Raw genomic sequence first — 57,671 nt, 5'->3', positions numbered from 1 at the left:
CTACCTGCCGGATACCAAATGCCTCTTCAAAAATCCTGCCAAATACGCCCGGAATACTGCGGAAATTTACGATAATAATAAATAATGTAATAAAGAAATAGCACACTGCCATAATCGGTACTATCATATCCAGTACTTTTACAGTTGCATTTTTCCGCAATACAATCACTGCCGCAACTGCCACCAGCACAATTGTTGTATACAAGGGTGGAATATGAAATGCATTTTCAAAAGAAGATACCACTGAATTACTGATTACCTGGCTGATTCCACACCAGCAAATCAGACCGGATATGGCAAATAACACTGCCACCAGCACATGTTTTTTCTTCTTTCCTGACTTTTCTTCAAAAAAATGATGGATATAATATGCCGGACCACCGCGGTAACCGCCATACAGCGGATCTTTTTCCTTATGCAGCTGTGCCAGAGTTGCTTCAATAAACGCTGTAGCAGAACCAATCAGCGCTGTAATCCACATCCAGAATACCGCTCCGGCTCCACCTGCCGACACTGCTGCAACTACACCTACCAGATTTCCCATTCCCACACGGGTTGCCGTGGACACAATCAGCGTCTGAAAAGTTGACAGACTGTCTTTATGCTCCTTCTTTGCTACCAGTGCCCGCACCATATCCGGGAACAGTCTTATCTGTAAAAACTTTGTCCGAATCGTAAAATAAATTCCTGTTGGAATTAACAAAATAATCAGCAGTGAAATGCCAAGACTTCCTCCCCCCGGAAGCGGAATTTTAATCCAGTCTCCCCATAAAAATGAATACACTTTTTCAATAATTGAAACTACCATTATAAAATACCTTTCTCTCTTCGTAATAACCCTATTGTGGTATTTTAACATTTAATTTCACATTTGGCTATCATAATGTGACAACTCTTTTTCTATTCAGGTCATAATCACATCCACCAGATAAGCCTGCTGCACCTGACTCAGTTCTTTCCCCGGCTGTATCTTGTGCCACTTCCGAATACACTCCCGGCAGCAGGTTGCCGTTGCATGCTGGGCGACAAAAACCGGATGTCCCCGCATGGGCGTCTGCTTTCCATCGTTCGGAATCACTGCCGGTGCCTCCCTTTTGGCAATAAAATCTCTGGCATGCTCCCGGATTACATCCAGTCCTTTTTCCTTTATATATGCAATATCTTTTTGTTTTAAATGAAAGCTGCTTCTGAATTTAGAAGCTGATAAATGTTCAAAAAGCTGCCGGTACCATTCCTCTTTGGTCATATGGGGGTCCTCTTTTCTAAACTATAGTTACATTTTACAACCAGACTGTTTTCGTTGCAATCTTCTCCCGAAACCGCACATCATGGTCTACCACCAACATAGTTGGCTGATATTTAAGAATCAGATTTTCAAGCTGCATTCTTGAAAAAACATCAATATAATTCAGCGGTTCATCCCAGATATACAAATGCGCCGGTTTCAAAAGGCTGGCTGCAATCACTACCTTTTTCTTCTGTCCTTCGGAATATTCTTCCAGCTTTTTGACAAATTGTTCCCGTCCGATATCAAGCTGCCGCAAAATACTGCAAAGCAGACTTTCCTCTAACTGGTGCTCCATGCAAAAAGAGTGCACGGTTCCTCTAAGATGCGAAGTGTCCTGATTGATATAAGAAATCTCTATTCCGGACGCAATTCTTAAATCTCCCTGTTCCAAAAAATTTTCTTTTTCTCCTAAAATTGCTTTTATCAGGCTGGTCTTTCCGCTTCCATTTTTTCCACTGATAAATAAACGGTCTCCGTTTCTGATTTCAAAGGTCTGGTTTTCAAACAGCATTTTATCGGCATCTTGATACCGCAAACCATACTGATATGCCGACACCAGTACTTCTTTATGATGTGTCAGGGGATTCAGTTTCAAATCAATGGGCTGTTCTAAATCCACCAGCAATCCCTCTTTTTCCGCAATCTCAGTCTGTATCCGCTGCTCCATCTGCTTTACTCTTGCCTGCATTTTCTTGGTTTTCGAACCGATATATGCCCGGGTGCTGATGCTCCGGTCATTTTCCTTTATGGGGTCAAAACCGATTTTGCTGTTCTCGCTCCTTTCCGACCAGTTGCGCACTCTCTTTGCTGCTTCGTTGAGCTTACTTATTTCCTTTTTATGCTTTTCATTTTCCGCTACTGCAAAATTGTCTTTCTTCTCTTTATTTTCCCACCAGGAGGAAAAGTTGCCCGCCTGCACCTCAATGGTACTGCGATTCAGCACCAGCACATGGTCTACGCAGGCATCCAGTAAATCCCTGTCATGGGAAACAAGGATAAAGCCCTTTTTCGATGCAAGATACTGTTTTACCATTTCCCGGCTCCCATCATCCAGATGATTGGTGGGTTCGTCTATCAGCAGGAAATCATTTCCTTGCGAAAACAGGACTGCCAACATAACTTTGGTCTGCTCTCCAAAGCTTAGTGTTTTCCATGGCCGATACATGATTTCTGCATCTGCCTGCAGCTTCGAAAGCTCCGCATAAACTCTCCACAATTCAAGATTTGCCTTGAATTCTTCTACAAATTCCGCCGCCGGAAATTCCCATTTTTCCTCTGAAATATCATATGGGAAATAATCAAAAACGGCATTCGAAGTAATAGAACCGGTATATTCATATTTTCCCATCAGTAAATTTAAAAACGTGGATTTTCCTTTTCCATTTCTTCCGATAAATCCAAGTTTCCAGTCCGTATCAATAGAGAAAGAAACATTTTCGAAAATATTATCAAAGCTTCCCTCATATGCAAATGTTAAATGATTTACTCTAATCTGTGACATATAGCCTCCTATCTGTCACCAAATAGTGGTTACGTTCTGTCACCAGCAGTTTCTTATAATATGCTAATTAAGTGCAACAAAAAAAGAGTGGTCATGAGAACATAATCCACTTTTGGCAACACGAAATAGCGGTACGATTACCGCAGTTAAAATCTTCATGCTCTCAAAAGTCAATTATTTTCTCATTGGACACTCTCCCTTCAAAATTAAATCTAGGGTTAGTATACGGCAGGGTGGGGTGATTGTCAATGGAGCATTTTTTAACCATGCCATAAATTTCTCAGTTGCTACTCTTCGACAGTTTCAGCTAAATAGATTCCCCACTCTTTTAACAATTCCGGTAAATCGTATACTGTTTTTCCATTTTTCTCTATCCTCTCCGATGAACCCGGATGTTCCAGTGAAAATGTATCCCAGGCTGTAATGAAATTTTCTGCTTCTCTAATATTATGTGGTTCATAAAAATCATTATATTTTTTTATATCCTGACTATATATAGAAACAACATTGTACTTCTCAACCATTATTTCATCATGTGATTCATGGCATCCAAAGCCAAATTGGCACATTCCATCTGCTAACAGCAAATCTTTTGTTCTTTCAAATAATATAAGTGCCGCATCAACACTACATCCATCAATATAATAAATGTCTTTATGAAGTGCTGTCACAATTCCCGAAGCTTTTGGTGACTCCTTTTCACCAGAAGCCTGCAATTCAAGAATAAAAAATAATGGTTCATCCTTAATTGCAATAAAATGCTGTATTACCTCTTCTAATTTGTCAACTCCCACATTTGCAACGATACTATTTTCTTCCATTTCATATCCTTCCGAAAGTTTCTCCGGAAATGGGACATGATATCCTTCTTTTAACTTTAACATAACTTTATCACCTGCATTTCTATATTTTCTTTGGCTCCCTCTCTCTCTTTACCGTTCCATCAATTGTCTGCTAATTTCTCTTACTGATCCAAGTTGTCTTTCAAACATGATATCCCATAAGTTTAAACACTTATCAGCGATCTGTTTATCTGTCATTCTACTAGAATTAGCGGTCTTATCATATAAAGAAATAATCAACTTTGAAAGCTCATTTTCTATGCCCCATTGTTTTCTCAACTCTTTAATCTCCATCTTTAAAACATTCTCGCAAAGCTGTATTATAATATCTGCATAATCAACGACAAAAACTGCACTTTCCTCCAAATAACGAACAAATGCCCTTACCAACCTTCTACTTACTTTAGTTTTCATAAATTCCTGCAAAAACACTTTATCACGCTCGGCATCAACATACTTATCATAAAACATTTTGGCTAATGGAAATTCTACATCTGCATCAACGTTCTTATAAGTAAGTATTATATTTTGGGCTTTATTTCGATAATCATTGACGTTCAAATAAATTACAGCCATATCTAATATAACCTTGATTTGCTCTTCACTTTTAGATTGAACAGCCATTATAGTTGCTTCAAATTCATTATGTCGTATATAAAATTCGCAGACAGCATATCCTCCTAACTCTACAAGTTGCTTATCTTCAGAGTCAAAACATTTCTCGATAATGCGAATAACTCTTTCTTTATATTGGGGATATACGAGAAAGAACATATTTTTCGAATCACAAAAACTTGCCATTCGAATGTCTGACTCATACAAATGCAATATCTTTTCCGCAGCCCATTCTCTATCAATATTATAAGATGGCCATAAAGCATACAATGAAGCAAAACGCACTGCAGGATTTTCATCTTTCATCAATCCTTCAATAACATCTTTAAATCGTAAAAACGCTTCCTGATCTTCCCAGAGCAAATGTCCTATCACCATTGCTGCACTGCCTCTCGCACAGTTTAATGCATTGCTATGCAACATATTGCAACTCTTCATTTCTTTATCTTCTGAATTTGTTACCATTGGGTTATCTAATTCTGGATTGCAATGTCTCAAAGCAATATTCATTAATTGTTCCATTACCTCCGATGACCAATTAACATTACTTATTTTTTCAACTATCTTACAAAAATACAAAGCCCTATAACTTTTCATGTCACACGGAAATTCAACCAATAACCTCTCTATAACTACAGAATCAACCTCATCCAACTTTTCCGATACTTCCACTCCTAAAAACAGCGAATCTACAAAAGCAGGCAACACTCGTTCCTTATTCTTTAAAACAAGTTCTATCATCTCCTGTGGATGTTGTTCTACCACCAATTGAAAATCACTTGCATAGGCTTCATAAGAACTTTCAATAAATCCGCCTTCTACTTCAATCCATCTACGACCATCTCGATTCTTCAACTTGTTGTTTGTAATAATTTGAAGCCACTGACCCTTACTAATATTTTTACCTGAAACAGGAGACTTTCTCCATCCCGCATGTCCATTCTTATTATAATAGCACAACGGTTCTTTATGAAAACGCCTATCTAGTATACGCAATAATTCTTTTGCTTTTTTGCTAATTCTCTCTTCTGGTAAATATCGTAATAATTCATACTGCAAATCTCCCCAAAAACTCCAATACACAGGTTGACATTCTTTTCGTTCATTCTGCTCAATTCTTCTTTTATACCATTCAGACGCCTTTGGAGAAATATATCGGCAAATTGCATTTTCTATCATTAATAATTCTTCTTTATCACAACTATTCCCATGAATTTTTAGAACCTCTTTTACAAGCCCTAATTCATCTTCTGCTCCACTCGTGTAATCAAAAATATTTTTGTCCATATCACTGCAGAGATAACGCATTATCCGATTACTATATTCAGGAGACACAACTGTCAATCCTGTTAGAATAATTTCATTAAACACATAATACCCCTGCCCCATATATGGTTCATAGCATTTCCAAAAATACTCTGGAGATTTGTAGCACAAAGCTATGGTCGCCTTTTTAACTAACTCCACACAAGTCCTTTCAATACTACTTTTATACATATGTACTCCTGACCAATCGCCATACTTTACTTCATACCCACACTCCTTTGGTATATATTGAAGCAATTCTTTAAGTATATATTCCCCGTTATCCACTAAAAAAGAATTATCTGAATCCACTAATTCTTCCTCGTAACGATATACATATCTCCCTTGACTTTTAATTTTATTTTTCAGCAAAAATGAAATAAGCCGTATCGTTCTCCCTTCAAATTGATTCATCATTGTTTTGACATCTATATAAATTTCTTTTGCGTACTTCGGATAATGTTCATAAAACATCATCCGAAGTTCAAACATTTCATCACTTTCCTGTGTTATATCATGAAGAAAACATCGCATAAACTGCTCATCATCACTTTTATCACTAAAAGCATGTCTTTCAATAAAAGAAATATCCTCAACATCTAAATTTGGTGCAATACTCGTCAACAAATTAAAAACAATACTTTTTTTCTCCTCCATCGAATACCATCGTTCTAAAACACCTTGATTTCTTAATATAGTTATATATTGCTTTCTCGTAAAAATAACATTATTCAGCAAATAATTTCCATAAATCTCATTTTCACAATTATCTATAATAAATTGAATAATATTATCATCTGGTTCTTGAATTTGTCCCAAAATCTCATAAAAAACATATTTGACATAATATCTTATGTTATCTGAAATTAACATTTCCTTACCAAATATGATGAAGTCTTCACTATTATATTCCAAAAGATTCTGCAAAAACATCTGTACCTGATATCGTCTTCCGGGCGTTTGTCTGCATTTTTCGCCTATAATATTTTCCAGCTTTTGCACCTGAAAATATTTTTCCATCATTCTTTGCGACATAAAATAATCTAAAATCGATTGATGCACAAAGCCCACCCTATCATTTTGAATCACAACAATTTCTGATGATATCAGATAATCTAATCCAGCTTCTTCAACATTCAGTATTTGTTTAGGAACATACAAACGTCCTGTTTTCTCCAAAACATCAACAATTCTTATTTTCGTTTCAGTAATAGTTCTTTGCTGTAATCCCATGGTTATACTTTTTCTACATATTTGCTCAAACCATTTATCTATCAAATGACTGGTAGTTAAACCATCCCCATAAATTTCTTTTTTTTCCAAATGTTGCCAGATATAAAGATTACTTGGTATTCTTAATAGTCTTTTTAATTTAAATGACAATTGTTCATAGTTTTTACCAATAATATCTTTTACAACATCTTCTTTAAAATCACCTACTTTAATTATTTTCCAAACCTTCTCTGAAGATTCCTTCTTTTTAAATAGAGATTTTATATTATTATCATTTTCAAGATCATATGTTCTGCAGACAAATATTATAATTATTTTTTTCTTTCTTTCATAATTTAAGTATTCTACCTGTCTAATTAACTCTAAACAAACTGCAAGTGCTTCGCTAGAATTTGCCTGTGTCCATCTTAAAGCATCTAATTGATCTAAAATAATTACTGCATTTTCATTTCTTGAAGTGCAGTGCAAAGAATGAGCAATTGAACTGGGAAGTCCTAACCCTTTTCCCCAAATCTCACAATTTTTATAAGGTATTCTCTGATCAAGTTTTATCGCAATATGTGGAATTTTCCTTTCTTCGCAATAATTTAGAATTGCTTCTGTACACCCACTTTTTCCAGAACCAGCACCTCCAGAAATAATAGTTGATTTTTCATTTTCAATAGATTTTATGCAATCATCAAATTCATCTCTATATATCAAAGTACCTTGCAATGCCCTGAAATTTTCCCTATACTCTTGATTAATCTCCTCAATTCTCGGTGCGATTCTTTTATCTCCCTCTTTTAGTCGAAGAATAATTTCCTGTTTTATAAAATAGTCGCTTAATAGGGATTGTGTAATTTCTTTTCCTAATATATTCTCTGCTGTAGCAAATGAAAGTAATGCATTGTAAACTAATTTTTGTTCACTGTTAAACAAATATTGTATATTCTGACTTATACGTTCCTCTAACTCGTATTCTGATATCTGCTTATAAAAAATTCTCTTCAAATAATCAATACTTTTTAAGACATCAACTTCTTTTTCACTATTCAAATCCATTTCCTTGCAAAAACTTTTGTAGAATTTTCGAAATTCTTTACTACTTTTCATGATTTGTATATCATAAAAATCTTCTGCATTACCACTAGTATTGCATGCTCGATTATGTAAATCAAACAAAAAGGAACACGTCATAGGACTAACTAATGACACTCTTCTATTGTTATCCCTATTTAACTGAGTCTTCCACGAAAAAAATATACCTTTCCCTTTTAAATCCGAAATATCCCAATACTCTTTACTTGCATTCCGTGCTTTACATTGTTGATGCTCTTTCTTTCCATCAAAAGTCGTTACTAATATATCAGTACCAACTTCATCTATACCAAGTGCTTCAACAATAACACTATAATTTGTTTCATTCAAAATTTTGAGAAGTTCATAAATTATACAGTTTATCTCATATCTATTCCCTTGTTTGTCTGCTCTTCCACCTTTTTCAAATGGCATAATTCCATCCCTCCCACAAAATTTTAAAGTTTCCTCTCACTAAAATTTATTTTAATAATTACGTTAAATCTGCTCTTCATATATTGCTTTTTTCTCTGCACAAATCATGTTCATATCATCTAGTTAACTTCTGTCGATATATGATGTCCTGATTTAAGTTTTGAAAGCACACACACAACTTCTATATGATACGTCCACGGGAACATATCCACCGGCTGGCACCGCTCCACCCGGTAGCCATGGCTTATAAGATACTTCAGGTCCCGTGCCTGGGTGACTGGATTGCAGGAAATATAGACCACACGCTTTGGAGAAAGCTGTAGCAGTGAAGATAGGAAAACCTCATCACTTCCGGCACGAGGCGGATCCATGAATACCACATCTGTAGTCTCGCCCTGTGCTGCCATCTTGACCATGAATTCTCCGGCGTCCTCATTGTAAAATGTGATATTTTTCATGTTATTGCGCTTCGCATTGGTCACGGCATCACGCACCGCATCACGGTTCACTTCCACACCAATGACAGAGCCGGCTTTTCCTGCTGCTGCCATGCCAATGGTACCAATGCCGCAATACGCGTCGATTACCTTTTCTTTTCCGGTCAGTCCGGCAAACTCGATAGCTTTGCCATAAAGGATTTCTGTCTGCACCGGATTTATCTGGTAGAATGAGGATGGAGAAATGCGGAAACGAAGTCCGCACAGCTCGTCCTCGATAAATCCTTTTCCATAAATAGTAATATTCCGCTCCCCTAAGACAACGCTGGTGCGCCGGTCATTCACATTTACCACCACCGTTGTAACTTCCGGATGCTTTTCACGAAGTGCTTTTACAAAATTGTTTTTTGACGGCAGAATTGGGGATGCCAGCACCAGAACAACCATAACTTCGCCGGTACGGAAACCTCTTCTTACCAGAACATGGCGCAGCAATCCATACCCGCTGTCCTCGTCATATACTTTTATTTTAAAAGAGCGAAGCATTCCACGAATATCATAAATGATGCTGTCTGCAATCTTATCCTCAATCTGACATTCATCAATCTTTACCACTGAATGTGTTCCCTGCTGATATGCCCCGGAAATCACTGTTCCGTTTTTCAACCGCTGAAATGTAGCATTGACCTTGTTCCGATAATGAAATGGCTCCTGCATTCCGATAACCGGCTCCACTTTTCCAAAGCTGCCTAAAAGCTCTTTTACTTCCCGATGTTTCTTGTTGAGCTGCTTTTCATAATCCATTCCCTGATACTGGCAGCCGCCACATTTTTTTGCAAGGTCACATTCTCCCGGTGGGCAGATGTGTTTTTTCGGACGTTCCGATTTCGAACCATACTGCTTTTTTGTATTTTCCTTTTTTCTAAATTTATTGTTCTCTTCTGACTTTCTCATTTCCTGTACCGTTCCTTATTTTTCAAATACTATACTATTTTTTAGTTTAACGCATTTAGCAGCCTTTTTCTATGGTTATTGCAGAAATATTTTCATAAATGAATTAAAATAAAATGCGAAATAATGGCACCTGCCGAGCCTGCTACTTGCAGTTTCTTACAATTACACAAAAACGCCGATACAGGCTGTACCGACGTTCCTTCAGCATTTCACACTATTTAATTTTTTCAGTCAAACTGCAATCATCTCCTTTTGTAAAGAAGTAATTCCGGATTTTCGCCATTTTCCTACCAGTGCATTTAATTTTTCAACCTTAGGAATCCCGTCTATGTGAAGTTCATTTATTTCCTTTATTAGCTGTTTCTTAAACTCCTCAAACTCTCCATTGTCGCTAAGTTCATCATATCTTTTCCAATAATCTAACTTTGGGAGCATTTCTTTCATATATGCGCGCGCCTGCTCCTCTGTAAAATCATCGCTTACCATGTTTTTAACGCATATGTCAATTAATTCATCCATATCGTTATAGGTATATGTTCCGTCGGCTCATCCTGGGACATTCCTCTTTGTGTACGAAGTTCCAGAATAATATTTTTTGTCTCCATCGTTGCTACCTCCTTTATCCATATCATACCGGTAAATTCAGTTTCAGAAAAGCAACTTACTGTTGCTGTACGATAAGGCAACTAAAACTTTAGATGCAAAATACACTATATAGCGGAACTGATTTTATTCCTTTTGCCATCCCAAAATTTCTTGTTGAAATCCGGATTGCATACGAAGGATTATATTTTTCCATATAAACCATCATGCTTTTGGCTTTTACATGGTTACCAGCCTTACACTCTACCGGAATAACGTGACTTTCTTTTTGTATCAGGAAATCCACTTCCGCCGTATTATCAGACTCCCAATAATGAAGATCATAACCATTTGTTTTCAAAGCAATTGCAACATAGTTTTCTGTCAGTATGCCACGAAAATGCTCTGTTTCCATGCTTTGTAATGCTTCCAACGTCATTCCTATTCTTGCAGACATAATACCCATATCACTGTAATATAATTTGAATGCACTTACATCCTGATATGCCGCAACCGGATAAAATCCCCGACTGCACTTCATGCATTTATTCACAATTCCAGCCCGAATCAGCCAATCAATTGCATCTCCGTATTGAGATGCCCGTGCTCCTGATTTTATCAGCTTGTATTGAAATTTTTTTGCATCTTTTGCCAACTGTGCCGGCAGGGAATCATATGCTTCAAAAATACGCACGGTGTCCGTCTGATTTGCATATTTTATCATGTCTGCAATATAAGAATTTAACAGCATCTGACGAATTTCCGTCTGCTCCAATGGACTGTCTTTTGCAAGGTCTGCCTTTACTGCTACCGGCATTCCTCCCACGATGCAATAATGATAAAATTCCTGCAAAGCTTCCTCGTGCAATATCTCATCTAACGGCTGATTATTTTCATAATGTTCCCGTATGGTATCCGAAAGCATCTGCTTTCCCTTAGCCCACAATACCTCTTCCAAATCCATCGGGTACATGGTAACCATCTGAACTTTTCCTACCGGAAATGAATATTTTTCACAGTTGACTGCTACACCCAGCAGACTTCCGGCAGCTATTACATGGTATTCCGGTGTCTCTTCTGAAAAATATTTTAAAGAGGTTAATGCTCTTTCACACATCTGTATCTCGTCAAAAATAATGAGCGTATTTTCCGGTACAATCTTTACCTGATAATATTTTTCTAATATGGCGATGATATAATCTGCATGAATATCTGTATCAAAATACTTCCCAATTCTTTCGTCCGTTTCAAAATTTACATAGACAGTATTTTTATAATATAATGCTCCAAATTCACGCATTTCAAACGTTTTTCCAACTTGTCTTGCGCCATAAATAAGTAACGGCATTCTGCCTTTTTTCATATTTTTCCATTCATATAATTTAGCAGTTATTTTACGCTTCATATGTGTGCTCTCTCCCTTCTTCAAAATATCATCGTGTCTTTTAATGTACTATATTACATTTTTCCGTACGAATCAATGTGTTTTTGCACACAAAAAAGTGGCAATCCACTTAGGACCTGCCACTTTCAAAAAATTTTACATCTCATCCACAACCTGGAACACATAGAACTTCAGATAATAGGATTCGTCCGCCGCCCAGAGAATCGGATGATCCGGTGCCTGGGTGCGGAATTCCACCTGACGCAGACGCTTGTGGACGCTGTGGGCTGCCTGTCCGATTGTCTTGGTAAACAACTCATACGTCATAAAATGGGAGCAGGAGCAGGTCGCAAGAAATCCGCCATTTTTCACAAGCTTCATGGCACGAAGGTTAATCTCACGATAGCCCTTGATGGCATTTTTAACAGAATTTCTGGACTTGGTAAATGCCGGTGGGTCTAAGATTACCACATCATATTTTTCGCCTGCTTCCTCTAATTCCGGCAGCAGTTCAAAGACATCCCTGCACAGGAATTTTACCGTGCCGGAAAGACCGTTCAATGCTGCATTTTCTTCTGCCTGATGTACGGCAAGTTCCGAAGCATCCACTCCGGTGACTTCTTTTGCTCCGGCAATTCCGGCGTTCAATGCAAAGGAGCCGGTATGGGTAAAGCAGTCTAACACTCTTGCATCCTTACATAATTTCTGAATGGCAAGACGGTTATATTTCTGATCTAAGAAAAATCCGGTTTTCTGACCATCCTTTACATCTACGATATAATGCACACCATTTTCTACGATTTCCACATTGGCATCAAATGCTTCTCCGATAAACCCCTTCTTAAGCTCCATACCTTCCTGCTTGCGGACTTTTGCATCACTCCGCTCATATACACCGCGGATTGTAATGCCATCCTCTGCTAAAATTTCCTTTAAAAGCTTTACAATAAGCTCTTTGTAACGGTCGATGCCAAGTGCTAAGGACTGCACTACCAGCACATCCGAAAACTTATCAATAACCAGTCCCGGCAGGAAATCTGCCTCTCCAAACACCACGCGACAGGATGAGGTGTCTACCGTCTTTTTCCGGTATTCCCATGCCTGCTGCAATCGTGTCCGGAAAAATGCTTCATCAATAACTGTATCTTCCTTTCTGCTGAAAAGGCGCACCCGGATTTTGGAATTGCGGTTGATAAATCCAATGCCCATCGGATATCCGTCAAAATCGTGTACCAGCACCAGATCTCCGTTTTCAAATGTTCCCATGACACTTTCTATTTCATTATCGAAAATCCACATGCCACCGGATTTTACCATTCTTCCTTCGCCTTTTTTCAATGTTACAACTGCACTCATGTTAGTCCTCCTTCGTAACCTCTTTCTTATAATTTACCACAAATATACCAATGCATACCAGTATCAGGGCAATCACACTTTTGATGCCTGCTGCCTGCTCTTTTTCTCCCAGAAGCCATGCGGAAAGAATCACACCAAACACCGGGTTCATAAATCCAAATACCGCTACACGGGAAATCGGATTGTATTTTAATAAAATGCCCCACAGCGTGTATGCGACGGCAGAAATGCATGCCATGTAAAATAACAGCCCAAAAGATGATGCCGTAAATCCGCTCACCCGTCCACCTGCTGCAAAGCCGCACAATGCCATAATAATTCCACCCACCAGGAACTGGTATCCACTCAGCATGACAGGATTTTCGGATTTGGAATACCACTTTAACAACACGGAAGAAAATGCATACGCTACCGTTGACAGGAAAATAAATCCTTCTCCGGTCACGCTCATATGAAAATCAAATCCGCTGCTTCCCATATTTACCAGTGCCACGCCTGCAAATCCAATGATACAGCCTGCTATTTTCCGCGCCGATAATTTTTCCTGATGGAATAAAAGGCTTGCCACCAGAATTGCCACGAATACATTTAATGCTTCAATAATGGATGCTTTTACCCCGGAGGTGTGCGCAAGTCCGATATAGAAAAGCAGGTACTGTCCCACAGTCTGCAGACTGCTTAATTTAAAAACTTTTCCAATGGAGCCCTTTGTCGGACGCAGAAACCGTCTGTTTCCAATACTTCCCAATAATATTGTTAAAATTCCCGCCAGCGTAAACCGATAGCCGGCATACAGAATCTGGGACGCCACCTCATCCGATGCAATGTACATCATCTGATAGCCGATTTTAATACACGGAAATGCACTGCCCCACAACAGGCAGCACACCAGCGCTCCCAGCCAGACTACGATGGTTTTCTGCATGAATTTTTCTTTTGTTTCCATTTCTTTCATCCTTTTCTCAAGCTTTCTCTTTTCTTCTCGTTCTTGTCTCATTTCATCATAGACACCAGTGCCGGCTCTGTCAAATAAATTCTGTCCCTACTGATATACTTTTTCCCTGAAATATGCGATAATAAATATGTTTGTATAGGTGCTTGCGAAAGGAGATGATTTGATGATAACAATAAGCCTTTGCATGATTGTAAAAAACGAGGAGCAGGTTCTCTCCCGCTGTCTGGATTCACTCGCCGGTCTGATGGACGAAATCATTATCGTGGATACCGGCTCTTGCGACCGCACCAGGGAAATTGCTGCCCGCTATACCGATAAAATCTATGACTATATCTGGAAGGATGACTTTGCAGATGCCAGAAATTTTGCTTTTTCCAAAGCTTCCATGGAATACATTTATACCGCAGATGCAGATGAAGTCTTAGATGATGAGAACCGGGAACAGTTCCGGCTTTTAAAAGAAGCCATGGTTCCGGAGGTCGAAATTGTACAGATGAAATATGTGACCAAAAATGAATTTAATACGGTGCTTAACTTTAAAGAAGAATACCGTCCGAAGCTCTACCGGAGACTCCGTACCTTTACCTGGATTGACCCGATTCACGAAACGGTTCGCTTAGACCCGGTTGTCTTTGACAGTGATATTGCTATTACGCATCTTCCGCAGTCCCTGCACAGCAGCCGTGATTTCAAAGGCTTCTTACTGGCATTTGACCGGGACGGACGGCTTTCCGAAAAATTGCAGCGGATGTATGCCAAAGAGCTCCTCATGACCGGGGAGAAAGAAGATTTCATTGCCGCCGCAAAAGTATTTCTTGCTACCTTAAAGGATGAAACCGCTTCTGGGGATGCCCGCAAGGAAGCCGGCTGTATCTTAAGCCGCTGCTACCGGATTACCGGAAATGTCAATGAATTTTTCAAGCTGGCACTGAAGGATATGATTACTACCCCTTGTGCAGAAATCTGCTGCGAATTGGGAAATTATTTTTTTGACGCAGAAGATTATGATGAAGCAGCCGTGTGGTACTACAACGCAGCCTTTGAAACTGCCAGCATTCTTGATGTCCATACCAGTGGAAATATTCCGCTGAACGGGCTGGCTGACTGCTATGAAAAATCCGGGAATGCAGCCCAGGCGGAAGAATATAGAAATGCAGCCAGACAATGGCAGCTCCCAGACGATAATTCTTAGTCCCTTCGACTTGAATAATCATGTACGAAGTGGTACTATGATAATAATTTAACAAACAAAATATACAGGAGGTTTTTCATGGATTACACACAGGAATATAAACAGAAATTAGTCTCCGCAGATGAGGCTGTCAAAGTCATCAAATCCGGTGACTGGGTAGATTATGGATGGTGTACCGGAACTCCGGATGCACTGGATAAAGCCCTTGCAAAACGTACGGATGAATTAAAGGATGTCAACTTAAGAGGTGGTATTCTGTTAAAACCGTTAGCTGTCTTCGAACGTGAAGATGCCGGCGAACACTTTACCTGGAACTCCTGGCATATGTCCGGAATCGAGCGTAAATATATCAACCGCGGTTTTTCTTACTACGCTCCAATCCGTTATTCCGAGCTTCCAAGATACTATCGTGACTCCGCTACTCCGGATGATGTAGCAATGTTCCAGGTTGCTCCAATGGACAAACATGGATATTTTAACTTTGGACCAAACGCTTCTCATATGATGGCAGTTTGCGAGACTTCCAAGAAAATTATCGTTGAAGTAAATAAAAATATGCCTCGCTGCTTAGGCGGATTTGAAAACAGCATCCATATTTCCGATGTTGATTTCATCGTAGAAGGCGAGAATCCGGCTATCGGTGAATTAGGTGGTGGCGGAGCTGCTACTGAAATCGATCAGGCAGTTGCAAAATTAATCGTAGATGAGATTCCAAATGGTGCATGTCTCCAGCTTGGTATCGGTGGAATGCCAAATGCTGTTGGTTCCATGATTGCAGAATCTGATTTGAAAGATTTAGGTGTACATACCGAAATGTACGTTGATGCATTCGTTGATATTGCAAGAGCAGGAAAAATCAACGGTTCCAAGAAAAACATCGACCGTTTCCGTCAGACCTATGGTTTCGGTGCAGGAACTCAGAAAATGTATGACTACTTAGATGAAAACCCGGAACTTATGAGTGCTCCGGTAAGCTATACCAATGATATCCGTTCCATTTCCGCACTGGATAACTTTATTTCCATTAACAATGCAGTAAATGTAGACCTCTTCGGTCAGGTAAATGCAGAGTCTGCTGGAATCAAACACATCAGTGGTGCCGGCGGACAGTTAGACTTCGTTCTGGGTGCGTACCTTTCTAATGGTGGTAAGAGCTTCATCTGCTGTTCTTCTACCTTTACAACCCGGGATGGTCAGTTAAAATCCCGTATCCTTCCTACCTTAGATCCAGGATCTATCGTAACCGATACCCGTGCCAACATCCACTATCTGGTAACAGAATATGGTAAAGTCAACTTAAAGGGACTTTCTACCTGGCAGAAATGTGAAGCAATTATCTCTGTCGCACATCCGGACTTCCGTGATGAATTAATCGCAGATGCAGAGAAAATGCATATCTGGAGAAGAAGCAACAAATAACCACGTAACTTTTAAAAATCCCATGGGATTATCCCATGGGATTTTTGCAATATGATAGGTGGAACCCTTATGATTCTGTCCATAAATGCACACAATTTTCATGTTATCTCTTTTTCCTCTCTTCCACAGATACTGCGATAAATTTCCCAGATTAAAAATCCGGAAAGTGGACCTAAAATAACACCGGCTGTTCCATATATTTTCAGACCTGCATAAATACTGATGATAACCGCCAGCGGATGCACGCCCAGCCCTCTTCCCATAAGCCTTGGCTCCATAAATTCCCGGATAAAGGTACTCAATATAAACAGTATACCATATATCACTGCCGCAAAATACTTTCCACGAAACAAATCGATAATCAGCCATGGAATAAAGACAAGTCCTGTGCCAATAAAAGGCAGTGCATCACTTACTCCAATCAGCACTCCCACCAGAATGGCATAAGAATTTCCGGTAAGGAACAGACCTGCTATACATACGCCACTAATCAGTGCCAGAATAGTAAACTGTGCTTTAAGATACGTTCCGCCGGCATGACACATATTTTGAAATATCCGTCCACCCCAGGAATAAAAGCTGCTTTTTCTCCAACGCTGCACCAGATTATCATAATCACAGAGTATCAATACTGCCGCCACAACAGTTACAATGCAGATACCAAAGAATGCTGCCAGTCCCCGCAAAGATGCCAGCGAGCCATTCATCATTGCCGGAATCAGCTTCGTTTCTGCCTGACTGCTGACATATGCCGCGCAGTTTTTTCCCCACTGCACCATTGTCTCTGCTTTCATGCCGGTGATTTCCGCAACCCGCTCACAGCAACTGCACCAGAGCGTATCTGCTTTTCCAAATAATTCCGGATAATTCGTTATCAATGATGCAAGTTCGCAGATTCCCTTGTATACAAGATAGCCCATCGGCAGAAAAATCACTGCCAGCAGCAACAGCACTGCCGCCGTACTTACAATTCCTTTGGGAAGCTTTGTTTTCTCTGACAGAAAAGCTACTGGTTTACATAATGTTCTTGCAATAAGGATTGCCAGTAAAAAAGGAATTACAATCGGCAGTGCGAAACGCATTCCCAAATATACTGCAACTGTAATCCCTGCTAAATATATAATCTTTTTTATAAGTTGTCTTGTTTTTCCAGTCATACCATCAGTATGTGGCATCCCGGACTTTTTTATGTATTATAAATCTGAAAATAAATGAAATGCCTGACCTTCCGGTGTTATCTGAAACTGCATCTTCTTTTTGCTAGTGGGATGCAGAAATTCCAGCCGATAAGAACAAAGTGCCAGTGGCATCTGCCTCATTCCCGGCAGACTTTCATTCTTCCTTCCATACTTTCTATCTCCCACCAATGGCCAGCCATGATGCGACATCTGCACACGGATCTGGTGATGCCGCCCGGTCTCTAATTTTACTTCAAGAAGACTGATTTCTTCCGCAGCTTCAGTTTTTTCCGATGTTCCATCCGCTGTACCCGCTCCTGAAGCAGCTTTTCCATCTCTGCTATCTCTATCATCAAGCGTACTACATTCCAGCACCCGATAGGTTAACGCCGCCCGCTTTGCATCTGCGGTTCCCTGTTTTACGACAGAAGAAGTATTACTTCTGCCATCCTTCTTAAGAAAGTCAATAAGCTGTCCTTCTTTCGGTTCTGCTTTTCCATATACCACTGTCAGATAATATTTTCCAAAACCGTTTTTCTGCATCTGCCGGTTCAGCTCTGCTGTGGCTTCTTTGGTCTTTCCAAAGACCATTACGCCTTCCACCGGCTGGTCTAAGCGATGGATGATTCCAATAAAGGGAGTCTCTCCTTTTGCAGCAAGATAATTCCGAAGCAGGCTCTCCATATCCTGCTCGCCCATACGCTTCGTCTGCACTGCAATCCCTGCCGGTTTTACACAGACAAGCAGCTTGTCATCCTCATATAAAATATGTTCTGCAATCTTATACATATGTTTTTCCTATAATTTGAAACGGTAACCTACCCCCCAGATTGTCTCGATATACTGAGGCTTTGCGGTATCCATTTCAATCTTCTCACGAATCTTTTTGATATGTACCGTTACGGTTGCGATATCACCAACGGATTCCATATCCCAGATTTCTTTAAACAGTTCTTCCTTGGTAAATACATGATTCGGATTCTGTGCTAAGAATACCAGTAAATCAAATTCCTTTGTGGTAAATGCTTTTTCCTCGCCATTTACCCAGACGCGGCGTGCTGTCTTATCAATCTTGATTCCACGAATCTCAATAATATCATTTTCCTGCACATTGCTGCCAATCAGTCTTTCATAACGGGCAAGGTGTGCCTTTACTCTTGCTACCAGCTCGCTTGGGGAGAATGGTTTTGTGATATAATCATCTGCACCTAGTCCCAGTCCGCGAATCTTGTCAATATCGTCCTTCTTAGCAGATACCATAAGAATCGGTGTATTCTTTACTTCACGAATACGTTTGCAGATTTCGAATCCGTCCATGCCCGGAAGCATCAGGTCTAAGATATACATGTCAAAATCAGATGCCAGTGCTTTCTCTAAGCCCCTTGCTCCATCACTTTCGATTTCGACATCGAAACCGCTTAACTCTAAATAATCCTTCTCCAGTTCTGCAATTGAAACCTCATCTTCAATAATCAATACTTTACTCATTTGGAACCTCCTGATATTTTCTCAGTACAAAATACATGATTGTACCTGTTTCTTCTTTACTGGTTGCCCATATCTTTCCGCCATGGTCTTCAATAATTTTACGGACAATGGATAAACCGATACCACTTCCGCCGGTTGCAGAATTTCTTGAAGTATCTGCCCGGAAGAACCGGTCAAAGATATATGGCAGGTCTTTCTTTGCAATTCCTTTTCCATTATCTTCTATCTCTACCTGGATAAAATCACCCACATCCTTTACACGAATATTGATAAAGCCCTTCGGCTTATCCAGATATTTGATGGAATTATTAATAATATTATGAATGACACGCTTTAACTGCTCCGGGTCTGCAATAATCTGCACATCATCCCCAGCGTAATTAAAATACGATAAACCAATATTTTTTGCCTCTAAATCCAGGCCGATTTCTTCTACGCAGTCATCGAAATATTCCATTACATTTATCTTGCTAAAATTATATGGAATTCGATTAGTATCAATCTTTGAATAAAGTGTCAGCTCATTTAATAATAAATCCATCTCATTGGCTTTATTATAAATGGTCTTGATATATTTATCCCTTTTTTCCGGCGTATCTGCCACACCATCCATCAGGCCTTCCGAATAACCTTTCACAGCAGTAATCGGGGTCTTTAAATCGTGGGCAATATTACTGATTAAAACACGGTTTTCTTTCTCTGATGCCAGCTTCTCTTCTGCAGAATCTTTCAGTCTCTGCCGCATCTCTTCGAAGTTCCGGCACAGCTCGCCAATTTCATCATTGCTGTCTATTTCCAAAGTAAAATCAAGGTTGCCCTCTTTAATATTCTGGGTTGCCATCTCTAACTTCTTAATCGGAGTAATGATGCTCCGGTAATTCCATATGGTAAGCATACCTGCCGTCAACAAAAGTATCAATAACACAGAAATAATAATATCTATCAGAAGTTCCTTCATTTCCGGCACAAGTGATTTAATAGATGTAATTACAAACAACGTTCCTTCCGAACCATCCGAAAAATCAAAGTCAATCCGCTTAATCATTTCCTGTTTATCACTGTCAATGAAATAGCCGGTCTCTCCCCCTGTCTTGGTATCCATGTAATCCGGCAGATTTTCCGGAACCGTATTCAAATCATTCGTTCCCACATAGACTTCTTCATTATCCCTCATGACAATCAGGTAGGAGTTTTTCCCCTGCAGAGTCTCATTAACGTGCATTAAATATTTCATGTCCAGGAATTTGTCCGGGTCGCTTTCCGCTGTATCCAGTAACTTCTGACAACTGTCCTTTGTCACCCGGTTCCACATCTGCACCGTATTGGTCAGATAACTAATATTTCCATCTTCCACCTGATAGGTGTTGGCAATATCTCTTAACTGAAAATAACGGAATCCGCACATTGCCAACGCGGCCAATGTCACCGGCACAAATATGATAATACAAAATGATATAATCAGCTTTGTCCTTAGTTTCATTCTCAAGCCTCCAGTTTTTCATAATCATAGTATACCACATGCAGTCTCTTTTCCCATGAAAATTCTGAGAATTATTCTAAAGAATTTATAAATTATTTTCCAACCACCCAAAACTCTTTGCTGGTTTTCTCATTAAAATGCCAAAAGACCTCTTTCCGGCATTTCAATCATTTCCCTTAAGAAATAAATCTTTTCCGAAAAGAGGTCTTTCTTCTTTATACTATTCTGGAATCTATTCCAATATTATAAGTGTTTCTTTAATTCATCAACTTTGTCCAACGCTTCCCATGGAAGTGCAACATCGGTTCTTCCAAAGTGACCATATGCTGCTGTCGGGCGATAAATCGGTCTGCGTAAATCAAGCATCTTGATAATTCCTGCCGGACGAAGGTCAAAGTTCTCACGGATAATTTCTACTAATTTCTCATCAGAAACTTTTCCGGTACCAAAAGTATCAACCATAACAGAAGTAGGCTGTGCTACACCGATTGCATAAGATAACTGAATCTCACAACGCTCTGCAAGACCTGCTGCTACTAAGTTCTTAGCAACGTAACGTGCTGCATATGCTGCTGAACGGTCAACCTTAGTGCAATCCTTACCGGAGAATGCTCCGCCGCCGTGACGGGCGTATCCACCGTATGTATCTACGATAATTTTACGTCCGGTAAGACCTGCATCACCGTGTGGTCCACCGATTACGAAACGTCCGGTTGGATTGATGAAAAATTTAGTATTCTCATCAACTAATTCCTTTGGAAGGACTGGGTCAAAAACATATTTCTTAATATCCTCATGAATCTGTTCCTGGGTTACATCCTCGTCATGCTGTGTAGAAAGTACAACTGCCTCTAATCTCTTTGGTTTTCCAGCCTCATCATACTCTACAGAAACCTGTGATTTTCCGTCTGGTCTTAAGTATTTTAAAGTACCATCTTTACGAACTTTGGTTAACTGTAATGCCAGTTTGTGGGCTAAAGAAATCGGATATGGCATATATTCCGGTGTCTCGTTGGTTGCATAACCAAACATCATACCCTGATCTCCGGCACCGATTGCTTCAATCTCCTCATCAGTCATTTTATTTTCTTTTGCTTCCAAAGCCTTGTCAACACCCATTGCAATATCCGGTGACTGCTGGTCTAATGCTACCATAACAGCACAGGTATGTCCGTCAAATCCGGTTTCTGCATGGTCATAACCGATTTCATTTACAGTATTTCTTACAATTGCAGGAATGTCTAATTTTGCCTTTGTAGTAATCTCTCCTGTTACAAGTACAAATCCGGTACAGCTTGCTGTCTCACAGGCAACACGGCTCATTGGATCCTCTGCCATACATGCGTCAAGAATTGCATCTGAAATCGCATCACACATTTTGTCTGGATGTCCTTCTGTTACGGACTCTGATGTGAATAATCTTTTTTCCATCGTTTTCTCCTCTCGTTTTGTTGATTCCCTTATTAAGTATCTGGTGGGTGCGCTTGGCTCCTCTTTCTTCCAGACCTTTTTTCGCTGCTCACATAAAATAAAAAAACCGCTTACATCATAAGCGGACCCGATAACGGTAAAGATAATCAAATCCTCTTATTGTTCGACTTGCTCGCTCAGGTTGGCACCTTCCTTATGCTGTGGGGTTGCCGTGACTTCATTGATCCTATGTATCTCCATCACTCTGAATAAGAGAAATTACAATATTGAATTTTCAAATCTCTATGGGAGAGAATACACCTATTATATCGAAATGTCAAGCACCATATTTTCTCATCAACAGAGAAAACATTCCTTATTACTTTTTGTATCCTTTTGACAAATTTTACCGGTTTTTACTGTTAAGATTGACATTTTTAGCAAAAAGAATATACTTAAATAGGAATATAATTGTGATTTGTTCTATCATAATTATAAAATCCATCCAGAACGAGGACCACATGCATGAAAGAATATCAGACAAAAGATTTGTTACCAGGTATGGTTACAGCAATTCCTGTCCGCACCAAGCGTGGACAGCTTATTATTAATCCGAATGTAGAACTTACGCGTACCCTGATTTCCAGACTGGAATTTTATGGCATCGCCAGTGTGCAGATTACAGAAAATAAACAGGTCGCTGCTCCAATGGAAACGCCAAAGGATCCGGCATATTTTCCTGCCAAAAGCCCTGTTTCTGCACCAAGTCCGGTTTCTGATGCTTCTTACTCACAGAAGCTCAAAAGTTCTCCGGAATTCCAGCGTTTTCAGGTGGATTTCACCCTGCGTTCCCAGGATTTAAAGAACTGTTTTGATGCTTACCTTTCCGATGGAGGAACCGTAAACAAAGAAGAGCTTTTATCAAAGACCATTTCTTTAGTAAGTCCAAAGCAGACCACTCTGGATGTCTTTGATATGTTACATAATATGCGTCAGGTCAACGACAGCACCTATGCACACAGTCTGAATGTTGCCATCATCTCTCGTATTATCGGAAAATGGCTGCATTTTTCCAATGAAGAATTAGACACTCTCACCCTTGCCGGTCTGCTTCATGACATCGGTAAGACAAAAATTCCGGATGAGGTCTTAAATAAAGACGGAAAATTAACAGATGAAGAATTCCAGATGATTCGTAATCATCCGAAATATGGCTATGATATTTTAAAATCCCAGCCATTAAATTCCCATATTAAAAAGGCAGCTCTCATGCACCATGAACGTTGCGATGGTTCCGGTTATCCAATGGGGCTTACCATGGAAGAAATCGATGACTATGCACTCATCATTGCGATTGCCGATGTTTACGATGCCATGACAGCAGCACGCTCCTATCGTGCTCCCCTTTGTCCGTTTGAGGTAATCGCCGAATTTGAAAAAGATGGTCTGCAGAAATATAAGCCAAAGTATATTCTGACCTTCTTAGAGAATATTGCCAATGCATACCAGAACAACCGGGTTATGTTAAGTGATGGTACTTCCGCCCGCATTGTTTTATTGAATCATCGTCGTCTTTCCAAGCCACTGGTTCAGTTAGATGATGGAGCCTGTATCGACCTTGAGAAAAGTCCTTTATATATCAAAGCAATCATATAAAAAGAATGTGCCTTGGCACATTCTAGCGCCTGCGGCGGTCGCTTGCGACATCTGCCTTATACGCCGCAGTGCGCATCCTCGCGGAGCGTTTTATACTTTACAGGAAAGCAATTTCCTGTAAAGTATAAAAGATATCTGATAACTATGCCTCATTTGCAGCATATTTACCAGATATCTTTTTTGGGTTATGATAACGCTTTTTAACACTTCTGTCTCATTGCAATATTCATATTAGTATTTATATTCAGAACTTTCTATATTGTGATGCTCTTATCTTATGATACTTTCAATGTGAATTTCTGGATTTCTTTCTCGGAGCTTACTTTTTCAATCATTGCACCAAGGGAAGCTAATTTCTCTTCAAAATGTTCATATCCACGTTCAATATAATAAATATCATCTACAATGGTGATGCCTTCTGCTGCAAGACCTGCAATTACAAGGGCTGCACCTGCTCTTAAATCCGGAGCACTGACTCTTGCACCTGTGTATTTTTCAACACCGGTAATAATTGCAATATTGCTCTCTACTTTCACCTGTGCACCCATACGGGTCAGTTCATCTACATATTTGAAACGGTTTTCAAAAATACTTTCTGTTACGGTACTTGTTCCTTCTGCTAATGCTAAAAGCACCGACATCTGTGGCTGCATATCTGTTGGAAAGCCAGGATACGGCAAAGTAGTTACCTGGGTATGATGCAATGGCTTGCTGGATACCACACGTACTGCATCATCAAATTCTTCCACTTCACAACCAATTTCAATTAATTTTGCTGTGGTTGCCTCTAAATGCTTGGGAATAACATTTTTAACAGTTACATCACCTTTGGTTGCAGCCGCTGCAAACATAAAAGTTCCTGCTTCAATCTGATCCGGAATAATAGAATATTCTGTTTTATGAAGCTTCTCTACACCCACAATACGGATGACATCTGTTCCTGCACCACGGATATTTGCTCCCATGCTGTTTAAGAAGTTTGCTACATCTACGACATGTGGCTCCTTAGCTGCATTTTCAATAATAGTCTTTCCCTCTGCCATGGATGCCGCCATCATAATGTTGATGGTTGCTCCTACAGAAACTTTATCTAAATAAATATGGTTTCCCACCAGATGCTCTGCAGTAGCAGAAATTAACCCATGCTGAATATCAACATCGGCTCCTAACGCACGGAAACCTTTCAGATGAAGGTCAATCGGACGGGTTCCGATTGCACAGCCACCCGGAAAAGCCACTTCTGCTTTCTTATATTTTCCAAGTAATGCTCCTAACAGATAGTAAGAAGCTCTGATTTTATTAATATATTCATAGTCCACGCTCAAATCATGAATCAGTGAACCATTAATCTTTACCTTATGTTCTCCAAGACGCTCTATCTTAGCACCAATTCCCTCCATGGCACTTAATAACACATTAATATCACGAACGTTTGGTAAATTATCTATTATTACGGTCTCATCCGTCATAATTGCTGCCGCAAGAATTCCCAGTGCAGCATTCTTAGCTCCACCAATCTCAACTTCGCCAACCAAAGGATTTCCACCTTTAATCACATACTGTTCCATCTCGCACCTCTATGCTTAGATTCCCTACAAAATTGCAAACAAAATATTATAGTAACTTATTTCCTCTTTTGTCAAGTATTTCTCGTACCTCAAAAGAATTATCTACAATAGTATTATTATATTATATATTCACTGACTTGTAAATCGAAATTAATTCAGATAGTTCACCGGATTTACCTGGGAACCATTAATTAATATCTCAAAATGCACATGCGGACCTGTAGAACGTCCCGTACTTCCGCTTAATGCAATCACTTCACCCTGTGATACGCTCTGCCCTGCTTTTACCAGTAATTTACTGTTATGTGCATAACGTGTCATTCTTCCATCCGGATGGCTGATTAAGACACAGTTGCCATAACCGGAAACATAACCGGCACTGACTACTACACCATTGCTGGATGCAAATACCTTGGTTCCGGTCGGACATGCCCAGTCAATTCCTTTATGCATTCTGCCCCATCTTCTTCCAAAACCGGAAGAAACTCTTCCGCCAATCAGCGGTTTAATGTAAGTTGGCGGTATCTTGGTTCCACGCTCAATAACTGCCGGCGTTGACTCTGTCAGTATGGTCTGGTGGATCATACTCCGCTCCGTCTCAATTCCATTCTCTGTTGTCACCACCATATTAACCTCGCGATGTCCGGTAGTTCCCTCTGCAAGCACCACTTCGTCGGTCGTATACCAGGAATCATTCGGTACAATCTCCGGCTCTGCGGTATAATCCTCTTCATATACTACGCCTTCGCTGATCCGTAAGCTGATGTCCGGCTGAGGCACCGACAGAATCAGTTCTTCACCGGCACTGATTACTGCATCTTCCCCGGACAATCCATTGAGTGCGATAATTGCTGCCACCGATGTATCATGCTCCTGTGCAATGACCGACAGACAGTCTCCCGGCTGTATCTCATATATTTTATTCGTTTCTTTCTCTTTTGTTACTTCTTCCACCGCGGCATCTATATCCGTCAGAGTGTCCGCTGCTACCAGATTGGTGAACACTTCCACATCCTGTGCAAATTCCATCGAAAGAATTCCGGTTTCATAATTATTTTCCCCGGGATTCTCCTGTGCATCGGAAAGATAGGTCCCAAGCTGCTGCACAATACCGGCATCCGCAGAATCTTCTGTTTTTTCTGAAACGCCTGCCTCTTTTAAGTTTGCAAGAAGCATTCCCTCCTGATGATCTGTTTCCTTTTTGAACTCTATCTCGAACCGATTGTCCGTATCCTGTTCTTCCTTCAAACGTCCTAAAAACGTTTCTACTTCATCTAAAGTTGCAAAAGAAAGCTGGTTTTCACCGGCACTTACCGTATATGCAAAGATTTCTCCGGAATTTTCTTTCTTAAGCTCCTTTGTAATCTTTTCTTTTAATGCAGTTTCACTTAACAGCTTCTGAAATGGCTTATGGCTTTCTGTTGTCTCATAAGAAATCTCCTGCATCAGATAGCCTTCACTCTCTTTTGCCATTTGCCGCCGGCTTTCGTGTACTGCCTTTTCCACATCTGTCTTGTTGCTGACACAGCCTACCACTTTATTATTTACGGTTACCACAAAATAATTCTGTCCCAACGAAAATTTCTGCAAAAGTACCACCAGTACCAGACAGACGAAAAATATGCCTGCTGCCCACATGCGGATACGAATCTTTTTATCGACTTTTCCAATTCTATTTAAAGTTGTTGATTTCTTTTTCTGCTCCTGCATCTTATCTGACTTCTTCATTTTATCTGATTCCTGTATCTTCACAGGTTCCTGTGCATTCCCTGGTATCTGCATCTTTTATTCCATCCCGAGTTTTTCTTTTACCACATCGATTGTTTCACGAATAGACAATCCCTCTTCACTTACGGTGATATCCGCATATTTTTCATAATATGCCGTTCTCTCATCATACAAATCTTTCAGGGTCTGTCCATCTTTTAATACTACACCGCGGTTTTTCAAATCACCAAGACGCTCTTCTAATGTCTCATAAGATACACTCAGATAAAGTACGGTTGCAATTTCTTTATAATGCTCCATGGCTTTTGCACAATATACTGCACTGCCTCCTGTGGCAATGACTGCTTTATGGCCTTCTATGCTGCTGTTTCCCTCATCCTCAATCTCAAGAAATCCTTCTGTTCCGTGCTCTGCAATCAGCTCACACAAAAGCTTTCCAGTCTGCTGCTGGATGACTAAATCTGCATCCACAAAATTATAGCCTAATGCCTTCGCCAATACGACACCTACAGTACTTTTTCCTACGCCCGGCATTCCGATTAATACGATATTGTCTTTCATTCCATACTCCTGTATCTATGTGATAGAAAAGAAGCAGAAAAATAAATTTTCTGCTTCTCTATGTTCTTGTCACTTTGTAATTTCTGCAATTATTCTGTTGCTGCCTCTGATGCTGTCTCTGTCTCACTTACAGATTCTGTTTCTGTATCTGTTTTCTTGATGGTATAGAGCTTATCAAAATTAACAGCTGCCCATACATCATCATTTACCGTCCATTCTTTTTCTTCCTTGTAGCTGTCGCATACTTCCGTATATTTATCGGACTGACGCTGGGAAACAATTGTTTCTTTCTCTTTGTCGGTTGCATCACGGTCAAATTCACTGTCTAAGCGGATAACATAATATCCTTTTCCATCTACGGAAATCATGGAAGAAACTTCTCCCTCTTTTAACGCATCTGCTGCTGTAATAACGGATGCATCCATACTTCCGGTTGCTGTTCCATCTTCACCGATTTCATCACTGCCGTATGAATAAGTGCTTACAGTATATCCGTTGTCTGTTGCTGCTCCATCAAAATCGGTTTTCGCTTCTTCTGCGATTTTCTCTGCAGTTTTTTCTAATTCTGCCTTCTCATCATCGGTATATTCCACATAATTCTTGCTGTCATCATAATGTGCCTCGGTAGAAACCTTGATATAACTGAAGGTTCTCTGTGCCGCTTCTTCATCAGAAACTTCGGTATCTGCAGTTGCAATGATTGCATTATACATCTTCTTCTGAATCAGGTTCAGTCGAAGCATTTCTGCTACATATTCTTTCTTGGCACCCATGGTCCTGATTGCTTCCTTACTATTATCATCCATGAACTGCTGTGCTGCAGTATCAATATCAGAAAGCTCCTCATCCGTTATTTCCACACCATAGTCTTTCATATGGTCTTCTAAGAGATAATTGGTCCGTATCTGTGTCAGGATTCCATCTTTTACATTATCCTGCATAGTCTTACCGTTTCCGGATAAATCCTGTGACCACATATTTTCCTTAGCATATCCCATGGTAATATAGCTGTCATAGGATACTGCTGTATACTGTGCCATAAAGTTGGCAAGTCCAAGTGAAATCTCTTTATCTCCTAATGTAGCAACAACTGCATCTTCATCGATTCTGCTGCCACATCCTGTCATAGCTACGGAAGCTGCAGTAACAACCGCCAATGCAAGTGCTGTGAATTTCTTAAATCTCATATCACGTTCCTCCAAAATATTTATCATCGTTCTATTATAGTGCTTTTTCGTACATGCCGCAAGATTTTTATGCAGTTAAGCATCCTTTTTTATGGTTTTTTCTACCAGAATCGTCTGCACATCCAACACAAACTGGCGGATATAGTCGATACTGCTGCCTGATACTGTCCGGCTGTTGGTTCCCCGGTTCAGCACAAAATACGGTCCTTTCTGATCCGGTATAAATTTCAACGCATGATCATATTTTGACAGAAGTTCCGGTATTTTTGCCGGATTCACCGCAGCTTTTTCATACATGACAAAGCGCACTGTATTGCCACGCTCTACCACTTCCTTCATATACGCCTGATGCGCCAGCACTTTTATCAATGCAATGGAAAGAAGGTTTGTTACTGATTTTGGCGGGTCTCCAAAACGGTCTGTCAGCTCATCAAGCATCTCATCACTTTCTGAATCATTTTCAATGGCTGCAATTCGTTTATAAATATCCAGCTTCTGTGTCTCGTTTGGAATATAGGACGGTGGGATAAATGCATCCATTTCCACATCTACTGTTGTATCGAAGCTTTCTTCCACTCCGATTCCCTTCTCCTGTTTGACAGCCTCATTGAGCATCTTGCAGTAAAGGTCATAACCGACTGCCTCCATGTGTCCGCTCTGCTGGGCACCCAGCAGGTTTCCGGCTCCACGGATTTCCAAATCCCGCATGGCAATCTTAAAGCCGCTTCCTAAGTCTGTATATTCCTTGATTGCAGCCAGACGTTTCTCTGCGATTTCTTTTAACATTTTATCCCGGCGGTACATTAAGAACGCATATGCCGTCCGGTTGGAACGTCCTACTCTTCCGCGAAGCTGATAGAGCTGTGACAGTCCCATATTATCCGCATCATGAATAATCATGGTATTTACATTGGAAATATCAAGCCCCGTCTCGATAATCGTTGTGGATACCAGCACATCAATCTCTCCGTTGATAAACTGATACATAATATCCTCAAGTTCCCGTTCCTTCATCTGTCCGTGGGCAAATGCCACATTGGCATCCGGCACCAGTTCTGAAATTTTCGCTGCCATTTCTGCAATCTGGTTTACCCGGTTAAATACATAATAAACCTGTCCGTCTCTTGCTAATTCCCGGCAGATTGCCTCCCGCACCATTTCTTCATTATATTCCATGACATAAGTCTGGATTGCCACACGATCCATCGGCGGCTCCTCTAAAACACTCATATCACGGATTCCGATAAGGCTCATATGCAATGTCCTTGGAATTGGTGTTGCCGTTAAAGTCAGCACATCCACATCCTTTTTCATCTGCTTGATTTTCTCTTTATGAGCCACACCAAAACGCTGCTCCTCATCGATAATGAGAAGTCCCAAATCCTTAAATTTCACATCCTCAGAAAGCACTCTGTGGGTTCCGATAATAATATCCACCATGCCTTTTTTCAAATCTTCGATGGTTTTCTTCTGCTCTTTTGGGCTGCGGAAACGGCAAAGCAAATCTACTCTTACCGGGAAATCTTTCATCCGCTGGGCAAAGGTATTATAGTGCTGCTGCGCCAGGATTGTGGTCGGTACTAAATAAACTACCTGTTTTCCCTCCTGCACCGCCTTAAAGGCAGCACGGATTGCCACCTCCGTCTTGCCATATCCTACGTCTCCGCAAATCAGACGATCCATAATCTTGGTGCTTTCCATGTCCTTCTTGGTTGCTTCAATGGCAAGTTCCTGATCTTCTGTCTCCTCAAATGGAAACATCTCTTCAAATTCCTTCTGCCATACAGTATCCGGACCATAGACATAGCCTTCTTTGTTCTGCCGGATAGCATAGAGTTCCACCAGTTCGTGGGCAATTTCTTTTACCGCACCACGCACTCTGGTTTTTGTCTTATCCCAGTCCGGGCTGCCCAGCCGGTTTAGTTTTGGTTTCTTGGCATCGGAACCGGCATATTTCTGAATCAGTTCCAGCTGGGTTGCAAGAATATAAAGATTGCCTCCCTTGGCATATTCAATCTTGATATAATCCTTGACTTTTTTATCGACTTCGATTTTCTCGATTCCACGATAAATGCCAAGGCCGTGATTTTCATGTACCACATAATCACCTACATGAAGGTCACGAAAGCTCTGTATCTTTTCTCCCTCATAGAGGCGGTGTTTCTTCCGTTTCTTCTTTTCCTGCCCGAATATATCACTTTCTGTGATAACCGCAAATTTAATCAGCGGGTATTCGTATCCACGTTTTACTTTTCCATAGGCAGTTAAGATTTCTCCCGGCTGCAATTCCCGTTCAAAATCTTTGGCATAATAACAGCTTACCTCTTCTTCCTGTAAATCCTTCGCCAGATGCTCTGCCCTTGTCTTAGATGCGGATAATACAACGACCCGGTATCCGTTTTTCTTATAATTCTTTAAATCCTTCACCAGCGTTGCAAAGCTGTTATTATAGGAATTCACACCCTGCACCTGAATATGGTAACGGTTCGTAATGTCTAACTCCCGCACCTTCATATCCAGTGCTGCCAGTGCAAGTCCGTGGAAACTCTGCATCTTCGCAGTAATTTCCTTTCCGGTAAAGAGCGTTTCTGCCTGTCCCGGCAGGATATAACCCTTCTCCAAGCGCTGCTTCATGCTCTCTTCAAATTCCTGCTCTGTCACTCTGCCCTTTTCCATCAGCCGGGCAGGTTCATCCAGGACTAAAAGAGTCTCGTCTTTGCCAAAATAATCCAAAAGGCTTACCGCCTCCGGGAAGAAATATGCAAGGCTGCTGTCCAAATTAGCTGCACCACCTAATTCTTCTATCTCTTCTTCCAAAGCAGCCGCCGTCTGTTTGATGCGATGGCCTTCTTCATTTTTCATCTGGTCGCGGAACTTCTTTTCTGCTTTTACCGCTTCCTGTCGAATTTTCTTCAAGCCCGCCTGCTTCCGTTCTTCCGTCAGCACCAGTTCCGTTGCAGGATACAACGTAATTTCTTCCAAATTCTCTATGGAACGCTGGCTCTCAGCCTCAAAGCTTCGCAGGGAATCAATGGTATCTCCCCACATTTCAATACGCAGCGGATTTTCTTCCGTCAGAGGATATATATCAAGGATTCCTCCACGCACCGCAAATTCTCCCGGCATTTCCACCTGATAATTGCGCACATACCCCATCTGCAAAAGCCGCTTTGTCTCTGCCTCAAAGTCTAATTCGTCTTCCACCTTATAAGTACGCACCGCTTCTTTAAAGGCTTCCAGTCCTGCCATCCGGTTCATCAGTCCGTCAAAAGTCAATACCACTGTAACCGGCTTCTTTTCGGATAAACGTTTTAACAGGGCAATCCGCTCTCCGGTAAGCTGATTACTTCTGATATCCGACTGATAAAATAAAATATCCTTCGCTGGGAAATAGAGAGTCTCCCTGTCGAAAAAACGATAATCTTCTAAGATTTCCCTTGCTTTTTGTTCGTTAAAAGTAACGATGATTTTATTTCTAAAACCATCGTTCGCCGCAAATACCATATGTGCCTTCTGCGCATCCATGCATCCGGATATCTGAACGATACCCGGACTGCTCTTTAGCTGCTTTAAGGCATTTTGCAATTCTTCCAGTTCCGAAAGGGGCTGCAAAAATACATTCATAATGTTCTTCCTTTAATTATAGTCATTCATTGCCTGTTCGATTTTTCCATCGACAATCAGTTCTACCGCAGATACCGCATCTAAAAATGCTTCCTCTGCCAGTTTCCGGTCTGCCTTATCCATATGGCCAAGGACATGGTCTGCCAAATCCCAGCCCTGTGGTTTCTCACCGACACCTACCTTGATCCTGGCAAACTGCTCTGTTCCCACCTGCGCAATAATATTTTTAATTCCATTGTGTCCGCCGGCACTGCCTTTTTTACGAATCCTTATTCTTCCCGGTGCCAGGCTGATATCATCAAAAATCACTAACAGTTCACTGGCCGGATCCACTTTATAGAAATTTACTGCTTCAGCGATGCTTTCTCCGCTTAAGTTCATAAAAGTCTGTGGCTTCACCAGAACAACTTTTTCACTTCCGATCATTCCTTTGCCGCAGATTGCTTTATACTTTTTTTCGTCCATCCTTATATTATATTTTTCTGCCAGTACATCCATGACATCAAAGCCAACATTATGTCTGGTATGTTCATATTTCTTTCCAGGATTTCCAAGTCCCGCTATAATGTACATTCTTTCTTCCTTCTTCTGATGATTTCTGCAGCTGATTCTAACTGCTTCTGGTCATTTACTCCATTGATGTCTTCCGGGCTTTCCAGTGCAAATGCATCTACACGAAGTCCTTTATCCTTTAATATCGTAAGCGTATCCGGCAGATAATATTCACCCTGTGCATTATTCGGCTGAATCTTATCCAATGCCTGTGATAATTCCCAGGTATTAAACACATACATTCCGGAATTAATCTCATGGGATTTCAACTCTTCCTCGTTTGCATCCTTATGTTCTACGCTCTTTATAAATTCTCCTGATTCATTGCGGATAATTCTTCCGTATCCGGTCGGGTCATCTATCGTTGCTGACAATACGGTTACTGCATTTTTATGCTGGATATGATGCTCCAAAAGCTGCTTTAAGGTTGCAGATGTAATCAGTGGCGCATCTCCAAAAAGAATCAGTGTATGTCCATCTTTTCCCAGAAAATCCTTGGCACATTTTACCGCATGACCAGTTCCAAGCTGCTGCTCCTGCAGTACAAATGTTACATCATCTTTATGTGAAATGGTATTCTCTACCTCTTCATGCTTATAGCCTACCACCAGACAGATATCCTCCGCTCCTGCTCCTTCTGCCGCTTCAATTACATAATCTACCAGACACTTTCCGTCTATTGTATGCACTACTTTCGGAAGGTCTGACTGCATTCTGGTTCCCTTTCCAGCTGCCAATATTACCGCTTTTAATGCTTCCATATTTTTATCCTCTTTATTCCTCTCCGGCTTTCTGCCGAAAATACTGTTATATTTTAGTATACTTCTTTCTCAGAAATTTGTCATCCTTTTTTCCACAATATGAAATAGATGACAATGTAAATCTGCCGTGGGGCAAATGGAAAAGCGAAAAAGACTATAAGGAGCACTAAGAATTTTGAAAAAATTTTTATCAGTTCTGACAACCGGCACTTCCCTGTGCCGGCGTTGTCTGTTTTCGCCCGAAATTCCAAGTGCTCCTAACAGTCTTTTTCATGCTTTCTCATTTGCCCCACGGCATATTTATACTTCATTCTATCAATTGTTCAAAAAAAGAAGTGTGAAAAACAGGCTGCCACATTTCTGTGACAGCCTGCTCGTCTTCCTTATTCTATGTACGTGTTACGCCTCCTCAGCTGCAATTTCACTTTCGTACTTTTCTAAAATAATCTGCTGTATCTTATTTCTGGTATCTGAGTTAATTGGATGTGCAATGTCTCTGTATTCCCCATCAGCAGCCTTGCGGCTTGGCATTGCAATGAAGAGTCCCTTCTCTCCGTCAATCACCTTGATATCATGTACAACAAATTCTTCATCTATGGTAATGGATACCACAGCTTTCATTTTACCTTCTTTTTCAACTTTACGTATTCTTACATCTGTAATCTGCATTATGTTACCCCCTTCACGCCTTTCTCTTAAGTCTTCTGCCTACAGTGCATATCTGTCATTGCGTTCAAGTACAACCTTTACTCCGTCGTCACCGCAATAATACGTGTTGGCTTTCAGCGTTCCACGGCTTTCCACGATACAGTTTTCAATATGCGTATTATCTCCAATGTATACGTCATTGAGAATAATGGAATTCTTGATTACACAATTCTTTCCTACAAACACATTTTTAAACAATACAGAATTTTCTATTTTACTGTTGATGATACATCCACTGGAAATCAGGCTGTTCTTCACATCAGAACCTGCATTGTATTTTGCTGGTGGATAATCATCTACTTTCGAATAGATATGCGGTGTCTCACGGAAGAAGTAATTTCTCACATCCGGTTTCAGGAAATCCATATTTGTATTGTAATATGAATCTACTGTTGCAATATTGCTCCAGTAATCTTCCATTTTATATCCATAAATTCGTTTCATATTCTTATAACGAATCAGAATATCTGTAACGAAATCCCATCTGTCTTCCTGACCGCTCCGCTCTAACATTTCAATCAGCTGTCTTCTGCGGATGATATAAATACCGGTAGAAATTGTATTAGAGCTGGATACCATAGGTTTCTCTTCAAACTCTGTGATTCTGGATTCTTCATTCATGCGGATTACACCAAAGCGGCTGATATCTGCGCCTTCCGGCATATCCTTGCACACAACAGTTATATCAGCTTTCTTCTCAATATGGTAATCCAATACCTTATTGTAATCCAGCTTGTATACACAATCACCACCTGTAATAATTACATATGGCTCATGACGTTTTTTCAAGAAATCAATGTTCTGGTACATTGCATCTGCAGTTCCTCTGTACCACCAGCTGTTGTCAGCGGTTACGGTAGGAGTGAAGGTATAAAGACCTCCCTGTTTTCTCCCGAAATCCCACCATTTGGATGAGCTTAAATGTTCATTTAAAGAACGTGCATTATACTGAGTCAGCACTGCAACGGTCTGAACATGTGAGTTGCTCATATTACTCAATGCAAAATCAATGCATCGGTAACTTCCACCGATTGGCATTGCTGCAATTGCACGCTTGCTGGAAAGTTCCTGCATACGATGATTGTTTCCACCTGCTAAAATTAATCCTAATGCCTTCATATTCTGTCACCTTCCTTAATAATAGCTCCACCGCCTGCTAACATTCCATCTGGATAATCTGACGGTTCCGTTACTCCGGAAATCGCTGTATTTTTTCCAATTGAAACTCCGTCTGGTATTACAGAATCTTCTCCGATAGTAACCAGATCAGATGCATATACTTTTTCATTCAATGTGCTTGGTGCATACTCGCCTACGCCTAAGTGGCAGTTTGCTCCAACAATGGTCTTATCTGCAATAATGGATTTCTCCACCACAGTATTCTCTCCAATCACACATTCTTTCATGATAATGGAATTGTGTACCACCGCACCCTTTTCAATCCGGACTCCTGCACCAATTACAGAATTCTGCACTTCTCCATAAATTTCAGCACCTTCTCCGATAATGCTGGTATCAACCTTGGACTCTGCTGCAAGATACTGCGGAGCTACATTATCGCTCTTGGTATAAATCTTCCAGTATTCTTCATAAAGGTTAAATTCCGGAATCAGATCAATCAATTCCATATTTGCTTCCCAATAGGAGGAAAGTGTTCCAACATCCTTCCAGTAACCATTGAATTCATAAGCAAATAAACGCTTTCCATTCTCATGGCAGTATGGAATAATATGCTTTCCGAAGTCACAATTACTCTGATCCTTCATAGCAATTAAACTGTCACGCAATACTTTCCAGTTGAATATGTATATTCCCATGGATGCGAGGTTACTTCTCGGATGTTCCGGTTTTTCCTCGAACTCTTTAATTTTTTTATTTTCGTCTGTTATAACCACACCAAAACGGCTTGCTTCTTCTATTGGAACAGGCATTGCTGCAATTGTTACGTCTGCATTATTTTCCTTATGGAAATCAAGCATTACTTCATAATCCATCTTATAAATATGGTCGCCTGATAAAATCAGCACATAATCCGGATTATAAGTCTCCATATATTTCAGGTTCTGGTAAATCGCATTTGCTGTACCAGTATACCATTCACTGTTATCACTTCTCTCATATGGTGGAAGAACCGTTACTCCTCCGTTATTACGGTCTAAGTCCCACGGAATTCCAATTCCAATATGTCTGTTTAATCTCAATGGCTGATACTGTGTCAGCACTCCGACGGTATCAATACCTGAGTTGATGCAGTTGCTCAATGGAAAGTCGATAATACGATACTTTCCTCCAAATGCGACTGCAGGCTTCGCTACACCGGAAGTTAATACTCCAAGACGGCTTCCTTGTCCGCCCGCCAAAAGCATGGCTATCATTTCTTTCTTAATCACGTCATTCACCTCTCGTCATAAAATCAGGTCATTTTGGTATAACAAAAGTATAACACACTGCCCATATGTTGTACAGCATTTTGTATAATTATTTTATCTTTTTTCGCAAATTTTAGTCATTTTAGACAATTTTCAAACATTTCTTGTCATTTTTACAAAATCACCTCCATTATTTTGCATTCTTTTTTCCTGACAGACAAAATAGATTTGCAAATTCCCTGCATATGGTTATAATATTAGGAAGAAATCTTTTCTCAAGAAACGAAATTATAAGTCAGGCAGGTAAAGAATTATGTATTCATTAAATTTTGAAGAACCTATTCATGTACATTTTATCGGTATTGGCGGTATCAGTATGAGTGGTCTTGCAGAAATCTTGCTGGAAGAAGGTTTTACCATTTCCGGTTCTGATGCAAAGCAGTCTGCGCTTACCGACAGCCTTGCAAAAAAAGGCGCAGCCATTTACATTGGCCAGAAAGCATCTAACTTATCCATCCGTCCTGCACTGGTTGTCTATACTGCTGCCATCCGCGAGGACAATGAGGAATTTAAAGCAGCCGTAGATGCCGGTATTCCAATGCTTTCCCGTGCAGAACTGCTTGGACAGATTATGGATAACTATGAGAAATCCATTGCAGTTGCCGGTACCCATGGAAAAACCACTACCACATCCATGATTTCACAGATTCTTCTTGTTGCAAAGGCTGACCCTACAATCAGTGTTGGTGGTATCTTAGAAGCAATCGGTGGAAATATCCGCGTAGGTGGTTCAGAAGTATTCATTACCGAGGCCTGCGAATATACCAACAGTTTCCTGCATTTTCATCCGAAATACAGTATCATCACCAGTGTGGAAGCTGAGCATCTCGACTTCTTCAAAGATATCGATGATATCCGCCGTTCTTTCCATGAATTTGCCGGAAATACTGCACATGATGGTGTATTAATCATCAACGGCCAGATTGCAGCTTTAGATCAGATTACCAACAATTTGTCCTGTAGCGTCACTACTTATGGTTTATGCGAAAACGATGACTTTTATGCTAAAAATATTACTTATAATGACCATGCCTGCGGCACATATACTCTGATGCACAAAACCGAAGACTTAGGAACCGTTTCCTTAAGTGTTCCAGGCAAGCATAATGTCTCCAATTCACTGGCTGCCATTGCGCTTTGCTTAAATCTCGGTCTTCCTTTGGATGTTATCAAAAAGGGACTGCTTCAGTTTGGCGGCACCAAACGTCGTTTTGAATACAAAGGAACAAAGAACGGTATCACCGTTATCGATGATTATGCCCATCATCCGACTGAAGTAGCTGCTACATTAACCGCAGCCCGGAATTATCCACACGGACGGATTATCTGCGTTTTCCAGCCACACACTTATTCCAGAACCAAGGCATTCTTAAGTGATTTTGCCCGGGTACTTTCCATGGCAGATATTGTAGTCCTTGCAGACATCTATGCAGCCAGAGAGAAAAATACGATCGGAATTTCTTCCAAAGACCTTTTGGCAGAGCTTCAGAAAAACGGTCAGGAAAGTTATTACTTCCCGTCTTTTGATGAGATTGAAAAATTTTTATCGGAAAAATGCATAAACAATGATTTGTTGATAACTATGGGGGCCGGAGACGTGTATCTTATAGGAGAACACCTGCTTCAGCAGTAGTTATCCACATTATCCACATCGTAATTCACATTTTTGTGAATTATGGATGTGGATTTTTTTGTTTACATAATGTATTTTTGAAAATCGCCATTCTATCTGTATTAACCGCCAAACTGCTCCCATTTCAGTTACCATAATGCACTTTCAAAAGAAAGTTATCCACATTATTCACAATTCTGTGCAAATGTGGAAACCCTTGATTTTACTGGATTTTTGGTTAAAATAAGACTTCTCAATTTTAGATTCATATGCTATAATGTGGTCGGTGAAAGAGGGAGTTCTTATGACAGACATAACATTACATACGAAAAGCAAATCCACGGTTACCTGCGTATCCAATACCTTTATTGATGAGTATATGGCAGATGCCAATGGAGAATTTGTAAAAATTTATTTATATTTACTCCGCTGCATCAACGCAGCTGAGAATTTTTCCATTTCTAAGATGGCTGATAAATTTGACCATACAGAAAAGGATATTAAACGTGCCTTAAAATACTGGGAGAAGAAACACTTACTCCAGTTAGAATATAATTCCGGCGAACAGCTTACCGGCATCTGCCTGTGTGAGCCTGTTTCTGCGGTTACGCAGGATTCTGAACATGTGGAAAAGCCTACGGAAGTATCTTCTGTAGATATCCGTCCATCCTATACGAAAGACCAGATTCTGTCTTTCCAGAACGATGAGGCTTCCAGTGATTTATTATTCATTATTGAACGCTATATCGGACATCCTTTGTCCATCAAGGATTATGAAACCATTCTTTACTGGTCAGATGAATTGAAATTCTCCACAGACCTGATTGAATATCTGGTAGAATCCTGTGTGGACAACGGTCATAAGAGCATCCGCTATATGGACAAGATTGCCCTTTCCTGGTCTGCTTCTTCTATCCGTACTGCGGAGGATGCCAGACGTTCTTCCAGTGCCTATAAGCAGACACATTATGGTGTCATGAAGGCATTTGGAATCAGCGGCAGAAAACTGGCTGAATACGAACTTGAACTGGTAGATAAATGGACCAGCCAGTTTGGATTTACACTGGATATCATTTCCGAGGCATGCAAACGGACACTGCAGGCGACAAATCAGCCAAGCTTCCAGTATGCCGATACCATCTTAGAGAACTGGCATAAATGCAATATCCACCATTTAGAGGATATTGCTATATTAGACACTGCTTACAAAAAAAGCAAGGCATCTTCTTCCCGCAATGTCACCGTAAACAAGACTGCCGCCAACCGGTTTAACAATTTTTCACAGCGTACCTATAATTTTGAACAGCTTGAAAAACAGCTCTTAAATAATTAAGACACTTTTTTCAGGAATACTAAAGGAGCATTTCATGTCTCTTAATAATTCACAATACGATACTTTAATCCGGCAATATAATGCCAGACAGTTTCACAATCAGCATCTTCTGGATGAACGCATTCAGGAAGTCTACGGAAAATGTCCGCGCCTTACAGAAATAGACAACGAGATTTCTTCCATCTCAGTAGCAAGTGCAAAACAGCTTTTATCTGATGATGGAGCAGAAGATTCCTCTGTTCTCTCTTCATTAAAAGAACAGCTTGCTGCTCTTCGCAGGGAGAAACAGAATCTGATTGCTTCTCTGGGTTATCCGGCTGATTATCTGGAACCGGTTTACACCTGTAAGGACTGTAAGGATACCGGTTATATTGGGAATGAACGCTGTCATTGTTTTGTACAGGCTGCCATTGATTTAGTCTATACGCAGTCTAATGTAAAAGATATTTTAGCCAAAGAGAATTTTTCGAATTTCTCTTATGCATACTATTCCAAAGAGCAGATAAATCCCACAACCGGATTATCTGCTTATGATACTGCAAAAAAAGCTGTTGCAGACTGTAAGTCCTTTATTGAGCATTTCGATACCTCTTTTGAAAATCTCTTTTTCTATGGAGCAACCGGTGTCGGTAAGACTTTTCTTTCAAACTGCGTTGCCAAAGAGCTTTTAGATAAAGGACATTCCGTTATTTATTTTACAGCCTTCCAATTATTTGATATATTTGAAAAGGACACTTTCCAGAAGGACGCTGCAGCTTCTGCTGCCGGGCAGAATATCTTCGACTGTGATCTTTTAATCATTGATGACCTTGGAACCGAACTTGCCAACTCCTTTACGGCATCCCGGCTTTTCCTGTGTCTGAACGAACGTATGCTGCGTCAGAAATCAACATTGATTTCTACGAATTTAAGTATCGACCAGCTTGCTGATGTATATTCCGAGCGTATCTGCTCCCGCATCTTCAGCAGCTATACGATGATCAAGCTTTTTGGGGACGATATCCGTCTTAAGAAAAAGCTGCATTAATTACGCATTCAATTAGATGCTATATCTATTGAACTATATAAGATAAATTATTTCTATGGAGGAACCTATTCATGTCAAACAGTGAAAGAAACTTAGAAACCCTTCCTACTGGTTCTCTTGGAATTATTCCATTACAGAGCTGCCAGGAATTAGGAGAAAAAGTTGACAAATACCTTGTCAAATGGAGAGACGAAAGACAGCATCAGCACCAGAATGATGCAGCTTTTATGGGCTACAAACGTGATTCTTATATCATTGAAGCAGTTACCCCTCGTTTTGGTTCAGGCGAGGCAAAGGGAATGATCAAAGAAACTGTTCGTGGTTATGACCTTTATCTTATGGTTGATGTCACCAACTACAGCCTTACTTATTCTCTGTGCGGTCAGACAAACCATATGTCCCCAGACGATCATTATCAGGATTTAAAGAGAATTATTGCTGCAATTGGCGGCAAGGCAAGAAGAATTACTGTTATCATCCCATTCCTTTATGAAAGCCGCCAGCATAGAAGAAGCACCAGGGAATCTTTAGACTGTGCACTGGCTTTACAGGAACTGGTTGCCATGGGCGTTGACAACATTATTACATTTGATGCACATGACCCTCGTGTCCAGAATGCAATTCCTTTAAAGGGTGGTTTTGAAACTGTTCAGCCTGCATACCAGTTTATCAAAGGTATCTGCAAAAACGTTCCTGACTTACAGATTGATTCTGACCACATGATGATTATCAGCCCGGATGAGGGTGGTACCGGACGTGCAATTTATCTTTCCAGTGTACTTGGTCTGGATATGGGTATGTTCTACAAACGTCGTGATTACAGCAGAATTGTTGACGGACGTAACCCTATTGTCGCACATGAATTTTTAGGTTCTTCCGTAGAAGGAAAAGATGTTCTGATTATCGATGATATGATTTCTTCCGGAGAAAGCATGATTGACGTTGCAACCGAACTAAAGAAGAGAAAAGCAAACAGAATCTTTGTCGTTGCAACCTTCGGACTTTTCACCAATGGTCTGGAAAAATTCGATAAAGCTGTAGAAGATGGAACTATCTACCGTGTAGTTACCACCAACCTGACTTATCAGACTCCGGAGCTTTTAAGCCGTCCATATTATATCAACTGTGACATGAGCAAATATATTGCTTATATTATTGATACATTGAATCATGATGCTTCTATCAGCGAGCTCTTAGATCCAAACGAGCGTATCCAGAAGCTTATAAAGAAATATAAAGCTAATCAGAAAAAGAAATAAATAACAACAGCAAAAATGGCTTCGGAATTCCGAAGCCATTTTAATATCATGGGCAAAATAAAACTAGAATAAGTTAACCTTGCCTGCATATGTATCGTTTATAACATAGTATGCTGCATATTCTTCCGGTTTTAAATAAACCTTTAAAGACTTGATGCTGGATGCTCTGTGTCCGTCTGCTGTGAAAGCTTCTTTTGCTCTCTCAATCACGTTTGCAACAACATCTTCATTACCATCAAACTGAACAAATACTTCCGGTACAAGTTCTTTCTTCTCTACCTTAGTAGTTTTCTTAGCCGCTGCTTTCTTGGTTGCTTTCTTTGCGGTAGTCTTTGCTGCTGCTTTTACAGTTGTCTCTGCTTTCTTTGCTGTCTCCTCTGCCTTCTTAACTGTCTCTTCCGCTTTCTTTACTACGGTTTCTGCTTTCTTCGCTACAACTTCTTTTGCTTCTGCCTTAACCTCTTCTGCCTTAACTACTGCCTTTGTCTCTGTAGCTTTTACTGCTGCCTTTACTTCGGCTGCTTTTTCAACTGGTCTCTTCTGCATTATAATTCCCTCCCTGAAAATTAATCACACACTAAAAACTTCTCCATTGCTAATAGGGCTTCTTCTTCATCATTTCCCTCTGCAACAATGTTAACCGTCATTCCTTTGGACGGATTAAATGCCATAATTCCCATGATGCTCTTGGCATTAATTTTACGGTTATCACTTTCCAGAGTAATATTGCTGTCAAACTGGCAGGCAACCTGAACCAACTCTGCAATTGGATTATCGTGTTTTTTTGAAACGTTTGAAACTGTAACTTCTTTTCTACTCATGTTATCTTCCTCGCTTCTAAGTAGTACAATTCGTACAAAAGTTAATATATCCTACACGAACAGATTTTGCAATAGACTTTGTGAAAATACAGCACTAATACCGAAACTGCCAAAAAACTTCGGCTTTTTTTAGGCAATTTTATACGTTTTTTGCGTCTTTTTCACGCCTGTCTCTGCCTGCATCCCTATTCTGCCATTTTCATATAAGCAAAATATACATTACCTGCTGTATCAAATAAATTCTGTGCATCCGTCATTGACATCTTCTCTGTTGCACCGGTTGCCGGATTATAAATATAGACTCCTGCGTTATCATAGCCTGTAATCAATACAGCTTCGCTTCCACTGTTCATGGCAAATACCGGTGTTCCCAGATTGACATAATATAACACTGCATCCAGATCGCTTCCGGTCAAATCAATGACTACAGAGTCCTGCAGGGTATCCTTTAAAATTTGTTTTGGTGTATTTCCGGATGTCATCAATTCTCCTACACCAACATTTAATCCCTGCATCGAAAGCATACCATTGATTGCTTTTGCTATCGTTGTTCCGGATGCGTCTGCATCACCTATTGTAATCGTCAGTGGTGACTGGGAAGATTTTCTTGCCCTCTTCCAGATATACTGCTGTCTGCTTCCTACCACAACGCCCACATTATCATTTGCCACTGCAATGGCTTTTGCCGCATTATCCGTTGCCAGCACTACTCTTCCGGCAGAATAAGCATAATAATAATCTGTCTCTTCCGGCTCTTTCAGATTCACATTTCTCGGTGACTCCAATACAATCCGCTTCGGAGTCAGCAGACGATCCGAGCTTATCTCTTCTTCCTGTAATAATTGCAGCTGCAGCTGCGTCTGTTTTCGTTCCGTTACCGTACTGTGAATGCTGACTACTTCTGCAGAATCTCCCTCACGATTCATAATCGTATCCTGTTCTGCCGGAACATAAGCCATACCGTTATATTGTTCCCGGTTCAGATAAATAGTATAATCCACAACTTCTACAGACGCTACATAATATCCATCCTTATGATAATCTTTTAACACTCCGTGTTCTTCATCATCCGTATCTACAATATAAATATGATTCATCGGGAACTGTACATTTCCGGCAGAATCTGTATACACATCACTGTCATCTGCCTCTCCATAGATAAAATCATCTTCCATAAATGCCAGTGGCCGGATATACGTTCCTGCTGCCGCTGCCACTTCAAAGCTTTTCGAATTCTCCAGATTCAGAACAGTAATTTTCGAACCGCTGTCACTGTTGCCATCTGCAATATAAGCAACAAACTGGTTATTCTCTGATACCGCATAATTTCCTGTTTCAAATCCGCTGACTACTTCCTTTTCTTTGGTAGTAGCAAGATTAATCTCATACAGTGTCCCACCCATCATAATGTAGAACATTCCACTTTCATTTTCATACATCAGCTGTCCCAGTTCTGATTTCAGCACTTCGTAAGAGTGGGTGGATGGTATAAACAGTTCCTCTTCTACTGTATTTGCCACGCTGTCATAATGATAAACACCTACGCCCACCTGACCTTCGTGGTTTCCCCTGTTCATATAACCATATACAACAAAATCAGCACTTCCTGTTTCATCCACCTTAATAATCCGGATATCATGTTCCTTATGATTTTCCCTGGAATCAATCCCCTCATAACCACGGAAGCTGAACACCTGGGAAAGCTTTTTTTCTGTCGCATTGTAACACCAGAGTTCTCCTTCTTTTACAAAACAGAGAATACTTCCTGTCTCATTACTCTTATATTCCACATCGGACGAACATATTCCAAGCTGTAAATAATTCTCATAAAAATCATCATTCTCTGCCCGGAAAATTTCATCCATGGTTCTCTCAAAATTCAATAGATACATCCGGTCATTGGTATAACGGACACGGTAATATTCTTCTACATTATAATATTCCAGTTCCCCATTATCTCCGGTTGCCGTCACTACATAATCCAATAGAATTACATTATAGGAATTATTGATTTCTTTGATGCTTACCGATGGGTCCGTCAGAACGGTCCCATTGAATTTATCCCATGTTACCTGTCGCAGTGTGGAATGAATACTGACATTGGCAAGTGTGGTATTATCCGCGGAAGAATCCGGTTCCATATAAGTTGCCAGAGAGCCGCTTCCATCCTCCTGAAATGTTTTTTCATGGAAATCTTTTGCAAAATCAATGCTTTCCTTCACATAACAATCCTGCGGTTCAATAATCCTTGTATAATAATTTAAAGTATCATCCCCATGCAGTAAATGTATAATCAACAGATATTCTGCATTGGAATCCAGAAGATTCTGAATCGGAAGGTCTGCTGTAATCACTCCATTCTTCTGGGAATAACTATCTACCTTCGCATCTGCAATAAGACGCTTAGTATCCATACTCCGGATCTCATAGGAAAGTTCATCCACTGCATAGCTTCCATTCTGAACGCGGATTGGAAGCAGCCTGTCCGTATCAATCGGCGTAATGCTGTCCCTCATGTAAACTGCATTCATTTCATCTACATACCCGTAGAGTTCATTGATTTTCTGCTCTTTATAATAAAGCTGGACAGTCGGCAGCGTTGCCTCCTCCAGTTCTGTTGTCATATCGGGATTTGTTTTATTTGTCAAAAAACTAAACACTACGGTTGATACCAGAAACACACCTGCTAACACCAGTGCCCGAATCATTCCTTTATTCATCTGTATTCCTCATCTTCCTAAACTACGAAAAACACGCTTTGCGAGTTTCTCAAGTTATCGCGGTGCTCGTCAAATCTGCATGCAGGCATGCGATTTTTCTCGCTACTCACGTAAACAAACAATATAGCCATCAAAAAACGACAGCTATATTGTAATTCCTTTTTTGCAAAAGCTCAACCTCTATTTTATTATCCGCTACCAGCATCTGCGGCAGCGTCTGTAACGGCATCTGCGGTGAAACATCTCATGAAACAGAAGAATTTCCGGAGCATCCATGTCTTCCCGGCTTTCCCCAAGTCCCGCCTTATCACGGATTCTCTTACAAATCTGCCGTAGCATCAGCCGGTCCGGATACTCGTCAAACATGAGACTTCCCTCATATTCCATCTTATCGCATTCTTCTTCCACCAGCTCCTGTACTTTTCTTATCTCCAGCGGATACATCTCTTTCATGCGGTCTAAATCCCTCTGATATTCTAACTCCGTCATGTAAAGATTCTGGATTGGATTTGTCATGTAAAAGGGCTGTTTGCCCGGCATCTGCTGCTGTTGCATCCTAAAGAAAATATCCTGATTATAATCCAATGTTTCCTTCTCTCCTGATTCTCATCAGTATAATATATGCAGCAGAGACTATTTGTTGACGGTGAAAATACTGTTATCTGTTTGTTTCCAACGACATCAGAAATAATACCGCTGTCAGTTCCTTTGGGAACATAGCATGCAGTTTCAGAATTTCTTTTGACGTCAGTGTATCCTGTTTTACAGCATAATATGCAGCCGCAGCTACCAGCATTTCTTTTCCAAAGTTTTTAACTTCTGCAATCAGTCCTGCCGGCTCCCTTAATTTATGTGCAACGATACATTCTGTCACCTGTCTTAACTCTGCATCTGCTAACTTCTTATGAAGTGTTTCCACAAAATGTTCCATGGAATATTCAATTGCTGCATCTGCATCAAATACCTCTCCGCAGATTTCTGCTGCCGCGAGAAAATATTCCCTCGGTGACATTTTCTCCTTTTCACTTCGTTCTGTCAGAAGTATATGTACTTTATTAAATTCACTTTTCTTAGCAAAACGTTTTACCGGCATTTCATCCCTGACCAGTAAATCCAGTTCTGTCATCCGGTACAGAAAGCGTTCCATTGCCCTGCGATATTTCTCCATGGATTCCTTTTCAAAGGTATATACATAGCCATAATATTTTCCATAAACCTTCATGGTATCCTGGTATCCCATTCTGGCATTTGCCATTAAAAGAGCATGGTCAAAATTCATCATGGTTCCAAGGGAGCGGCTTGGCTTGATATAAGTTACATACGGCCGCTTTGCATAGGCATCGTGTGCCGGTGATGTATGTAAATCAACAGCAATAATCTGCTGTGCTCCCATTCGGATGGCAAGGTCAATCGGAAGATTATCATAATAACATCCATCCAGATACGCTGTCTCTCCGATTTTATGCATCGGAAATAATGGAAAGATTGCAGAAGATGCCAGAATATAATCTTTCATGAGTCCTTCCGGAATGTCACGCTTTGTCAGTTCGCAGGGCTTTAAAGACGGAAATTCCACCGTAACCAATCCAAAGTCTGTCTTTGATTTCCGAATCTTGTCCTCTTCTATCAGTGTTTCAATAAAAGCAGTAAAAGGTGAAATATCTGCACCTTTATTCTTGACATATTTTTTCAGGAATGGACCAATTGCCTCTCTCTGGTCATACATGCCCTCTATGGTATCCGTCAGATTGATTCCATCCTCCATCATATCTTCCATGGTTATGGTGCTCCATAGTTCATAAGCCCTGTCATAATCTCCCGTTGCCATTAAGGCTCCGTTAATGGAACCTATGGATGTTCCGGTTACAATCTGATAATCGATACCAAATTCATTTAATGCTTTCCAGACTCCCAGTTCATAAGAGCCTTTCGTACCGCCTCCACTTAATGCAATTCCACGTTTCATATAAGTCCTCCTCCGGTTATCTCCCGGCTTCTGCCTTTCTTTTAAGAAAGCCAGACTGTCAGTTTCTCTCCATTGAATGCGAACTCATTTTTACGTCCTTTGTAACATATCACAAATTTCTTATATACTTTTTCATAACCTTTATGCAGCATCCGGACTGTTAATGTCTCATCCTTTGTGATGGTCATCTCATATTCATTATATACACCATCCTGATATGTAAAATCTTCTCCGTCATCCTGATAATGCACATAACGGCCTTCTCCCGGATATACATCAAGAATCAGGGTATCCAGTTCAATCTCTCCCACATACTGCATCGGTTCAAAACATGGGATAATGCTTCCTGCTTTTACAAAAACCGGACATACATCAAGAGGTGCATCTTTTACAATATACTGCTTTCCGGTATATTTTTCCCTTGTATCATAGTCATACCAGATTCCCTCCGGCAGATACAAAAGCTTCTTCGTCATTCCCTGCTCTACTACAGGGGCTACCAGCATATGCTCTCCAAACAGGAATTCTCCATTGAGATTCCAGGTTTCTTTATCCTTCTCATAATGCAATACCAGTGGACGGATTACCGGCATACCATTCTGCTCCGTCTCATGGAATAAATCATAAAGGTATGGCAGTAATTTATAGCGAAGTTCAATATATTTCCGGTTAATATTTAATGTCTCTTCTCCGAAAAGCCACGGCTCCTGTCTGGTAGAACCCTTGGAAGAATGATTCCGGAACAACGGTGAAAAACAGCCGACCTGTACCCATCTTGACAACAGCTCCGGCGTCACATCTGCACCGAATCCGCCTACATCTGTTCCGATAAATACCATACCGGATAATCCCAGATTGCACATCTGCGGAATTGCCATCCGCAGGTGCTCCCACAGGCTCTGATTATCCCCTGTCCATGCTGTGGTATACTTTTGGGAACCACTGTAACAGGCACGGGTGATTACAAATGGTCTTCTGCCGTCCTGCTTCTTCAAGCCTTCATAGGTAGCCTTTGCCATCAGATGCCCATAGACATTATGCATCTGGCCATGGTCACATGGTCTGTCTTCGTCCGTAAATACCACATCTTCCGGCAGTTCTCCACGGAAACTTGCCGGCTCATTCATATCATTCCATACACCGCGGACTCCTAAGTCCACAAGATATTTCTGCTTCTCTCCCCACCACTGTCTTACCTTCGGATTTCCAAAATCAGGGTATACCGCATCTCCAGGCCATACTGCATTTACATAGGTATCTCCTTCCGGTGTCTTGGCAAAATATCCCTGTTTCATGCCTTCATCATACATATCATAACCTGGGTCTAATTTGACACCCGGGTCAATGATGGTAACAATTTTAAATCCTTTTTTCTTTAAATCCTCAATTACTTCACCAGGCCTGCCAAAGTCCTTTTCATTCCAGGTAAAGACCCGGTAGCCATCCATATAGTCAATATCCAGATGAATCGTATCAATCGGAATCTTTAATGCACGGTATTTATCCGCAATTGCGCGGATCTCTGCGGAAGTCTCATATCCCCAGCGCGACTGATGATAGCCTAATGTATAAAGCTGCGGAAGCGGTGTTCTTCCGGTCAGATAAGTATAACCAGCTACTACCTCCGGCATATTATACCCGGCAATAAAATAGTAATCCAGATTGCCACGGTCTGAGCCAAAGAAATAGTATTCCGCATTTTCTTTTGCCAGATCAAAATAAGTCTTACAGGTATTATCAAAAAAGATTCCGTATACGCAGCTTTTACGCAATGTTATAAAGAACGGGATCGATTTATACAATGCTTTAAAGGCTTCCGTATGCGCCGCCGGATTATCTGTATTCCACATCTCATAATCGTAATTCTTCTTATTTAATACACCTGCTTTATCACCAAAGCCATAGAAGGCTTCGTCTCCCTCCATGCGTTTTACAGCCTGCACATGATAATTCTTATCTGTCGCCTGCGGCACCTCATGTCCCTCTGCTTTTAAGAATTCGATAAATTTCTCACTAATCTGTGTTGCAAATTCCCTTCCACCACGATAGTCCGCACAGAGAAGCTGTCCATTCACATCATAAAAATCCACCATAAAATTATCATATACGCGTATGATTAATCTTGTAGTCCGAACCTCAAGATAGTCAATTCCTTCCTGCACATCAAAATGTATATGTTTTGACTTTTCTCCCTCGATGGCTTTTGAACGATGTTCCTCACTTTCAAACGGAACAAACACATTTACAATGTTATCTGTCAGAACCTCTAAGCTTCCCATGCCATATTCAAATACAAAATGAATGATTCCACTCTCCACATAATAAGATTTTCTTTTTCCCAGCATACTTTTTCCTCCACTTTTGCTTATATTAGTAGCAATGTACCTCCCACTATCATAATTAATCCAAAGAATGCCTTTGGCTGTAGTCTTTCATTTAAAAACACAGATGAAAATACAATTGTAACTACAATGCTTAGTTTATCAATCGGTACCACTACACTGGCTTCGCCCAGCTGTAACGCCCGGTAATAACAAAGCCAGGATGCTCCGGTTGCTATTCCGGATAAAATCAGAAACATTCCATCCCGGAAGGTCATACTCCGGACCTGCTTCTGTTTCTTTGTTACAAATACTACCACCCATGCCATAACAAGTACCACTCCAGTACGATATGCCGTTCCGAGATTGGAATTCACACCATCTATTCCCACCTTGGCAAGGATGGATGTCAGGCTGGCAAACACTGCAGACAGCAGTGCATAGATAAGCCATGCCCGGCTCTTTGTGCCACCGCTTTTCTTTCTGGTAATCATGAGCATCGTTCCAACGCCAATTAATACCATGGCAATAATTTTCTTCTCGTTCAGTCCTTCATTTAAGAAAATGACTGCCAGAATCATTGTCAGGATTGTACTGGATTTATCAATCGGTGTTACTTTGTTTACATCTCCTAGCTGCAATGCCCGAAAATAGCAAAGCCAGGATGCCCCAGTCGCTATTCCGGATAATGTAAGATAAATTAACGTCCGCGTTCCTATACTTCCGATTGGAGTATAAGATCCGGTAAGCCGTACCATAATCCATGCAAACATCAATACTACAATCGTCCGGATTGCTGTTGCAAGATTCGAGTCTATTTTCTTAATTCCAACTTTTGCCAATATTGCCGTAATACCTGCAAAAAAAGCAGAGCCACATGCATATGCAAGCCACATATTTATTCCTCTTTTCTATTATCCCGGGAAAATTCTGTCTTAATCTGCACTGCAGCAGACTTTATTTTTACCACCCACTTTTGCATCGTTCAAATACAGATGCCACTTCACTTAATATCCATACCCGTCATAATATTTCAAATATTATCTTATTCCATTCTTCCGCCTTTTTCGGTATTTCTCTTCTCTTGTCTGTTCTTTCCTACACCCTTCATTCCCCATACATATCCTATTTCAGAAATCCATTTACAATCTGCTCCTCTGCCTCTTTTTCAGACAGTCCCAGTGTCATCAGCTTAATCAGCTGTTCTCCTGCTATTTTTCCAATTGCTGCCTCATGAATCAATGCTGCATCGATATCATTCGCTGCAAGAGACGGAATTGCCTCCACCTTTCCATTGTCCATGATGATGGCATCACATTCTGTATGTCCGCTGCATGCATTATTACCACGAATATAAGAAACAAACTTCTGGTGGGAATCTCCCTTTGCTACCGAACGCGATACCACATTTGCACTGGAATGTGCTCCATTTAAATCTACCGTAAAATCTGTCTCTGCCTTCTGCTGTCCATGAGTCATAATACGTTCATGAATCACAAGGGACGCATCTTCTTTAAGGTCTGCTTCGGTTGTACGGATTGTGGAGTCTACTCCTTTAATCTGAACACTGTCCATATCCATGAATCCGCCTTCTTCCATGTGGATCACTGTAGTTGGATTTAAGACTCTGGCTCCATTTCCATCCCCTTCACCATAATGCTTTTCTACATATCTTACTTTTGCATTCTTTCCTATATAAAAGGTGTGTATTCCATCATGCTGTGATGTCTGGTCTCCGCAGTTGTGGATACCGCATCCCGCAATGATTGTCACATCTGCACCTTCCCCGATATAAAAATCATTATACACCAGGTCCTTTAAGCCGCTTTCACTTAAGATAACCGGAATATGCATACTCTCATTCTTTGTTCCCGGTTTTACATAGATATCAATTCCCGGCTTGTCCTTCTTAGTTACAATATCAATATTTGCAGTTGTATTTCTTGCCTCCAGTTTTCCGTTGTTACGGATATTATATGCGCCTTCCGGCACGCTGTGTAAATCTGATATCTCTGCTAAAAGATTCTTTTCTATACTGTCCATTTTCTCACCTTTTCCTAGACTAATTTTTCCATCAAAGTAGAGCAGGCTTCACTGCTGCCTAACAGCTTTGGAAGCACTTCTTCCCGGCTTCCGGCTGTGCTTACTTCTCCATCTGCAATTACAATAATCCGGTCTGCAATGTTTAAAATTCTCTCCTGATGTGAAATAATCAGAATCGAGCCATTGATTTTCTGATACATATTCTCAAATACCTGAATCAGATTGTTAAAACTCCAAAGGTCAATTCCTGCCTCCGGCTCATCAAATATGGATAATTTGGTTCCTCTTGCAATTATCATTGCAATCTCAATACGCTTTAGCTCCCCACCGGAAAGGCTGTCATTTACCTCCCTGCCAATATAATCCTTTGCGCAAAGTCCTACTTCTGAAAGATAGGAACATGCCTGACTGATGGAAATATCTTTTCCCGATGCCAGTGTAATCAAATCCTTTACGGTCAATCCCTTAAATCTTACCGGCTGCTGAAACGCAAAGCTGATTCCCTTTCTTGCCCGTTCAGTAATGGATAATCCCGTAATATCCTCTCCATCCAATAAAATCTGTCCGGAAGTTGGTGTCACTATTCCGGCAATCAGCTTCGCCAGTGTGGATTTACCTCCACCGTTTGGTCCGGTAATTGCCACAAACCGGTCTTCTATCTTCAGATTGATATTTTTTAATATTTCCTTGTCTGCTGTTTCATCATTTACCTGAAAACTAATGTCTTTTAATTCCAGCATTTCTCTTTCCTCACCTTACTATCAGATTCACCTATCTGCCTCTCTGCGAACCTGGTTTTTATAAAAAAAGGATAGCACAAAATGGCTTTTTTGCCAACTTCTTTCCCTTCTATTATACATTTTGGATTCTTTTTAATGAAATATTAATAAATTTTTATCGAGATTTACCGTTGTTTTTTTTCTTAAATAGATATATCCTTATTCAGTCAAAAGTAAATTATATGTAAAAAGTGTGTAATCTACTGGGAGGAGAACCATTATTATGAGAGAAAAACATTCTTTTTTAAGTAAGTGCAAGAACTTATTTTTTAAACTAAAAAACAAAATAAATACTTTTAAGAACCGGGAGAAGAAACCACATCCACACCTTGACCGTGCAGTTGTGATTATGAACAAATACTCTTTGGTATTCCATCTGTTACTGTCCTGTTTCCTCGTTCTGGTGATTGAATGTATTTCCAGACGAAATGTGCTTTCTGCATTTTCCTTTATTGCAGGACACACCATTGCTTACCTTTATAACTCATTTATTATTTTTGCAAGTTTATCCCTGGTCTATCTGATTCGAAGAAGAACACTTGCCCGTCTCTTAATCAGCGGCTTCTGGCTTTTCCTTGGAACCATCAATGGTGTTATTCTTTCCAAACGTGTAACTCCATTTGGTTTTACAGATTTGAAATGTCTGTCTGACTTATTTGCCATGCAGAACACCAAATACTTTACCTTTGGTGAAGCACTCGCCGTTATTATCGTAGTCGGTCTTTTCCTGCTTTTCTGTATCTGGCTTTTTATCAAAGGACCAAAATATCAGGGCAAAATCAACTGGATTGTAAGTCCGCTTATGGTTGCTGTTATCTTCCTGATGTTACCGGTAACTACCAAGGCAGCCCAGTCCAATAATATTGTTGCTTCCTATTTTGCCAATATTGCACAGGGCTATGAAAATTATGGTTTTGTCTACGGCTTCTCATCCAGCGTTGTTGACCGTGGTATGAGTAAACCGGACAGTTATTCCGAAGAGCGTATTGCCAAAATAGGGGCTTCCGTTCCGGAAGAAACTACCGAAGATGCCGAAGATGCGCCAAATATTATTGTTGTTTTACTGGAATCCTTTGTAGATCCCTCTGATGTTAAGTTCTTACATACTTCAGAAGATCCGGTTCCAAATTTTCACAACTTATTAAACAACTATTCTTCCGGTTACTTAAAAGTTCCTGTTGTAGGTGCCGGAACAGCCAATACTGAATTTGAAGTATTAACCGGTATGAGCATGCAGTATTTTGGTACCGGCGAATACCCATATAAGACTACTTTAAAAGAAATCGACAGTTGCGAAAGTATTGCTTCCGACCTTGGAAGTCTCGGCTATGGTACACATGTTGTACATAACAACGGTGGTAACTTCTACAGCCGTGCCAATGCCTTCTCCCTGATGGGATTTGACAGTTTCACCAGTAAAGAGTGTATGAACATTCAGGAGTACACACCACTTGGTTCCTGGCCAACCGATAACATCTTAATCAGTGAAACCTTAAAGGCTATGGATTCTACCCCTGACCAGTCAGATCTGGTATATACCATTACCGTACAGGGACATGGTGATTATCCTACTGAAAAGATTCTTGAAAATCCGGAAATTGCAGTAAGCGGTGCTGCAGATGAGGCTTCTAACAATCGGTGGGAATATTACATTAACATGATTCACGAAGTAGATAAATTCATCGGCAACTTAACCGAAGAGCTTTCCAAACGGGATGAAAAGACCATCGTGGTATTCTTCGGCGACCACCTTCCTACCATGGGACTGACCGATGATGATATGGTATCCGGTGACATTTTCAAAACCAAATATGTTACCTGGAACAACTTTAATTTACCAAAACAGGATGCTGACTGTGCTGCTTATGAATTATTAGCAAACATCACCAACCAGCTTGACATCCACAAAGGAACCATGTTCTCTTACATCCAGAGCCAGAAGGGTTCTGCTTCTTACGACGAGAACTTAGAGAATTTACAGTATGACCTTCTTTACGGAAAACGTTATGCTTACAACGGAACAGATAAATATCCAGCAAGTGATCTGGTTATGGGTATTGATGATGTAACGATTAACAGTGTATGGAAATCCGATGACAATAAGTTATGTATTTACGGCTCCGGATTTACTCCTTGGACGAAAATTTATGTCAACGGAGAGAAGGTATCCACTTCCTTCTTGGGAAGCACCATGTTAAAGATTAATCTTGACGACATTGAAGACGGCGATACGATTGTTGCTAACATTGTAGGTTCCAGCAGCACCATCTTCCGAAGCTCCAACGAGTTCCTCTATGAGGACCCGGATGTAGAACATACGGAAGAGCCTGCTACCGAAACAGAACAGCCTTCTACTGATACAGAAGGTTCTACCCAGTCCACTGAGAAATCCACAGAGCAGTCCTCTGAACAGTCTTTAAGTGGTGCCGGTACAGCAACTGACCAGTCTGTAGAGCATGCAGTCAATACTCCACTGACACAGAATTAAAAGAATAAACTACGAGAAACACACTTTGCGAGTTTCTCGCGTAAACAGAAAGTCCCGATGGGATGAATTCTTCTATCAGATTTCTCCCATCGGGGTTTTGTTATTTCTTTTATTTCACATAATTTTTGTCTACGTTGACCACGATATGATACTGCTCACCCAGCTTTTCTTTTACCTGATGCTCCAGTTCTTTCAACACTGCTTCATCACTGGAACGGTAACCAAATGGAATCACTACATCAAAGATAAGATTGGTATGGGTCGGTCCCTGAACCATACGGAAATCATGCATGGTAATGACCTCATCAATATCCTTTAAAATACCTGTAACCTTTTCTTTTATCCCGGTCAGTTCCTTGCTTCCGGTAATCACCGGGTCCATATGTATGACAGCCTCACAATTCAGTTCCCTTTTCAATTTCATTTCTACATTATCTATCATATCATGTATTACAAGGATATTCATTTCTGCCGGCACTTCCGCATGTAGTGATACCATCAGACGTCCCGGTCCATAATCATGTACGACTAAATCATGAATACCGATAATCATTTTTTCTTCCAACACCAGATGTTCTATCTCTTTTACGAATTCTTCCTCCGGTGGCTGTCCCAGCAGTGGATTTAAGGTCTCCTTCGCTGCATTAATTCCACCATATAAGATAAACAGTCCTACCGCCACACCACAGTAGCCGTCAATATTGACTGATGTAAATTCTGCAATCAATGTGGTAATTAAAACCACAGATGTGGTAATGCTGTCGCTTAAGCTGTCCATGGCCGTTGCCCGCATAGCCGCTGAATTAATCTTCTTTGCGACTCTCCTGTTGTAGAAGGTCATATACAGCTTTACAGCAATCGATATCAGCAGAATCATGATAATTAATACAGAGCATTCCGTTGCTTCCGGATGAAGAATCTTTCTGATGGAATCCTGTATCAGTTCCACTGCCATAATTAAAATAACTGCAGCAACCACAAGACCGGAAACATATTCCATTCTTCCATGTCCAAATGGATGCTCCGGATCCGGCTTTGCTGCTCCCAGTTTAAAGCCCAGCAATGTTACAATGGATGAGCCGGCATCCGACAGGTTATTAAATGCGTCCGCTGTAATTGCAATGGATTTACTGATGGTTCCCGCAATAAATTTTCCTGTAAATAATAATACATTTAGCAAAATACCTACAATACCGCATAAAATACCGTAGGCAAGCCGTACCTTCTCCGGCTTGTCATCTTCCCGGATAAATATCCGGGCTAATAATGTTATCATAAATCTTCTCCTTTTGCTTCCTTATTTATTCCGCACTAATTCAATATTTTAAAATTCTTCAGTGGCCAATATCGGAAAATCGCTTTTCCAAGTATTTTATCTTTCTTCACATAGGTATTGGTCCAGTATCTTCCATCATAGGAGTTATTCCGGTTATCTCCCATTACAAAATAGCTGTCCTCCGGCACTTCAAAGGTATACGGTCCTGTAGCTACCGTCCATGTCTCTTTGAGATAATCCTCCTCTAAGAGTTCTCCGTTGACATATACTTTGCCATCTTCTATCTTTACCGTATCTCCCGGACAGCCAATGACACGTTTTACATAGTTCTGGCTCTCATCATCCGGAAACTTAAAGATAATGATGTCTCCCCGCTCCGGTCCGGAAAACAGATATGACCATCGGAATCCAATCAGCTTATCTCCGGTCATGATTGTATTTTCCATGGAACCGGATGGAATCTCTGCATTAATTAACACAAAACGATTTAAAAACATAGCAATCAGCACCGCTGCTACAATCGTAATTACCCAGCTTAGAAATTCCCCTGCCACAGAAGCTGCATTCTTTGTATCGGATTTTCTTCCTTTCTTCCTGCGTCTGCCGCCTTCTGAATATTCCTCTTCTGGTTCTTCTAATTCTTCCCGGTTGTCCTCTGTCTCTTCCGGTTCTTCGATATCCTCAAGTTCATCTATATATTCTAATTCTTCATTTCTTTCTTTTTTCTGCATCTAAATTGCCTCCGGTCTCTTTCCTTCCCGTTGTTCGTTCTATTATACTCCAAGCAGGGAAGAAATTCCACTGAAAATAGAGGCCGGGATGGCTTTGTATGAATAATCCGGGGTGAAATCCATCACCTGTCCGGCGTATGGAAATCAGAGTTCTGTTTTTTAGGGAATCACGATTCCGACAAAACTTCATGCATTGCACAATATATTAACAAACTATACAAATTGTAAAATTCATATTCTTTTAGCAACTTTTCTTTGTCATTTGTTATATTTTCTAATTTATTTTCAATCCCCTCTGCAATTCTAAGCAGAAAGTCCAGATAGAAGTTGTCTGCTCTTTGTAATTTATTTAGATTTTCATTAATTTTCTCAACATCAACTACAAACAGCATTTCTATTTTTTGTGGA

Annotated in this window: 44 protein-coding genes and 1 riboswitch (1 of these 45 cut by a window edge); of the genes, 8 read left to right on the top strand and 36 right to left on the bottom strand. The window is 40.5% G+C overall.

The window, feature by feature from the left end:
* The 10 genes from DXB39_RS07420 to DXB39_RS07375 all read right to left on the bottom strand — a co-directional run.
* Nucleotides 1-808: the 5' portion of an alanine/glycine:cation symporter family protein gene (locus tag DXB39_RS07420; RefSeq protein WP_117841346.1), read on the bottom strand. It extends 638 nt beyond the left edge of the window; only the first 808 of its 1,446 coding nucleotides appear in the window; its start codon is at nt 806-808; its stop codon lies off the left edge, out of view.
* Between the two features lie 96 nt (nt 809-904).
* The gene (locus DXB39_RS07415) at nt 905-1,246 is read right to left on the bottom strand and encodes a DUF4186 domain-containing protein (RefSeq protein WP_117841347.1); all 342 of its coding nucleotides are present in this window, start codon (nt 1,244-1,246) and stop codon (nt 905-907) included.
* 34 nt (nt 1,247-1,280) lie between these two features.
* Entirely contained in the window at nt 1,281-2,789 is a 1,509-nt protein-coding gene (gene abc-f, locus DXB39_RS07410; RefSeq protein WP_117841348.1) for a ribosomal protection-like ABC-F family protein, read from the bottom strand.
* 287 nt (nt 2,790-3,076) lie between these two features.
* The gene (locus DXB39_RS07405; RefSeq protein ID WP_117841349.1) at nt 3,077-3,673 is read right to left on the bottom strand and encodes a hypothetical protein; all 597 of its coding nucleotides are present in this window, start codon (nt 3,671-3,673) and stop codon (nt 3,077-3,079) included.
* A gap of 48 nt (nt 3,674-3,721) precedes the next feature.
* Nucleotides 3,722-8,278: a hypothetical protein gene (locus DXB39_RS07400; RefSeq protein ID WP_117841350.1), complete on the bottom strand. Its 4,557-nt coding sequence runs from the start codon at nt 8,276-8,278 to the stop codon at nt 3,722-3,724.
* Nucleotides 8,279-8,397: 119 nt separating this feature from the next.
* A complete protein-coding gene (rlmD, locus tag DXB39_RS07395) occupies nt 8,398-9,669 on the bottom strand; it encodes a 23S rRNA (uracil(1939)-C(5))-methyltransferase RlmD (protein WP_117841351.1) in 1,272 nt (423 codons plus the stop codon).
* A 231-nt stretch (nt 9,670-9,900) separates the two neighbouring features.
* Nucleotides 9,901-10,188, bottom strand: coding sequence for a zinc ribbon domain-containing protein (locus DXB39_RS07390; RefSeq protein WP_278336362.1), 288 nt, complete (start codon nt 10,186-10,188; stop codon nt 9,901-9,903).
* A 175-nt stretch (nt 10,189-10,363) separates the two neighbouring features.
* Entirely contained in the window at nt 10,364-11,656 is a 1,293-nt protein-coding gene (locus DXB39_RS07385; RefSeq protein WP_117841352.1) for an ATP-binding protein, read from the bottom strand.
* Nucleotides 11,657-11,791: 135 nt separating this feature from the next.
* Nucleotides 11,792-12,991 carry a class I SAM-dependent rRNA methyltransferase gene (locus tag DXB39_RS07380; RefSeq protein WP_117841353.1) on the bottom strand — a complete coding sequence of 400 codons (1,200 nt, stop codon included), beginning with the start codon at nt 12,989-12,991 and terminating at the stop codon, nt 11,792-11,794.
* 1 nt (nt 12,992) lies between these two features.
* Nucleotides 12,993-13,946 (bottom strand): DMT family transporter, encoded by a 954-nt coding sequence (locus DXB39_RS07375; protein ID WP_117841354.1) that lies wholly within the window; start codon nt 13,944-13,946, stop codon nt 12,993-12,995.
* 163 nt (nt 13,947-14,109) lie between these two features.
* Between DXB39_RS07375 and DXB39_RS07370 the strand changes: the two genes are divergently transcribed.
* Nucleotides 14,110-15,138 (top strand): glycosyltransferase family 2 protein, encoded by a 1,029-nt coding sequence (locus DXB39_RS07370; protein WP_117841355.1) that lies wholly within the window; start codon nt 14,110-14,112, stop codon nt 15,136-15,138.
* Nucleotides 15,139-15,216: 78 nt separating this feature from the next.
* Nucleotides 15,217-16,557: a butyryl-CoA:acetate CoA-transferase gene (locus DXB39_RS07365; RefSeq protein WP_117698665.1), complete on the top strand. Its 1,341-nt coding sequence runs from the start codon at nt 15,217-15,219 to the stop codon at nt 16,555-16,557.
* A 98-nt stretch (nt 16,558-16,655) separates the two neighbouring features.
* Here the strand turns inward: DXB39_RS07365 and DXB39_RS07360 are convergent, their stop codons facing one another.
* The 5 genes from DXB39_RS07360 to metK all read right to left on the bottom strand — a co-directional run bounded on the left by DXB39_RS07360 (nt 16,656) and on the right by metK (nt 22,134).
* Nucleotides 16,656-17,732, bottom strand: coding sequence for an AI-2E family transporter (locus DXB39_RS07360; RefSeq protein ID WP_117698664.1), 1,077 nt, complete (start codon nt 17,730-17,732; stop codon nt 16,656-16,658).
* Between the two features lie 18 nt (nt 17,733-17,750).
* A complete protein-coding gene (locus DXB39_RS07355) occupies nt 17,751-18,524 on the bottom strand; it encodes an RluA family pseudouridine synthase (protein WP_117698663.1) in 774 nt (257 codons plus the stop codon).
* 9 nt (nt 18,525-18,533) lie between these two features.
* Complete coding sequence (locus DXB39_RS07350; RefSeq protein ID WP_022243614.1) at nt 18,534-19,223, bottom strand: response regulator transcription factor; 690 nt, start codon at nt 19,221-19,223, stop codon at nt 18,534-18,536.
* Nucleotides 19,216-20,703, bottom strand: coding sequence for a sensor histidine kinase (locus DXB39_RS07345; protein ID WP_117841356.1), 1,488 nt, complete (start codon nt 20,701-20,703; stop codon nt 19,216-19,218). The genes DXB39_RS07350 and DXB39_RS07345 overlap by 8 nt, the downstream gene beginning before the upstream one ends.
* A gap of 243 nt (nt 20,704-20,946) precedes the next feature.
* Nucleotides 20,947-22,134, bottom strand: coding sequence for a methionine adenosyltransferase (gene metK / locus DXB39_RS07340; protein ID WP_022243616.1), 1,188 nt, complete (start codon nt 22,132-22,134; stop codon nt 20,947-20,949).
* Between the two features lie 153 nt (nt 22,135-22,287).
* A riboswitch (SAM riboswitch) is annotated at nt 22,288-22,389 on the bottom strand.
* Nucleotides 22,390-22,638: 249 nt separating this feature from the next.
* On the opposite strand from metK, the gene DXB39_RS07335 reads away from it, so the two are divergent.
* A complete protein-coding gene (locus DXB39_RS07335; protein WP_117841357.1) occupies nt 22,639-23,769 on the top strand; it encodes an HD-GYP domain-containing protein in 1,131 nt (376 codons plus the stop codon).
* Between the two features lie 275 nt (nt 23,770-24,044).
* On the opposite strand, the gene DXB39_RS07330 is transcribed toward DXB39_RS07335, so the two are convergent.
* From DXB39_RS07330 to DXB39_RS07285, 10 genes are all read right to left on the bottom strand, one after another.
* A complete protein-coding gene (locus DXB39_RS07330) occupies nt 24,045-25,337 on the bottom strand; it encodes a UDP-N-acetylglucosamine 1-carboxyvinyltransferase (RefSeq protein ID WP_117841358.1) in 1,293 nt (430 codons plus the stop codon).
* 150 nt (nt 25,338-25,487) lie between these two features.
* Entirely contained in the window at nt 25,488-27,119 is a 1,632-nt protein-coding gene (locus DXB39_RS07325) for a M23 family metallopeptidase (protein WP_243006003.1), read from the bottom strand.
* 3 nt (nt 27,120-27,122) lie between these two features.
* Nucleotides 27,123-27,626 carry a shikimate kinase gene (locus tag DXB39_RS07320; RefSeq protein WP_117841359.1) on the bottom strand — a complete coding sequence of 168 codons (504 nt, stop codon included), beginning with the start codon at nt 27,624-27,626 and terminating at the stop codon, nt 27,123-27,125.
* A gap of 89 nt (nt 27,627-27,715) precedes the next feature.
* On the bottom strand, nt 27,716-28,813 hold the full coding sequence (locus tag DXB39_RS07315; protein WP_158565975.1) for a peptidyl-prolyl cis-trans isomerase: 1,098 nt from the start codon (nt 28,811-28,813) through the stop codon (nt 27,716-27,718).
* Nucleotides 28,814-28,888: 75 nt separating this feature from the next.
* Nucleotides 28,889-32,437, bottom strand: a complete 3,549-nt coding sequence (gene mfd, locus DXB39_RS07310; protein WP_117841361.1) for a transcription-repair coupling factor — start codon at nt 32,435-32,437, stop codon at nt 28,889-28,891.
* Between the two features lie 12 nt (nt 32,438-32,449).
* Entirely contained in the window at nt 32,450-33,010 is a 561-nt protein-coding gene (pth, locus tag DXB39_RS07305) for an aminoacyl-tRNA hydrolase (RefSeq protein WP_117698657.1), read from the bottom strand.
* Nucleotides 32,998-33,750, bottom strand: a complete 753-nt coding sequence (locus DXB39_RS07300; RefSeq protein WP_022243623.1) for a sugar phosphate nucleotidyltransferase — start codon at nt 33,748-33,750, stop codon at nt 32,998-33,000. Before DXB39_RS07300 ends, pth begins: the two co-directional genes overlap by 13 nt.
* Before the next feature lie 399 nt (nt 33,751-34,149).
* On the bottom strand, nt 34,150-34,419 hold the full coding sequence (spoVG, locus tag DXB39_RS07295) for a septation regulator SpoVG (protein ID WP_117698655.1): 270 nt from the start codon (nt 34,417-34,419) through the stop codon (nt 34,150-34,152).
* A gap of 39 nt (nt 34,420-34,458) precedes the next feature.
* Nucleotides 34,459-35,577 (bottom strand): glucose-1-phosphate adenylyltransferase subunit GlgD, encoded by a 1,119-nt coding sequence (gene glgD, locus DXB39_RS07290; RefSeq protein ID WP_117698654.1) that lies wholly within the window; start codon nt 35,575-35,577, stop codon nt 34,459-34,461.
* The gene (locus DXB39_RS07285) at nt 35,574-36,848 is read right to left on the bottom strand and encodes a glucose-1-phosphate adenylyltransferase (protein WP_022243626.1); all 1,275 of its coding nucleotides are present in this window, start codon (nt 36,846-36,848) and stop codon (nt 35,574-35,576) included. The genes glgD and DXB39_RS07285 overlap by 4 nt, the downstream gene beginning before the upstream one ends.
* A 292-nt stretch (nt 36,849-37,140) precedes the next feature.
* Here DXB39_RS07285 and murC point away from each other — a divergent pair, with 292 nt between their 5' ends.
* The 4 genes from murC (at nt 37,141) to DXB39_RS07265 (ending at nt 42,118) form a co-directional block, all read left to right on the top strand.
* On the top strand, nt 37,141-38,520 hold the full coding sequence (gene murC, locus DXB39_RS07280) for a UDP-N-acetylmuramate--L-alanine ligase (protein WP_117841362.1): 1,380 nt from the start codon (nt 37,141-37,143) through the stop codon (nt 38,518-38,520).
* Nucleotides 38,521-38,803: 283 nt separating this feature from the next.
* Nucleotides 38,804-39,832: a DnaD domain protein gene (locus DXB39_RS07275; RefSeq protein ID WP_117698653.1), complete on the top strand. Its 1,029-nt coding sequence runs from the start codon at nt 38,804-38,806 to the stop codon at nt 39,830-39,832.
* Between the two features lie 34 nt (nt 39,833-39,866).
* Nucleotides 39,867-40,859, top strand: a complete 993-nt coding sequence (locus tag DXB39_RS07270) for an ATP-binding protein (protein WP_117841363.1) — start codon at nt 39,867-39,869, stop codon at nt 40,857-40,859.
* Between the two features lie 71 nt (nt 40,860-40,930).
* Complete coding sequence (locus DXB39_RS07265; RefSeq protein ID WP_022243630.1) at nt 40,931-42,118, top strand: ribose-phosphate pyrophosphokinase; 1,188 nt, start codon at nt 40,931-40,933, stop codon at nt 42,116-42,118.
* Between the two features lie 63 nt (nt 42,119-42,181).
* Here the strand turns inward: DXB39_RS07265 and DXB39_RS07260 are convergent, their stop codons facing one another.
* The 9 genes from DXB39_RS07260 to DXB39_RS07220 form a co-directional block, all read right to left on the bottom strand.
* Nucleotides 42,182-42,664 carry a DUF6465 family protein gene (locus DXB39_RS07260; protein WP_117698652.1) on the bottom strand — a complete coding sequence of 161 codons (483 nt, stop codon included), beginning with the start codon at nt 42,662-42,664 and terminating at the stop codon, nt 42,182-42,184.
* 20 nt (nt 42,665-42,684) lie between these two features.
* Entirely contained in the window at nt 42,685-42,939 is a 255-nt protein-coding gene (locus DXB39_RS07255; RefSeq protein WP_117698651.1) for an HPr family phosphocarrier protein, read from the bottom strand.
* Nucleotides 42,940-43,124: 185 nt separating this feature from the next.
* The gene (locus DXB39_RS07250) at nt 43,125-45,659 is read right to left on the bottom strand and encodes a hypothetical protein (RefSeq protein ID WP_117841364.1); all 2,535 of its coding nucleotides are present in this window, start codon (nt 45,657-45,659) and stop codon (nt 43,125-43,127) included.
* 195 nt (nt 45,660-45,854) lie between these two features.
* Nucleotides 45,855-46,244 (bottom strand): hypothetical protein, encoded by a 390-nt coding sequence (locus tag DXB39_RS07245; protein WP_117841365.1) that lies wholly within the window; start codon nt 46,242-46,244, stop codon nt 45,855-45,857.
* Between the two features lie 73 nt (nt 46,245-46,317).
* Nucleotides 46,318-47,625 carry a patatin-like phospholipase family protein gene (locus DXB39_RS07240; RefSeq protein ID WP_117841366.1) on the bottom strand — a complete coding sequence of 436 codons (1,308 nt, stop codon included), beginning with the start codon at nt 47,623-47,625 and terminating at the stop codon, nt 46,318-46,320.
* A 41-nt stretch (nt 47,626-47,666) separates the two neighbouring features.
* Nucleotides 47,667-49,970: a glycoside hydrolase family 31 protein gene (locus DXB39_RS07235; protein ID WP_117841367.1), complete on the bottom strand. Its 2,304-nt coding sequence runs from the start codon at nt 49,968-49,970 to the stop codon at nt 47,667-47,669.
* Nucleotides 49,971-49,990: 20 nt separating this feature from the next.
* The gene (locus DXB39_RS07230; protein WP_117841368.1) at nt 49,991-50,842 is read right to left on the bottom strand and encodes an EamA family transporter; all 852 of its coding nucleotides are present in this window, start codon (nt 50,840-50,842) and stop codon (nt 49,991-49,993) included.
* Between the two features lie 229 nt (nt 50,843-51,071).
* Nucleotides 51,072-51,989, bottom strand: coding sequence for a SufB/SufD family protein (locus tag DXB39_RS07225; protein ID WP_117841369.1), 918 nt, complete (start codon nt 51,987-51,989; stop codon nt 51,072-51,074).
* Nucleotides 51,990-52,003: 14 nt separating this feature from the next.
* On the bottom strand, nt 52,004-52,729 hold the full coding sequence (locus DXB39_RS07220; RefSeq protein WP_117698644.1) for an ABC transporter ATP-binding protein: 726 nt from the start codon (nt 52,727-52,729) through the stop codon (nt 52,004-52,006).
* Between the two features lie 262 nt (nt 52,730-52,991).
* Here DXB39_RS07220 and DXB39_RS07215 point away from each other — a divergent pair, with 262 nt between their 5' ends.
* Complete coding sequence (locus DXB39_RS07215; protein ID WP_199535124.1) at nt 52,992-55,256, top strand: LTA synthase family protein; 2,265 nt, start codon at nt 52,992-52,994, stop codon at nt 55,254-55,256.
* Nucleotides 55,257-55,365: 109 nt separating this feature from the next.
* On the opposite strand, the gene DXB39_RS07210 is transcribed toward DXB39_RS07215, so the two are convergent.
* Complete coding sequence (locus DXB39_RS07210) at nt 55,366-56,532, bottom strand: cation diffusion facilitator family transporter (RefSeq protein WP_117841370.1); 1,167 nt, start codon at nt 56,530-56,532, stop codon at nt 55,366-55,368.
* A 35-nt stretch (nt 56,533-56,567) separates the two neighbouring features.
* Nucleotides 56,568-57,263 (bottom strand): signal peptidase I, encoded by a 696-nt coding sequence (gene lepB, locus DXB39_RS07205; RefSeq protein ID WP_117841371.1) that lies wholly within the window; start codon nt 57,261-57,263, stop codon nt 56,568-56,570.
* Nucleotides 57,264-57,671: the final 408 nt, after the last annotated feature.

Origin of the sequence: Roseburia sp. OM03-7AC, from assembly GCF_003462625.1 — a bacterium.
GTDB lineage: Bacteria > Bacillota > Clostridia > Lachnospirales > Lachnospiraceae > Roseburia_C > Roseburia_C amylophila.
This window is presented reverse-complemented; position numbering and strand designations above follow the sequence as displayed.

Coding starts and splice junctions, on each gene's coding strand:
- DXB39_RS07415 (WP_117841347.1), bottom strand. CDS start 1,246: ATGACCAAAGAGGAATGGTACCGGCAGCTTTTTGAACATTTATCAGCT.
- abc-f (WP_117841348.1), bottom strand. CDS start 2,789: ATGTCACAGATTAGAGTAAATCATTTAACATTTGCATATGAGGGAAGC.
- DXB39_RS07405 (WP_117841349.1), bottom strand. CDS start 3,673: ATGTTAAAGTTAAAAGAAGGATATCATGTCCCATTTCCGGAGAAACTT.
- DXB39_RS07400 (WP_117841350.1), bottom strand. CDS start 8,278: ATGCCATTTGAAAAAGGTGGAAGAGCAGACAAACAAGGGAATAGATAT.
- rlmD (WP_117841351.1), bottom strand. CDS start 9,669: ATGAGAAAGTCAGAAGAGAACAATAAATTTAGAAAAAAGGAAAATACA.
- DXB39_RS07390 (WP_278336362.1), bottom strand. CDS start 10,188: ATGGATGAATTAATTGACATATGCGTTAAAAACATGGTAAGCGATGAT.
- DXB39_RS07385 (WP_117841352.1), bottom strand. CDS start 11,656: ATGAAGCGTAAAATAACTGCTAAATTATATGAATGGAAAAATATGAAA.
- DXB39_RS07380 (WP_117841353.1), bottom strand. CDS start 12,991: ATGAGTGCAGTTGTAACATTGAAAAAAGGCGAAGGAAGAATGGTAAAA.
- DXB39_RS07375 (WP_117841354.1), bottom strand. CDS start 13,946: ATGAAAGAAATGGAAACAAAAGAAAAATTCATGCAGAAAACCATCGTA.
- DXB39_RS07370 (WP_117841355.1), top strand. CDS start 14,110: ATGATAACAATAAGCCTTTGCATGATTGTAAAAAACGAGGAGCAGGTT.
- DXB39_RS07365 (WP_117698665.1), top strand. CDS start 15,217: ATGGATTACACACAGGAATATAAACAGAAATTAGTCTCCGCAGATGAG.
- DXB39_RS07360 (WP_117698664.1), bottom strand. CDS start 17,732: ATGCCACATACTGATGGTATGACTGGAAAAACAAGACAACTTATAAAA.
- DXB39_RS07355 (WP_117698663.1), bottom strand. CDS start 18,524: ATGTATAAGATTGCAGAACATATTTTATATGAGGATGACAAGCTGCTT.
- DXB39_RS07350 (WP_022243614.1), bottom strand. CDS start 19,223: ATGAGTAAAGTATTGATTATTGAAGATGAGGTTTCAATTGCAGAACTG.
- DXB39_RS07345 (WP_117841356.1), bottom strand. CDS start 20,703: ATGAAACTAAGGACAAAGCTGATTATATCATTTTGTATTATCATATTT.
- metK (WP_022243616.1), bottom strand. CDS start 22,134: ATGGAAAAAAGATTATTCACATCAGAGTCCGTAACAGAAGGACATCCA.
- DXB39_RS07335 (WP_117841357.1), top strand. CDS start 22,639: ATGAAAGAATATCAGACAAAAGATTTGTTACCAGGTATGGTTACAGCA.
- DXB39_RS07330 (WP_117841358.1), bottom strand. CDS start 25,337: ATGGAACAGTATGTGATTAAAGGTGGAAATCCTTTGGTTGGCGAAGTT.
- DXB39_RS07325 (WP_243006003.1), bottom strand. CDS start 27,119: ATGCAGATACCAGGGAATGCACAGGAACCTGTGAAGATACAGGAATCA.
- DXB39_RS07320 (WP_117841359.1), bottom strand. CDS start 27,626: ATGAAAGACAATATCGTATTAATCGGAATGCCGGGCGTAGGAAAAAGT.
- DXB39_RS07315 (WP_158565975.1), bottom strand. CDS start 28,813: ATGAGATTTAAGAAATTCACAGCACTTGCATTGGCGGTTGTTACTGCA.
- mfd (WP_117841361.1), bottom strand. CDS start 32,437: ATGAATGTATTTTTGCAGCCCCTTTCGGAACTGGAAGAATTGCAAAAT.
- pth (WP_117698657.1), bottom strand. CDS start 33,010: ATGTACATTATAGCGGGACTTGGAAATCCTGGAAAGAAATATGAACAT.
- DXB39_RS07300 (WP_022243623.1), bottom strand. CDS start 33,750: ATGGAAGCATTAAAAGCGGTAATATTGGCAGCTGGAAAGGGAACCAGA.
- spoVG (WP_117698655.1), bottom strand. CDS start 34,419: ATGCAGATTACAGATGTAAGAATACGTAAAGTTGAAAAAGAAGGTAAA.
- glgD (WP_117698654.1), bottom strand. CDS start 35,577: ATGAAGGCATTAGGATTAATTTTAGCAGGTGGAAACAATCATCGTATG.
- murC (WP_117841362.1), top strand. CDS start 37,141: ATGTATTCATTAAATTTTGAAGAACCTATTCATGTACATTTTATCGGT.
- DXB39_RS07275 (WP_117698653.1), top strand. CDS start 38,804: ATGACAGACATAACATTACATACGAAAAGCAAATCCACGGTTACCTGC.
- DXB39_RS07270 (WP_117841363.1), top strand. CDS start 39,867: ATGTCTCTTAATAATTCACAATACGATACTTTAATCCGGCAATATAAT.
- DXB39_RS07265 (WP_022243630.1), top strand. CDS start 40,931: ATGTCAAACAGTGAAAGAAACTTAGAAACCCTTCCTACTGGTTCTCTT.
- DXB39_RS07260 (WP_117698652.1), bottom strand. CDS start 42,664: ATGCAGAAGAGACCAGTTGAAAAAGCAGCCGAAGTAAAGGCAGCAGTA.
- DXB39_RS07255 (WP_117698651.1), bottom strand. CDS start 42,939: ATGAGTAGAAAAGAAGTTACAGTTTCAAACGTTTCAAAAAAACACGAT.
- DXB39_RS07250 (WP_117841364.1), bottom strand. CDS start 45,659: ATGAATAAAGGAATGATTCGGGCACTGGTGTTAGCAGGTGTGTTTCTG.
- DXB39_RS07240 (WP_117841366.1), bottom strand. CDS start 47,625: ATGAAACGTGGAATTGCATTAAGTGGAGGCGGTACGAAAGGCTCTTAT.
- DXB39_RS07235 (WP_117841367.1), bottom strand. CDS start 49,970: ATGCTGGGAAAAAGAAAATCTTATTATGTGGAGAGTGGAATCATTCAT.
- DXB39_RS07230 (WP_117841368.1), bottom strand. CDS start 50,842: ATGTGGCTTGCATATGCATGTGGCTCTGCTTTTTTTGCAGGTATTACG.
- DXB39_RS07225 (WP_117841369.1), bottom strand. CDS start 51,989: ATGGACAGTATAGAAAAGAATCTTTTAGCAGAGATATCAGATTTACAC.
- DXB39_RS07220 (WP_117698644.1), bottom strand. CDS start 52,729: ATGCTGGAATTAAAAGACATTAGTTTTCAGGTAAATGATGAAACAGCA.
- DXB39_RS07215 (WP_199535124.1), top strand. CDS start 52,992: ATGAGAGAAAAACATTCTTTTTTAAGTAAGTGCAAGAACTTATTTTTT.
- DXB39_RS07210 (WP_117841370.1), bottom strand. CDS start 56,532: ATGATAACATTATTAGCCCGGATATTTATCCGGGAAGATGACAAGCCG.
- lepB (WP_117841371.1), bottom strand. CDS start 57,263: ATGCAGAAAAAAGAAAGAAATGAAGAATTAGAATATATAGATGAACTT.